At 67.5% G+C, this 56,933-nt stretch carries 50 protein-coding genes, 2 tRNA genes and 1 pseudogene (1 of these 53 running past the window's edge); 28 read left to right on the forward strand and 25 right to left on the reverse strand.

The genetic code is table 11. From position 1 onward, the window contains the following. Positions 1–235 (forward strand): annotated as a pseudogene (gene ispG, locus DX912_RS16815) (flavodoxin-dependent (E)-4-hydroxy-3-methylbut-2-enyl-diphosphate synthase); the annotation flags it as partial. Then, positions 225–944, forward strand: coding sequence for a phosphatase PAP2 family protein (locus tag DX912_RS16820; protein WP_425477965.1), 720 nt, complete (start codon positions 225–227; stop codon positions 942–944). The pseudogene ispG and the gene DX912_RS16820, both read left to right, overlap by 11 nt. Positions 945–950: 6 nt before the next feature. Here the strand turns inward: DX912_RS16820 and DX912_RS16825 are convergent, their stop codons facing one another. The 10 genes from DX912_RS16825 to DX912_RS16870 form a co-directional block, all read right to left on the reverse strand. After that, complete coding sequence (locus DX912_RS16825) at positions 951–1,820, reverse strand: DMT family transporter (protein ID WP_115844637.1); 870 nt, start codon at positions 1,818–1,820, stop codon at positions 951–953. Between the two features lie 54 nt (positions 1,821–1,874). Continuing rightward, positions 1,875–2,915: a UDP-N-acetylmuramate dehydrogenase gene (gene murB, locus DX912_RS16830; RefSeq protein WP_115844464.1), complete on the reverse strand. Its 1,041-nt coding sequence runs from the start codon at positions 2,913–2,915 to the stop codon at positions 1,875–1,877. Between the two features lie 19 nt (positions 2,916–2,934). Beyond that, positions 2,935–3,993, reverse strand: coding sequence for a quinone-dependent dihydroorotate dehydrogenase (locus DX912_RS16835; protein WP_115844467.1), 1,059 nt, complete (start codon positions 3,991–3,993; stop codon positions 2,935–2,937). Positions 3,994–4,062: 69 nt separating this feature from the next. Continuing rightward, on the reverse strand, positions 4,063–5,595 hold the full coding sequence (gene amaB / locus DX912_RS16840; RefSeq protein ID WP_115844470.1) for an L-piperidine-6-carboxylate dehydrogenase: 1,533 nt from the start codon (positions 5,593–5,595) through the stop codon (positions 4,063–4,065). Positions 5,596–5,618: 23 nt separating this feature from the next. Beyond that, positions 5,619–5,695, reverse strand: a tRNA-Arg gene (locus DX912_RS16845). A 138-nt stretch (positions 5,696–5,833) separates the two neighbouring features. Next, the gene (locus DX912_RS16850; protein WP_115844472.1) at positions 5,834–7,093 is read right to left on the reverse strand and encodes a dicarboxylate/amino acid:cation symporter; all 1,260 of its coding nucleotides are present in this window, start codon (positions 7,091–7,093) and stop codon (positions 5,834–5,836) included. Between the two features lie 80 nt (positions 7,094–7,173). Then, positions 7,174–7,956, reverse strand: coding sequence for a L,D-transpeptidase family protein (locus tag DX912_RS16855; protein WP_115844475.1), 783 nt, complete (start codon positions 7,954–7,956; stop codon positions 7,174–7,176). Positions 7,957–7,969: 13 nt separating this feature from the next. After that, positions 7,970–8,821 (reverse strand): MurR/RpiR family transcriptional regulator, encoded by an 852-nt coding sequence (locus DX912_RS16860; RefSeq protein WP_115844478.1) that lies wholly within the window; start codon positions 8,819–8,821, stop codon positions 7,970–7,972. A 24-nt stretch (positions 8,822–8,845) separates the two neighbouring features. Further along, positions 8,846–9,943 carry a dipeptide epimerase gene (locus DX912_RS16865; RefSeq protein WP_115844481.1) on the reverse strand — a complete coding sequence of 366 codons (1,098 nt, stop codon included), beginning with the start codon at positions 9,941–9,943 and terminating at the stop codon, positions 8,846–8,848. Between the two features lie 46 nt (positions 9,944–9,989). Further along, positions 9,990–11,390: a C40 family peptidase gene (locus DX912_RS16870; RefSeq protein WP_115844484.1), complete on the reverse strand. Its 1,401-nt coding sequence runs from the start codon at positions 11,388–11,390 to the stop codon at positions 9,990–9,992. A 318-nt stretch (positions 11,391–11,708) separates the two neighbouring features. Here DX912_RS16870 and DX912_RS16875 point away from each other — a divergent pair, with 318 nt between their 5' ends. From DX912_RS16875 to DX912_RS16895, 5 genes are all read left to right on the forward strand, one after another. Further along, a complete protein-coding gene (locus DX912_RS16875) occupies positions 11,709–13,181 on the forward strand; it encodes a transglutaminase-like domain-containing protein (protein ID WP_115844487.1) in 1,473 nt (490 codons plus the stop codon). Positions 13,182–13,252: 71 nt separating this feature from the next. Further along, a complete protein-coding gene (locus DX912_RS16880) occupies positions 13,253–16,123 on the forward strand; it encodes a TonB-dependent receptor (protein ID WP_483308157.1) in 2,871 nt (956 codons plus the stop codon). Positions 16,124–16,191: 68 nt separating this feature from the next. Then, a complete protein-coding gene (lysA, locus tag DX912_RS16885; RefSeq protein WP_233433633.1) occupies positions 16,192–17,433 on the forward strand; it encodes a diaminopimelate decarboxylase in 1,242 nt (413 codons plus the stop codon). Then, the gene (locus DX912_RS16890; RefSeq protein ID WP_115844496.1) at positions 17,423–18,982 is read left to right on the forward strand and encodes a serine hydrolase; all 1,560 of its coding nucleotides are present in this window, start codon (positions 17,423–17,425) and stop codon (positions 18,980–18,982) included. The genes lysA and DX912_RS16890 overlap by 11 nt, the downstream gene beginning before the upstream one ends. Then, positions 18,982–19,692, forward strand: a complete 711-nt coding sequence (locus DX912_RS16895) for a M15 family metallopeptidase (RefSeq protein WP_115844499.1) — start codon at positions 18,982–18,984, stop codon at positions 19,690–19,692. The genes DX912_RS16890 and DX912_RS16895 overlap by 1 nt, the downstream gene beginning before the upstream one ends. Positions 19,693–19,696: 4 nt before the next feature. Here DX912_RS16895 and DX912_RS16900 read toward each other — a convergent pair whose 3' ends face one another. Further along, a complete protein-coding gene (locus DX912_RS16900; protein WP_233433634.1) occupies positions 19,697–20,689 on the reverse strand; it encodes a serine hydrolase domain-containing protein in 993 nt (330 codons plus the stop codon). Positions 20,690–20,870: 181 nt separating this feature from the next. Between DX912_RS16900 and DX912_RS16905 the strand changes: the two genes are divergently transcribed. Beyond that, entirely contained in the window at positions 20,871–21,332 is a 462-nt protein-coding gene (locus DX912_RS16905) for a hypothetical protein (protein WP_147298668.1), read from the forward strand. Between the two features lie 83 nt (positions 21,333–21,415). On the opposite strand, the gene DX912_RS16910 is transcribed toward DX912_RS16905, so the two are convergent. Then, positions 21,416–21,491, reverse strand: a tRNA-Ala gene (locus tag DX912_RS16910). Between the two features lie 124 nt (positions 21,492–21,615). Beyond that, positions 21,616–22,716, reverse strand: a complete 1,101-nt coding sequence (gene rnd / locus DX912_RS16915) for a ribonuclease D (protein ID WP_115844506.1) — start codon at positions 22,714–22,716, stop codon at positions 21,616–21,618. A gap of 176 nt (positions 22,717–22,892) precedes the next feature. On the opposite strand from rnd, the gene DX912_RS16920 reads away from it, so the two are divergent. Both DX912_RS16920 and DX912_RS16925 read left to right on the forward strand, forming a co-directional pair. Continuing rightward, positions 22,893–24,689, forward strand: coding sequence for a formylglycine-generating enzyme family protein (locus DX912_RS16920; protein ID WP_115844509.1), 1,797 nt, complete (start codon positions 22,893–22,895; stop codon positions 24,687–24,689). Positions 24,690–24,748: 59 nt separating this feature from the next. Further along, the gene (locus DX912_RS16925; protein WP_115844512.1) at positions 24,749–25,690 is read left to right on the forward strand and encodes a M48 family metallopeptidase; all 942 of its coding nucleotides are present in this window, start codon (positions 24,749–24,751) and stop codon (positions 25,688–25,690) included. A gap of 175 nt (positions 25,691–25,865) precedes the next feature. Here DX912_RS16925 and phaR read toward each other — a convergent pair whose 3' ends face one another. From phaR to gluQRS, 3 genes are all read right to left on the reverse strand, one after another. Next, positions 25,866–26,360 (reverse strand): polyhydroxyalkanoate synthesis repressor PhaR, encoded by a 495-nt coding sequence (gene phaR, locus DX912_RS16930; protein WP_115844515.1) that lies wholly within the window; start codon positions 26,358–26,360, stop codon positions 25,866–25,868. Positions 26,361–26,546: 186 nt separating this feature from the next. Further along, positions 26,547–27,287: an acetoacetyl-CoA reductase gene (gene phbB / locus DX912_RS16935; RefSeq protein ID WP_115844518.1), complete on the reverse strand. Its 741-nt coding sequence runs from the start codon at positions 27,285–27,287 to the stop codon at positions 26,547–26,549. A gap of 85 nt (positions 27,288–27,372) precedes the next feature. Next, a complete protein-coding gene (gene gluQRS, locus DX912_RS16940) occupies positions 27,373–28,251 on the reverse strand; it encodes a tRNA glutamyl-Q(34) synthetase GluQRS (protein WP_115844642.1) in 879 nt (292 codons plus the stop codon). A gap of 119 nt (positions 28,252–28,370) precedes the next feature. Between gluQRS and htpX the strand changes: the two genes are divergently transcribed. Beyond that, positions 28,371–29,267 (forward strand): protease HtpX, encoded by an 897-nt coding sequence (htpX, locus tag DX912_RS16945; RefSeq protein WP_115844521.1) that lies wholly within the window; start codon positions 28,371–28,373, stop codon positions 29,265–29,267. Between the two features lie 77 nt (positions 29,268–29,344). On the opposite strand, the gene DX912_RS16950 is transcribed toward htpX, so the two are convergent. Both DX912_RS16950 and epmB read right to left on the reverse strand, forming a co-directional pair. After that, positions 29,345–31,417, reverse strand: coding sequence for an EAL domain-containing response regulator (locus tag DX912_RS16950; RefSeq protein ID WP_115844524.1), 2,073 nt, complete (start codon positions 31,415–31,417; stop codon positions 29,345–29,347). Positions 31,418–31,585: 168 nt separating this feature from the next. After that, on the reverse strand, positions 31,586–32,611 hold the full coding sequence (gene epmB / locus DX912_RS16955) for an EF-P beta-lysylation protein EpmB (protein WP_115844527.1): 1,026 nt from the start codon (positions 32,609–32,611) through the stop codon (positions 31,586–31,588). 118 nt (positions 32,612–32,729) lie between these two features. On the opposite strand from epmB, the gene efp reads away from it, so the two are divergent. The 7 genes from efp (at position 32,730) to DX912_RS16990 (ending at position 39,954) form a co-directional block, all read left to right on the forward strand. Continuing rightward, positions 32,730–33,296 (forward strand): elongation factor P, encoded by a 567-nt coding sequence (gene efp, locus DX912_RS16960; protein WP_115844530.1) that lies wholly within the window; start codon positions 32,730–32,732, stop codon positions 33,294–33,296. A 226-nt stretch (positions 33,297–33,522) separates the two neighbouring features. Beyond that, entirely contained in the window at positions 33,523–34,866 is a 1,344-nt protein-coding gene (locus tag DX912_RS16965) for a TRZ/ATZ family hydrolase (RefSeq protein WP_115844532.1), read from the forward strand. Positions 34,867–34,929: 63 nt separating this feature from the next. Continuing rightward, positions 34,930–35,655 (forward strand): bifunctional 2-polyprenyl-6-hydroxyphenol methylase/3-demethylubiquinol 3-O-methyltransferase UbiG, encoded by a 726-nt coding sequence (ubiG, locus tag DX912_RS16970; protein WP_425477966.1) that lies wholly within the window; start codon positions 34,930–34,932, stop codon positions 35,653–35,655. Next, positions 35,655–36,338, forward strand: a complete 684-nt coding sequence (locus DX912_RS16975; RefSeq protein ID WP_115844539.1) for a phosphoglycolate phosphatase — start codon at positions 35,655–35,657, stop codon at positions 36,336–36,338. The genes ubiG and DX912_RS16975 overlap by 1 nt, the downstream gene beginning before the upstream one ends. After that, positions 36,335–37,045 (forward strand): phytoene/squalene synthase family protein, encoded by a 711-nt coding sequence (locus tag DX912_RS16980; protein WP_147298669.1) that lies wholly within the window; start codon positions 36,335–36,337, stop codon positions 37,043–37,045. Before DX912_RS16975 ends, DX912_RS16980 begins: the two co-directional genes overlap by 4 nt. A gap of 141 nt (positions 37,046–37,186) precedes the next feature. Next, positions 37,187–38,119 (forward strand): GTP cyclohydrolase FolE2, encoded by a 933-nt coding sequence (gene folE2 / locus DX912_RS16985; RefSeq protein ID WP_233433635.1) that lies wholly within the window; start codon positions 37,187–37,189, stop codon positions 38,117–38,119. Between the two features lie 143 nt (positions 38,120–38,262). Then, positions 38,263–39,954 (forward strand): GGDEF domain-containing protein, encoded by a 1,692-nt coding sequence (locus DX912_RS16990; protein ID WP_181902879.1) that lies wholly within the window; start codon positions 38,263–38,265, stop codon positions 39,952–39,954. A 368-nt stretch (positions 39,955–40,322) separates the two neighbouring features. Here the strand turns inward: DX912_RS16990 and DX912_RS16995 are convergent, their stop codons facing one another. Genes DX912_RS16995 through yidD form a run of 3 tightly spaced genes read right to left on the reverse strand, consistent with a single transcriptional unit; the run spans position 40,323 to position 42,774 of the window. Beyond that, positions 40,323–41,198 carry a M23 family metallopeptidase gene (locus DX912_RS16995; RefSeq protein ID WP_115844550.1) on the reverse strand — a complete coding sequence of 292 codons (876 nt, stop codon included), beginning with the start codon at positions 41,196–41,198 and terminating at the stop codon, positions 40,323–40,325. Next, positions 41,195–42,541 carry a dihydroorotase gene (locus DX912_RS17000; RefSeq protein ID WP_115844553.1) on the reverse strand — a complete coding sequence of 449 codons (1,347 nt, stop codon included), beginning with the start codon at positions 42,539–42,541 and terminating at the stop codon, positions 41,195–41,197. Before DX912_RS17000 ends, DX912_RS16995 begins: the two co-directional genes overlap by 4 nt. Further along, positions 42,526–42,774: a membrane protein insertion efficiency factor YidD gene (gene yidD, locus DX912_RS17005; RefSeq protein ID WP_115844556.1), complete on the reverse strand. Its 249-nt coding sequence runs from the start codon at positions 42,772–42,774 to the stop codon at positions 42,526–42,528. Before yidD ends, DX912_RS17000 begins: the two co-directional genes overlap by 16 nt. Before the next feature lie 277 nt (positions 42,775–43,051). Here yidD and dksA point away from each other — a divergent pair, with 277 nt between their 5' ends. Beyond that, a complete protein-coding gene (gene dksA / locus DX912_RS17010; protein WP_115844560.1) occupies positions 43,052–44,155 on the forward strand; it encodes an RNA polymerase-binding protein DksA in 1,104 nt (367 codons plus the stop codon). Positions 44,156–44,335: 180 nt separating this feature from the next. Further along, entirely contained in the window at positions 44,336–44,794 is a 459-nt protein-coding gene (locus DX912_RS17015) for a nucleoside deaminase (RefSeq protein WP_115844564.1), read from the forward strand. Here the strand turns inward: DX912_RS17015 and DX912_RS17020 are convergent. The 4 genes from DX912_RS17020 to cysS form a co-directional block, all read right to left on the reverse strand. Continuing rightward, positions 44,791–45,207, reverse strand: a complete 417-nt coding sequence (locus tag DX912_RS17020) for a GNAT family N-acetyltransferase (protein WP_181902880.1) — start codon at positions 45,205–45,207, stop codon at positions 44,791–44,793. The two genes, DX912_RS17015 and DX912_RS17020, sit on opposite strands and share 4 nt — an antisense overlap. A gap of 7 nt (positions 45,208–45,214) precedes the next feature. Beyond that, positions 45,215–46,483: an MFS transporter gene (locus DX912_RS17025; RefSeq protein ID WP_396615201.1), complete on the reverse strand. Its 1,269-nt coding sequence runs from the start codon at positions 46,481–46,483 to the stop codon at positions 45,215–45,217. 10 nt (positions 46,484–46,493) lie between these two features. Further along, entirely contained in the window at positions 46,494–46,946 is a 453-nt protein-coding gene (locus DX912_RS17030; protein WP_115844569.1) for a SufE family protein, read from the reverse strand. Positions 46,947–47,026: 80 nt separating this feature from the next. Then, on the reverse strand, positions 47,027–48,394 hold the full coding sequence (gene cysS / locus DX912_RS17035) for a cysteine--tRNA ligase (protein ID WP_115844572.1): 1,368 nt from the start codon (positions 48,392–48,394) through the stop codon (positions 47,027–47,029). Between the two features lie 201 nt (positions 48,395–48,595). Between cysS and DX912_RS17040 the strand changes: the two genes are divergently transcribed. From DX912_RS17040 to argH, 8 genes are all read left to right on the forward strand, one after another. Next, positions 48,596–49,051, forward strand: a complete 456-nt coding sequence (locus tag DX912_RS17040; RefSeq protein ID WP_232338419.1) for a hypothetical protein — start codon at positions 48,596–48,598, stop codon at positions 49,049–49,051. Positions 49,052–49,410: 359 nt separating this feature from the next. Then, positions 49,411–50,421: an N-acetylornithine carbamoyltransferase gene (locus DX912_RS17045; protein ID WP_115844574.1), complete on the forward strand. Its 1,011-nt coding sequence runs from the start codon at positions 49,411–49,413 to the stop codon at positions 50,419–50,421. Positions 50,422–50,448: 27 nt separating this feature from the next. Then, positions 50,449–51,645 carry an argininosuccinate synthase gene (locus DX912_RS17050; RefSeq protein WP_115844577.1) on the forward strand — a complete coding sequence of 399 codons (1,197 nt, stop codon included), beginning with the start codon at positions 50,449–50,451 and terminating at the stop codon, positions 51,643–51,645. Positions 51,646–51,727: 82 nt separating this feature from the next. Beyond that, a complete protein-coding gene (locus DX912_RS17055) occupies positions 51,728–52,816 on the forward strand; it encodes an acetylornithine deacetylase (protein ID WP_115844580.1) in 1,089 nt (362 codons plus the stop codon). Positions 52,817–52,976: 160 nt separating this feature from the next. Then, complete coding sequence (locus DX912_RS17060; protein WP_115844582.1) at positions 52,977–54,299, forward strand: acetylglutamate kinase; 1,323 nt, start codon at positions 52,977–52,979, stop codon at positions 54,297–54,299. Positions 54,300–54,306: 7 nt separating this feature from the next. Beyond that, positions 54,307–54,930, forward strand: coding sequence for a GNAT family N-acetyltransferase (locus DX912_RS17065; protein WP_115844585.1), 624 nt, complete (start codon positions 54,307–54,309; stop codon positions 54,928–54,930). Further along, positions 54,927–55,895, forward strand: a complete 969-nt coding sequence (gene argC / locus DX912_RS17070; RefSeq protein WP_115844588.1) for an N-acetyl-gamma-glutamyl-phosphate reductase — start codon at positions 54,927–54,929, stop codon at positions 55,893–55,895. Before DX912_RS17065 ends, argC begins: the two co-directional genes overlap by 4 nt. Before the next feature lie 57 nt (positions 55,896–55,952). Further along, on the forward strand, positions 55,953–56,933 hold the 5' portion of the coding sequence (gene argH, locus DX912_RS17075) for an argininosuccinate lyase (RefSeq protein ID WP_115844590.1). Its footprint extends 312 nt past the window's final position; only the first 981 of its 1,293 coding nucleotides appear in the window; its start codon is at positions 55,953–55,955; its stop codon lies beyond the right edge, outside the window.

A 56,933-nucleotide genomic window follows, 5' to 3' on the forward strand; every position in this document is an offset into this window, starting at 1 on the left:
AGAGAACCTCACGCTCGCGGTGATGGGCTGCGTCGTCAACGGCCCGGGCGAATCGCGCCACGCGAACATCGGCATTTCGCTGCCGGGCACGGGCGAAGCGCCGTCGGCGCCGGTGTTCGAGGATGGCGAGAAGACCGTGACCCTGCGCGGCGAGAACATCGCGCACGAGTTCGTGGCGCTCATCGACCAGTACGTCGAGCGCAAGTTCGGAGTCGGCGCCGCGCGTGGGGGCTGAATCTGGCGACAGCGCGGTCGCAAACGTCCTGCGCTACGGCGCGGGGCTCCTGCGCCGCCACGGCCTGCTGCTCGGGCTGGTGTTCGCCGGGTTGCTCCTGCCGTTGTGGGTCTTCGGCGAACTCGCCGACGAGATCCACGAGCAGGAAGCCATCGCGTTCGACGAGCCGATCCTCCGTTTCGCGCACGCCATGGCGCGCGAGGGATTCAACGAGTTCTTCGTGTTCGTTTCGAAGATCGGCTACGCCTGGGGCGTGGTGCCGTTCGACATCGCCTTCGTGCTGGTGCTGGCCGTGCTCCGGCGTTATCGCGAGGCGGTGTTCGCGGCGATCGCGCTGGGCGGTTCGGGCTTGCTCAACGTCGGCGCGAAGCTGTTCTTCGCACGCGACCGGCCGTCGCTGTGGGAGTCGATCGCGCCGGAAACCACGTACAGCTTCCCCAGCGGCCACGCGATGGGCTCGATGACGCTCGCCAGCGTGCTGGTGCTGCTGGCGTGGTCGACGCGCTGGCGCTGGCCGGTGATCGCGCTGATGGTGCCGTTCGTGGTCCTGGTCGGCCTGTCACGCGTGTATCTGGGCGTGCATTACCCGTCGGACATCGTGGCCGGCTGGGCGGTCGCGATGGCGTGGGTCGCCGTGGTCTTCCTCTCGGTGTATCGGGTGCACGGGCGGCCCTGGCGTCGGCGGACGATCGAGCCGGGTAACGCCTGACCGCATTCACTCGCCGGGCTTGGCGGCCTCGACTGGTGCCGTCGTCGCGTGTCTGCGCAGCAGCACGGCTTCTCGATGGGCGATGTAAGCGTTCGCGGCGAGGATGATGCCGGCGCCGATCCAGGTATAGACGTCGACGGACTCGTTGAACCAGAGCCATCCGACCAGCGCCACGAGCGGCAGCTGGATGAAGCTGATTGGCGTGAGCGCCGACACTTCGCCGAGTTTCAACGCATGCGTCCATAGCACCTGGCCGCCCGTGCCGAACAAACCGGCGCCGATGACCCAGAGCCACACGATGCCCTGCGGCCATTCCCACGCGAACAGCGCCGGAATCAGCGAGATCGGCACCCAGAAGAGGTAGGTGTAGAGCACGATCGTATTGGCGGCGTCCACGCGCGCCAGCTGCTTGATCTGGATCGCCACCACCGCGCTGAGTACCGCGGCGAGCAGGGCGATGAGCGTGCCCCCGGTGAATTCATGCGAGAACGGCCGCACGATCACCAGTACGCCGACGAAACCCGCGGCCACGGCGGCCCAGCGTCGCCCGCGCACGGTCTCGCCCAGCATCACCGCGGCCAGGATCGTGACGAACACCGGCGAGGAATACGACAGCGAGATCGCCTGCGCCAGCGGCAGGTGGCCGATGGCCCAGAAGCCGCACAGCATCGAGAAGATGCCGATCACGCAGCGCACGAAATAGCGCGGCAGCTGCTTCGTTCGCAACGCCGCCGGGTCCATGCGCATCACCAGCGGCAGCACGGTCATCAGGCCGAAGAAGTTGCGGAAGAACGCGATCTCCACCGTGCTGAGCGTGTGCGACGCGAGCCGGATCGCGATCGCCATCACGCCGAAGCATAAGGTGCTGGCCAGCATGAATCCCGCGGCGCGAAGCGGATGGGGCAGGGCTTCGCTCACCGTTGCAACTCCTTACCAGCTCGCGCCGACGATGCGCGGTTCGGGCTCGATGGATACCGCAAAGCGCGTGCGCACCGAGTCGGCGATGCGTCGTGCCAGCGTGAGCAATTCGTGGCCGCTGGCGTTGCCGTGGTTCACCAGCACAAGCGCGTGCGTGGGCGCGACACCGGCATCGCCGTCGCGATGGCCCTTCCAGCCGCTGGCGTCGATGAACCAGGCGGCCGAGAGCTTGCGCGTGTCCGGTCCGTTGCCGCGGAACACCGGCATGCCGGGATGTTCGGCTTGCAAGGCTTCTGCCTGCGCGACGGGGACGATGGGATTCTTGAAGAAACTGCCCGCGTTGCCGAGCACGGCCGGGTCGGGCAGCTTGCGGCGGCGTATCGCGATGACCGCCTGCGCCACATCGCGCGGCGTGGGCGAGGCGATGCCCATCGCGATGAGTTCGTCGCCGATGCCGGCGTAGTCCAGCTTCAGTGTCGGCGTGCGCGGCAGCGCGAATTCGACGGCGGTGACGATGAAGCGGTCGGGTTCGTGCTTGAACACGCTGTCGCGATAGGCGAATGCGCACTGCGCGGCGTCGAAGCGATGCACGCGGCCGGTGGCGGGTTCGAAGCTTTCGACGGCATGGATGAACTCGCGCACCTCGACGCCGTATGCGCCGATGTTCTGGATCGGTGCGGCGCCGACGGTGCCGGGAATCAGCGACAGGTTTTCCAGTCCCGCGAAGCCTTCGTCCAGCATGCGCATGACGAACCCGTGCCAGGCGACGCCGGCGTCCGCGCGCACGATGGCCATGTCGCCTTCGTCGCGCACGATGCGCACGTCCTGTCCGGTGAGCGCCAGCAGCGGGACGTCCGGATCGCCCGCGAACAACAGGTTGCTGCCGCCGCCAAGCACGAGCGGCGCGCGGCCGGCGAACTCGCTGCGTGCGAACAGGCCAGGCAGGGCGGTCGCATCGGCGACTTCCGCGAGCAGCGGCGCAGTGGCGGCGACGCCGAAGGTGTTGCGCGAACGAAGCGGCGCGCCGTGCAGCACGCGGATGGGGTCGGTCATGGGGACGTGCGTTCGCGGCTCATACGATCGGCGGCATGTTGCCGCGACTCGGGGCTTCCTTGCGGCGACGCATCGCTTCGACGCATTCCTTGATCAGCGCCGGCCCGCGATACACCAGGCCGGTGTAGCACTGCACCAACGTCGCGCCCGCGGCCATCTTCGCCGCGGCATCGGCGCCGGACAGGATGCCGCCCACGCCGATCATCGGAATCGACTCCGGCAGGCGCGTGCGCATCATGCGCAACACCGCGGTCGCCTGGCCGAGCAGCGGCTTTCCGGACAGCCCGCCCGCTTCGTTGGCCAGTGGCGAGCCTTCGATTCCCACGCGCGAGATCGTGGTGTTCGTGGCGATCACGCCATCCACATGCAGATCGCCCAATACGCGCGCGGCGGCCTCGACGTCGTTGTCGGTCAGGTCCGGCGCGATCTTCACCAGCATCGGCACGCGCCGGCCGTGGACGCCCGCAAGCCGTTCCTGCGCCTCGCGCAGCGTGCCGACAAGGCGCCGCAGCGCCTGCTCTTCCTGCAATTCGCGCAGACCCGCGGTATTGGGTGAGGAGATGTTGACCGTCACGTAGTCGGCGAGCGGATAGACGCGCTCCAGGCAGAACAGGTAGTCGTCCTCCGCCGAGTCGTTCGGCGTGTCCTTGTTCTTGCCGATGTTGATGCCGAGCAGGCCATGGCGCCGCTTCGCCCGCTCGACGTTACGCACCAGCACATCGACGCCGCCGTTGTTGAAGCCCAGCCGGTTGATGACGGCCTCGTGCTCCGGCAGCCGGAACATGCGCGGCTTCGGGTTGCCTTCCTGCGCACGCGGCGTGACGGTGCCGATCTCGACAAACCCGAACCCCAGCGCCATCAGCGCATCGATGTGCGCGCCGTTCTTGTCCAGACCTGCAGCCAGGCCGACCGGATTGGGGAACGTCAGTCCGAACGCACGCGTCGGCAGCGGCGTGGGACGCCGCGACAGCAGTGCGCCGGCACCGGTGCGGTACGCCACTTCCAGCGCGTTGAGCGCTGCGCCGTGCGCGGCTTCGGCGTCCAGGCCGAACAGGAAGGGGCGGGCGAGTCCGTACATTCAGTCAGCCTGGAGGGGGGCCTGGGTCGAGAACCGTATGCGGGTGTGAACGCGGGTGGACGGCAGCTCCTACAGGTCGAACTTGATGCCCTGCGCCAGCGGAAGTGCGTCGGAGTAGTTGATCGTGTTGGTCTGGCGGCGCATGTAGGCGCGCCAGGCGTCCGAACCCGATTCGCGACCGCCGCCGGTTTCCTTCTCGCCGCCGAACGCGCCGCCGATCTCCGCGCCACTGGTGCCGATGTTGACGTTGGCGATGCCGCAATCCGAGCCGGCCGCCGACAAAAATGCCTCGGCTGCCTTCAGGTTCTGCGTGAAGATCGCCGACGACAGGCCCTGCGGCACGTCGTTCTGCATGTGGATGGCGTCGGCCAGGTCACGGTACTTCATGACGTACAGGATCGGCGCGAAGGTCTCGTGCTGCACGATGTCCGCGTCGTTCGACAGCCCCGTCACGATGGCGGGGAGCACGAAGTTGCCGGCGCGCTCGATGGCGGCGCCACCGGTTTCAACCTTGCCGCCGGCGGCCTTGGCCTGTTCGATCGCGTCGAGGTAGGCCTGCACGGCGTCGCGGCTGTTGAGCGGACCCATGAGATTGGCCGGATCGGTCGGATCGCCGATCTTCTTCTCCACCTGCTTGTAGGCGGTGACGAGCTTGGCGAGGACGTCGTCGTAGATCGACTCGTGCACGAACAGGCGGCGCGTGGTGGTGCAGCGCTGGCCCGCGGTGCCGACGGCGCCGAAGACGATTGCCGGAATGGCGAGCTTCAGGTCGGCCGTGGGGTCGACGATGATCGCGTTGTTGCCACCCAGCTCCAGCAGCGAGCGGCCCATGCGGCGCGCGACGCGCTCGCCGACGATGCGGCCGACCTTGGTAGAACCCGTGAAGCTGATCAGCGGGATGCGCTTGTCGTCGACGAAGCTGGAGGCGAGCTCGGTTCCGGCGTCGTTGAACAAGAAGAAGATGTCCGGGAAACCGCCGGCCTTCAGCGCCTCGTTGCAGATCTTCATCGATGCGACGGCCGACAGCGGCGTCTTCGGCGAGGGCTTCCAGATCGTGATGTCGCCGCAGATCGCCGCGATGAAGGAGTTCCAGGCCCACACCGCGACCGGGAAGTTGAACGCCGAGATCACGCCGACGAGACCGAGCGGATGCCACTGCTCGTACATGCGGTGGCCGGGGCGCTCGGAATGCATGGTCAGGCCGTAAAGCTGGCGCGACAGACCGACGGCGAAGTCGCCGATGTCGATCATTTCCTGCACTTCGCCGTCGCCTTCCGGCTTGGACTTGCCCATTTCCAGCGCGACCAGCGAGCCGAGGGCATCCTTGTGCCTGCGCAGTGCGTCGGCGCACAGGCGGATCGCCTCGCCGCGACGCGGGGCCGGGGTGGTGCGCCACACCTTGAAGGCGGCCTGGGCGCGCTCGACGATGGTGTCGTAATCGGACTGCGACGACGCGTGGACCTTCGCCAGCACCTCCCCGTTGGTCGGGTTCACCGACTCGAGCACGCCCGCATCGCGGGTGCCGGACCACTCGCCGTTGCCGAGATAGGTACCGGATTCGGCGGCGTTCAGGCCAAGGGCGGTGAGGACGGGGTGGGTCATGGCGGCTCCCTTTACTGCGACAGTGGCGGCCCCGACACGATTCGAACGTGCGACCTGTCCCTTAGGAGGGGACCGCTCTATCCAGCTGAGCTACGGGGCCATGAGGCGGGCATTTTCGCATGAACGCGTGCGGATCGGGCCGGGAAGGCGCCCGATCCAGCGTCGGAAAAGCCTGCGAATCGCCGTAAGCGCCGTGATCCCCGGCCGTTCGTGGCGACCGCTCGATGACGCCGCAGCGTCAGCCGTCTTCGCCGAGGTCCGGATTCACCGGATCGTGCTGGCCCTTCGCCACTACCGTCGTCGCGGTGAGATCGCCGGTGACGTTGCCCAGCGTCGCGAAGACGTCCGGAATCGTGTCCAGCGCCAGCAGCAGGCCGAGCGGCTCGACCGGCAGGCCGAGCGCCTGCGTCACCGGCATGTTGGTCGCCATGAAGCTGACCTGGCCGGGCAGTCCCACGGAGCCCATGCTGATGACCACTGCCAGCGCCGCCGCGGCGGCCCATTGCGCGATGCTCAGGTCCACGCCGTAGGCCCACGCGATGAACGCCGCCACGCCCATGTACTGGATCGGGCTGGTGATGCGGAACAGCGACACCGCCATCGGCAGCACCAGCGAGGTCACGCTGAGCGGGTGGCCCAGGCGCTCGCGCGAGGATTCGATCATCGCCGGGAGCGATGCCAGCGAGGACTGCGTGCTGGCCGCGACGACCTGCGCGGGCGCGATCGCCGCCGCGAAACGGCGCAGGCGCTCGCCGCCGGCGATGATCGCGATGGGGTACATCAGCGCTGTCGCCAGCAGGTACATCGTGCAGAGGATGGCGATGTACCAGCCGAACGCGCCGATCATGCCGTGGCCCACGCGGGCGCACACGGCCAGCACCAGCGCGAACACGCCGATGGGCGCCACCCACAGCACCCAGTGCACGATGACGATCATCACGTCGGCGATGCCCTGGATCAGTTCGAGCACGCGGGCGCGGCGGCCGGCCTCGATCCTGGTCAGGCCGAAGCCGAAGAACAGCGCGAACACCACCAGCGGCAGCATCGCGCTCGACGCCGCGGCGGCCAGTGCGTTGGCGGGGATGATCCCGGCGAACCATTCGGCCAGCGAGCTTGGCAGCGACAGTTGCGCCGCGCCGGCAGTGGCGGCTCGCAGCGATTCGGCCAAGCCCTCCTGTCGCGGCACGAACGAGAACAGGATGGGCGCCACCGTCGCGGCGAACGCGGCGCAGACGGCCAGGATCACCACGAAGGTGATGATCGCCTTGCGCGCGGTGCGGCCGGAAGCCGCGGCGTCCGTCGCGTTGTTCACGCCGATCACCACCAGCGCCGCGACCAGCGGCACCACGGTCATCTGCAGGGCGTTGAGCCAGAGGCGGCCGACCGGTTGCACGAAATCGGCGACCTTGCCGGCCAGTACCGGGTCGATCCACGCGAGCGACAGGCCGATGGCGGCGCCGAGGAAGAGTCCGAGGAGTACGCGGGCGGTGTTCGACATCGGGGATCGGGTTTCCGGGTCTGTGCGTCGAGGCCCATCCTCGCGCAGCCGCGCAGAGGATGGCATGGGGCGCGACATTTTCAGTGCAGCGGCGTCGGCGCGGGGAGATCCCACGCCGCATGCAGACGTTCCAGTTCGTTATCGGGCAATAACGCGAACACGGGTTTACGGCGCGGGTCGAGCCATGCCAGCAGCTCGCGCATCGCCGCTTCCGGCATCGCGGTGCAACCCGCCGTGGGCTCGCCCGGGGCGCGCCACAGGTGGGCGAAGATGCAGCTGCCCGCGCCGCTGCGGTTGCCCGGGTTGTGCTCGATCACGAAGCCGAGCTTGTAGCGGACGTCGCCGCCGGCGTGGAGGTCGCGGCGCATCGGCTCGCTCGACCCTTCGACGGCAGCGTCGCCAACCTGCCTGGCGTCGACGATGCGGTTGTAGAGCGGCGAGGCGGGCACGTCGATGCACCAGTCCGATGCGCTCATCCCCTGGTAGGGCCAGGCCGTCGAGGCCGTGTCGGCATAGCCGAAGGCCGTGCCGATGCGGAACACGCCCGCCGGCGCGCGACCGTCGCCTTCCTGTTTCTGCGGCGCGTCGGGTTGCGCGGGATGAAGCCCGACGCCCCACGCCGAACCGCTGCGGCCTACGGTAATCGGCGTCGGCTCGCCTGCTTCACGCCACTGACCGCCATGGCGCTCGTAGCGGCGCAGCGTGCCGGTCGTGGCGTTCCAGTCGGCGGTGGTGACCAGTACGAGTTGTTGCGCGTCCTTCCACGGCGTCGTCGCAACGGGCCCGGAGCCCAGGCCTGCGCAAGCCGTGAGTGCCGCGAGCGCGACGAGGGCGTAGCTGCGAACGAATGCCGCCATCTGCATGAAGAACCCCGGATCAGTGATCGAGCAGATCCTGCATGCGCTCGAAGTTGAAGTCGAGCTGGAGGCGGCGTTCCTCGCTCGCATCGCACAGCAGGACGAAGATGAGGTCGAGCAGGTGCTGCAGCGCGGATTGATACAGCAGCGGCTCGATGTGCCGTCGCTCGTCGTGCGCCGACACCAGCAGCGCGGCATCGCCATGCGCGCGCAGCGGATTGGGCGTGTGGCGCGTTACCGTGACGACACGCCCGACGCGCTCGCGGAAGAGATGGCTGATCTGGCACAGCGTCGGCTGCCGGCCGTGCTCGGAGAACACCATCAGCACATCGCCCGGCGCGGCGCTGGAAACACCGGCCTGCATCAAAATCGCATCGACGTAGTGCACCGTGACGATGCCGAGCATCGACAGCCGCGTGGCGAACGCGCGCGCCGGGATGCCGTCCTCGCCCAGGCCGATGATGAAGACCTTGCCGGCCTGCAGTATCGCGTGCGCGATCGCGTCGATGTTCTCCGGCGGATTGATCAGGCGCGTTTCGGCCTCAGCCAGCGCCTTCAGGTGCCATAGGTCTTCGGCCAGCGCAGCGTGCGGATCGTCCGCGCGCGTTTCGCGACTGGTCCCGCCGTCGTCCGCGCCATCGCCGCGCGCGACCGCTTGGCCGATCGAGTACTTGAGGTCCGGATAGCCCTTGAAACCAAGCTTCTGGCTGAACTTCACCACGCTCGACTGACTGATGCCCAGTGCATTGGCGAGCTGCTGCGACGAGTAGTCGCGCAGCAGGTGGGAGTTCTCGAGCAGGAAATCCGCGATGCGGCGTTCGATCGCCGACATCTGGTCGCGTTCGGAGCGGATCTTCAGCAGCGGCGACATGCGGACTCCGGATCCGAAGGGACGTCAGTTTGGCAGCATTTCCAGCCCGCGGATCTCGCGGATGCCCAAGCCCGGCGCGTCGGTGACGGAGATCTCCGACTCGTTGAAGAGCACGCCCCCATCGACCGGGTTGAACGCAGAAAGCGAAGGTCCATCGAGGTCGACCTTGGTGATCGCATTGGACTTCGCCACCGCCAAATGCACTGCCGCCGCCACGCTGATGCTGCTTTCGAGCATGCAGCCGATCATGCATTCCACTTCGTACAGCGCCGCTATGTCGGCGATACGGATCGCGTTCGACAGACCGCCGGTCTTCATCAGCTTGATGTTGATGATGTCCGCCGCGCGCATGCGGATGAGGTCGATCACTTCCTTCGGGCCGAACACGCTTTCGTCGGCCATGATCGGCGTGTGCACACGTTCGGTGACGTACTTCATGCCGTCCAGGTCCTGCGCCTTCACCGGTTGTTCCACCAGCTCCAGCCGCACGCCGGCGTCTTCGAGCATGTTGATCGCGTGCACGGCCTGCTTGGCGGTCCAGCCCTGGTTCGCGTCCAGGCGGAGCAGGGCGCGCCCTTCGACCGCGGCGTAGATGGCCTTCACGCGTTCGATGTCGACGCCGATGTCCTTGCCGACCTTGATCTTCAGCGACTCGAAACCGCGCTCCACCGCGCTGAGCGAATCGGCGACCATCTTCTCGATGTAGTCCACGCTGATGGTGATGTCGGTGGTGATCACCGGATCGCCGCCGCCGAGCATTTTGTACAGCGGCACGCCGTACAGCTGGCCGAACAGGTCGTACACCGCGATTTCCACCGCCGCCTTCGCGCTGGTGTTCTTCTCCAGCGCGGTCTGGATCAGCTGCGTGATGCGGTTGAGGTTCGCGATTTCCTGGCCGATCAGGCGCGGTGCGATGAACTTGTTGATGGCCTCGACGATGGAGCCGTGCGTGTCGCCGGTGATGACCGCTGTCGCCGGCGCTTCGCCATAGCCGACGTGACCGGTGTCGGTATGCACGCAGACGATGATGTCCTCGATCGCCTCGACCGTGCGCAGCGCGGTCTTGAAAGGCGTTTTCAGCGGGACGCGCAACATGCCGAACCGGATCTGCGTGATCTTCATTCTTGTCGTTCTGGAATGTGGGGGCGGGTGTGCGGCGGATCGCGGCTTACGGCCGGATGCGCTGGATGTTGGTGATGCGATCGACGAACGTCTGCTTGCCGTTGAACAGCAGCGGCGTGAGCGGCGAAACGGTGACGCCGTTGGTCTTCGCGCGAACGGTCTGGCCGTCGGATCCGGCGAAACTGAGGCCGGTGGTGTCGTGGATGACGTACGGCTCGCCGTCGAGGTTGCCGATCACCATCATCACGTGGCCCGGGATGTAGACCAGGTCGCCGACCTGCAGTTCGCGCACGATGGCCATCCGCTTGGCATGGCTGTCCTTCTCGTTGAACGCGATGCGGTTGAGTGCTGGACTGACCGCCTGGTCGCTGGTGTTGCGCGGCAGCTGCACGCCCATGCTGCGGTAGATCTCGGAGACGAAGCCGCTGCAATCGCGCGCGTTGTAACTGTGGCCCCAGCCGTAGCGCTCGCCGAGGAACTTGAATCCTTGTTGGATCAGGTTGCGGGGCGTCAGCGCCAGCGGCGCGTCAGCCGTCGGTTCGCGACGCGGCAGCAGCGCGGGCGCGAATCTCAGCGAGCCATCGTCGTTGCGCACTGGCAGTTCGACGACGTGCGAGGTGTAGCCGTGCTGGCCGTTCACCGCCTTGCCGACAGGCCAGTCGGCGATGACCGGAACGCGCACGCCCATGTCGAGCTGGAGTTCGGAAACACCGGGTTCCTCGGGCGTGTACACGGTCGTCGCGCGCGCGCCGGTGACGATGCGGAATGGGGTGCGCTTGCCATAGGCCAGCACGTCGTCGCGACGGCCTTCGGCGACCAAGCGTTTTTCTATCCACGCTGCATAACGCGTGTTGACCACGAACAGCCACTGGCCGTCGCGGCTTTCGTGCACGATCGCCACCGGATCGCCCGGGAACAGGCCACTTTCCTGGAAGCGGTCGATATCGTGGTCGTCGTTGGAACTGAACACCCGTGTGCGCGTCGGGAACGTGCGCAGGTCGGCGCGATGCACGACCAGCCCGAAGCGCGTCGGCTGGGAGGCGGGAATCGCCGCGAGGTTGACGTTGTCGACGATTGCGTCCAGGTCCGCGTTCGCGGTCGTCCGGCCGCGCTCGTCGTAAAGCGTGCGCGTCGGGCGCTTCGACAAGCCTTCGATCCATGCCGCAACGCGGGCGCGGTCGAGCGACGCCGGCAGCGCGTCGAGATCGAACATGCTGTCGTCCAGCTGCATCAGCTTCGCGTTCTGCGCGGCGATGGCCTGCGCGTCGAGGATCACGCGATCCGGCTCGCTTTGCCGCGCGACCCACCACGACGGATCGAGCTGGGCCTGTTCGACACCGACGACGCCGGTATCGGCCGGAATGCTCCAGTTGCGCTCGTACGCGTGGGCCGAGGAAAGCAGGCCGATCGAGAGCAGCGATGCGAAGAGGACGGTGCGAAGGCGCATGGAGCGGAATCCGTGAACGGCCGGGCGAGGGCCTGCAGACAAGAGCGGGGCGGTGCCGGCGAGTTCCGGCATCGGGCTGGCGGAACGCGGCGCGACATGGGTCATATCGCGGCCGAAGGCCAGAGCGTCCTCGATCATCGCGTCCCCCTCATGAGCCGCCGTACGGGCAGCGGGCCGGTTCAGGAGAATAGATACTTCATTCGATCTGATAGTCAAGAATAAATTATTGACCGGGTACTCCACTCATGTTACACAGCGATGAAACGCCTCTCATGAGTGGCCCGCGTGGACGATCTTCGGTTACCGCTTCGATCGCCAATGCCCCGGACGCGCCGCCGGCACGTCTTGCTCGCCGCCGTCCTTGCGCTGGGCGCGATCGCCGCGACCGATGCCGCTATTTCATCCACCGATCCCTTGCCCGCGGTTGTCGCTGACATCGACGCGGGCGACTTCCGCGGCGCTACCTCGCAGATCGATGCGGCACTCGCGAAGGCGGGCATCGACGACAGGACCCGCGCCGACCTCGAATTCCAGCGCGAGCGGATGCGCCGCATCCGGCTCGATTTCACGCTGTCCGCCGACCAGGCGCGCGCGAAGCTTCGCGACTCGATTCCCGATCTACGCGAGGACGAATTCCAGCGCTGGACGAAGGCCAACCTGCTCGAGCACATGGTGATCGACGGAACGCCCTGGTACTTCAACCGTTCCGTGTCGAACCTGTTCCGCGTGAGCCCGGAGGCGATGGCGCGCCGCGCGACGCCGTTCCCGCGCAACGACGGGCCGATGGAGAACGCCAACGCCTACCACGACGAGGCCGTCGCCGAGGCGAAGCGCACCGGGAAAAGCAGCGTCGCGCCACGACGCATCCACGTGACGCAATCGATCACGGTGAATGCCGATGCGGTGCCGGCAGGCGAGACGGTGCGTGCATGGATTCCGTATCCGCGCGCATTGCCGGGCCGGCAGGAAGACATCCGCTTCCTGTCGAGCGCGCCGGCGAAGCACCAGATCGCGCCCGAGCCGACGCTGCAGCGCACCGTGTACCTCGAAAAACCGGCGGTGGCGGGACAGCCGACGACGTTCTCGATCGACTACGAACTGACGATCTTCGGCGAGCACCACGTCATTGATCCCGCCAAGGTGACGCCGCTCGGCGATCGTCCCGACCTCGCCCCGTACCTGGCGCAGCGCCCGCCGCACATCGTGTTCACCGATGAAATGCGCGCGTTCTCGAAGAAGGTCGTCGGGGACGAAAAGAATCCGTATCGCATCGCGCAGAAGCTCTTCCAGGCGGTCGACGACATTCCCTGGGGCGGCGCGCGCGAATATTCGACGATCACCAACATCAGCGATTACGCGCTGCGCGGAAATCATGCCGACTGCGGCCAGCAGACATTGCTGCTGATGACGCTGCTGCGCCTGAACGGCATTCCGTCGCGCTGGCAGTCGGGCATGGTCTATTCCGACGGTACCTACGACAACCTGCACGACTGGGGCGCGCTGTACCTGGCGCCGTACGGCTGGGTGCCGATGGACGTGACGACCGGCCAGTTCAAGGGCGCGCGCGATCCGGAAGTGGAGTGGTTCTACCTCGGCGGCCTGGATGCCTACCGGATCGCCTTCAACGACGACATCAGCACGGACTTCGTGCCGGCCAAGCAGCACGTCCGGTCGGAGACCGTGGATTCGCAACGCGGCGAAGTGGAGTGGGCAGGGGGCAACCTCTACTTCGACCAGTGGGATTACAGCTTTGCAGCAAAGGTACTGCCCGCCGGCGGGACGTCGCGCTAGCGCGTCGCGCATCACCTTCACCGTGGAGAGGGGACATGAAGAGCATGGGGTTTCGTAGGACCGCGTTGTGCATGGCGTTGGGCGTCTGCCTGACGTCGGCGTTGTCGTTGAATCAGGCGCACGCCGCCAACACGGACGGTTCGCTGGTCGGTCGCACCGCGCCGAACGCCGAAGTCACGGTGCGCAATCCGGCCACCGGGTTCGTGCGCACGGTGCGCGCGGACGATTCGGGCAATTACCGCTTTCCGTTCCTCCCGGTGGGCGAATACCAGGTCGAAGTGGTCGCTGACGGACAGGCGCTGTCGCAACCGGCGCAGACGACCATCAGCCTGGGCAACGCGACGACGCTGAACATCGCCGCCGGCGGCTCGGCGACTGACCTGGCGGCGGTGCAGGTGATCGGCTCGCGCGTCGTGTCCGCGGTCGACGTGACCTCGACCGAGATCGCGACCAACATTAGCCGCGAGGAAGTGGCGCGGTTGCCGGTGCAGCGCGACATCATCGACGTGGCGACGCTCGCACCGGGCGTGAATCGCGGCGAGTTCGGCGGCATCTCGTTCGGCGGTTCGTCGGTGGCGGAGAACACCGTCTACATCAACGGCCTGAACGTCACCGACTTCTACAACCGCGTCGGCTTCTCTTCGTTGCCGTTCTCGTTCCTGGAGGAGTTCCAGATCAAGACCGGCGGTTATTCGGTGGAATACGGCCGCAGCACGGGCGGCGTGATCAACGCCGTGACGCGTCGCGGCACGAACGAGTTCCACGCCGGCGCCGACATCGTGATCGACGGCCTGTGGCAGGGCAACGGCCGGAACTACGCGCCGACGCTCTACACGCGCTGGGACGATTCCGACGAGAACAACTATTCCGTCTGGGGCTCGGGCGCGCTGATCAAGGACCGCCTGTTCTTCTTCGGCATCTATGAGAAGCGCGACCTCGACTCGCAGAACACCGACGATGGCGGCGGAAACTTCTTCGAGAACCACGGCGACAACGACTTCTGGGGCGCGAAGGTCGACTGGCAGATCAACGACGCCAACCTGCTGGAAGTGTTCGGCTTCTCCGACAAGAACGACACCACGCAGGACGTGTTCGGTTTCGATGCGGACGCCGGCACGCGCGGCGACTTCCGCAACCGCATCATCAACAAGACCGGTGGCGACAACTGGGCCGCGACGTACACCGGCTACTTCACCGACACGTTCTCGATGAAGGCGATGTACGGCGAAAACGAGCGCTCGGCCTCGGCGATCGGCGTCAACGACGACCGCTGCAGCCTCGTGCAGGACCAGCGCGTCAACACCTCCTTCATCGGCTGCACCAGCAACACCTCGGTGATCGACCGCACCGACACGCGCGAGGCGATGCGCCTTGATTTCGAGTGGAACCTGGGCGACCACCTGCTGCGTTTCGGCGCCGACCACGAGAACAACACGTCCGACTACAGCAGCCGCTATCCGGGCGACGGACTGCGTTACGAAGTGAACAATGCCGGCGCGCGCGTCAACGGCGTGACGGTGCCCGCGGGCACCGTGTACGTCCGCACGCGCCAGGTCGCCAACCAGGGCACGTTCGAGACCGAGAACGAGGCCTACTACATCGAGGACAACTGGAACGTCACGCCGAACCTGCTGCTGAACCTCGGCGTGCGCATCGAGAGCTTCGACAACAAGGACGCGGCGGGCAACAGCTACATCAAGCTCAACGACATGATCGCGCCGCGCTTCGGGTTCTCGTGGGATCTGAACGGCGATGGCCGCTCGAAGGTGTTCGGCAACGCCGGCCGTTACTTCCTGCCGGTGGCGAACGTCATCAACATCAAGCAGGCCGGTCCGTTCCTCGACGCCCGCCGGTTCTACTTCTGGGACGGCACCTTCGCCTCTGGCGACAACCCGATCCCGGGCCTGGGCGCGGAGATCGGTACCGTCGACGATTCGCAGGGCGACGGCAGCGTGGCCGACTTCCGCGGCGAGGTCGACAAGGACATGGATCCGGTCTACCAGGACGAGTTCATCCTCGGCTTCCAGCAGATGCTGGGCGAGAAGTGGTCGTGGGGCGTGAGCGGCACCTATCGCAAGATGCACAACGCGATCGACGACATGGAAGTGGTCAACAGCTGTGGCGACAGCGGCTTCGTGATGGCCAATCCGGGCAAGGACCTGACCTACTACACGGACACCGACTGCGACGGCGAAAGCGATGGCTTCGTCACCATCGACACCTCGCAGACGGGTTGGGAACTGCGCGACGGCACGATGATCGGCTGGGAAAACCCGAAGCGCACCTATCGCGCCATCGAACTGCAGCTCGACCGCGCATGGGACGACAAGTGGGCATTCAACGCGACCTATGTCTGGTCGATGAGCAAGGGCAACTATGAGGGCCCGGTGAATTCGGACACCGACTTCGCCGACTCCGGCCGCACCGAGGCCTTCGACAATCCGTTCGTCGAGATTGGCGGTTACGGCTACCTGCCCAACGACCATCGTCATCAGATCAAGCTGCGCGGCAACTACGCCATCACCGACAACTGGACCATCGGCGCCACGCTGGATGCGGCGTCGGGTCGCCCGATGAGCGAGTACGGCGCGGGTAACCCGTACGACGACAACGAGTTCCTGACGCACTACATCTGCGAAAGCGATCCGAGCCTGTGCTACACCGACCAGGGCCAGTGGCGCCTGTCGCGTCGCGGTGCGTACGACACGCTGCCGTGGACGTACAACCTCGGCCTCAGCGTGGCCTACAACACCACGCTCGGCCCGGTGAAGCTCAACGCCAAGTTCGCCGTCTACAACGTGCTCAACGAGCAGACGGTGATCGAGCGCAACGAAACGCTGCAGGAAGAGGAGGGCGTGGGCCTGATGAATCCGTTCTTCGGCAACCCGACCGCGTTCCAGGCACCGCGCAACGCGCAGTTCATCCTGTCGCTGAGCTATTGATGTCCCTCGAGCGGCGGGCGGCCTTGTGCCGTCCGCCGTCTTTTTTTGGCCTACGCAAGGGTCCTGCCTTGTCGAACTTCCTTCCGGGCGAGCTGGACGCGATCGCGCGCCAGATCCAGACACCGTTCTACGCCTATTCGGCGCAGATGATCCGTGACCGCATCGCGAGCCTGCACGGCGCTTTCCGCGGGCTCGACGTACGCATCTGCTATGCCGTCAAGGCCAACTCGAACATCGCGATACTCCAGCTGATGGCGCAGCACGGCGTCGGCGCGGACATCGTGTCGCTCGGCGAGATGCAGCGCAGTTTGAAGGCCGGCATTCCCGCCGAACGCATCGTGTTTTCCGGCGTCGGCAAGACGGCCGACGAGATCGACGCCGCACTTTCGGCCGGCGTGTGGCGGTTCAACGTCGAGTCGGCCGACGAACTGCATCTTCTGCAGCACAGGGCACAGTCGCGCGGCGTGTGCGCGCGGGCAGCCGTACGTATCAATCCGGACGTCGATGCCCGCACGCACGCGAAGATCTCGACCGGCAAGGCCGAGAACAAGTTCGGCGTGTCCATCGACGAGGCCCGGCGGTGGTTCGCCGAATGCGCCGCGCTCGATCACGTGCAGCTGGACGGGCTGCACGCGCATATCGGTTCGCAGATCCTCGATCTCGAACCATTCCGGCAGGCGCTGCAGCGGGTGGAAGCGTTTCGCCGCGAACTGGTGCAGTCGGGCCATGCGATCGCGAGTGTCGACATCGGCGGCGGCCTGGGCGTCACGTATCGCCCCGGCGGCGACATGCCCGTGGACATCGCCGATTACGCATCGCTGGTGCGCGCAACGTTCGCCGGCTTCAAGGGCACGCTGGCACTGGAGCCCGGGCGCTGGCTCGTCGCCGAAGCGGGCGTGCTGGTGACGCGGGCGATCCGGGTGAAGCACGGCACCGATCGCCAATTCCTCGTCGTCGATGCCGCGATGAACGATCTGCTTCGTCCCTCGCTATACGATGCGTGGCACGAGATCGTGCCGATGCACGGCCGCAACGAGCCGGACGTCGCCTACGACGTGGTCGGCCCGGTGTGCGAGACCGGCGACACCTTCGCCCAGGGACGGGTGCTGGCGCGCTGCGAGGCGGGCGACCTGTTGATGATCGCCGGTGCCGGCGCGTACGGTGCGTCGATGGGGTCCACCTACAATTCCCGGCCGCTGCCGCCGGAAGTGCTGCTCGACGACGGCCGCTACGCCATCATCAGGCGGCGCCAGACGATCACGGAGATGATGGCCGGTGAACAGTTCCCGCAGGCATGGCATGAGACCTGACCGCATCCTCGCCATCGCGTTCTCGCTATGCGTGGCATGGCTACCTGGCTCGGGCGCTGCGGCGGAAGCGCCGGCCGACCGGAAGGCCGTGGACGCGATTTTCGACGAGGTGTTCTCGCGATACCACTTGCCTGGACTGGCGCTGGGCATCGTCGAGGACGGACGCGTCGTGTATTCGCGCACCGCGGGCGAACTCGTGGAAGGCGAGGGCGACAGGATCGACTCGAAGACGCTCTTCAAGGTCGCGTCGAATACCAAGTCGATGACGACCGCCACGCTCGCGCGACTGGTCGACGCCGGCAAACTGCGTTGGGACGATCCGGTGACCCGATGGATCCCGGACTTCCGCATGCACGACGCGTGGGTCGGCCGCGAGATGCAGGTGCGCGACCTGTTGATCCACAACAGCGGCCTGCGCGCGGGCGCCGGCGATCTGATGCTGTGGCCCGAACCGAACACGTTCACGCGCGCGGACATCATCCACGGGCTCGGCTATCTGGAGCCGTATCGCAGCTTCCGCTCGGGCTACGACTACGACAACCTGATGTACATCGTTGCGGGCGAAGTAGCCGCGGCGGCAGGTGGCTCGCCGTACGAGGCGCTCGTGCGGCGCGAAGTGTTCGAGCCCCTCGGCATGACACGCTGTCAGGTGGGGCAGTGGAGTCGCATCGAAGTCGGCAACGTCGCGCAGCCGCACCGGCGCGAAGGCGGACGCAATGTGCCCGTGCGCAGCGACGGCGACATCATCCCTGCGACCACGATGGACCCGGCCGGCGGCGTGCGGTGCAGCCTCGACGACATGCTGCGCTGGACCGCGAACTGGCTGAAGCCGGACGCGAAGAATGAAGCGTGGCTTTCGCAGGAACAACGCCAGGCGCTGTGGGCGCCGCAGATGCCGATGCCGGTATCGAAACGCATGCGTGAATGGGATCGCAGCCATTTTTCCGCGTACGGCTACGGCTGGCGGCTCGCCGACGTGGACGGCGTGTTCAAGGTCGCGCACACAGGCACGCTGATGGGCATGTATTCGGCGGTGACGATGCTGCCCGACAAGGGCGCGGGCTTCGTCATCCTGATCAATGGCGAAGGCGAGGACGCACGCACCGTGCTGACGCAGGTGCTGGTGAAGCGCTACACGTCCGGCGCCCCGGCGCTGTCGGTCGCGCATTACGCGGGCCTCATCGACAAGGAGGACGCCGCACGCCCGGTCAGCGAACAGGCGCCGGATACCTCACGTCGTCGCCGAGCGACCGTGAAGGAGCTTTCGCCGAAACTGGGCACGTATCGCGACCCGTGGTTCGGCGAGGCGACGCTGTGCCGCGACAGCGATGCGGTTCGTTTCCGCGCGAGCAAGTCGCCCCTGCTGGATGGCGTCGTGCAGCGCGTCGGCAAGCGTTGGCTCATCGACTGGGGCGATCCTAGCGTCGACGCCGAAGCCTGGCTCGATCTCGACGGCAGTGGCATGCGGCTGGCAAAGGTCGATCCGCAGGCCGATTTCAGCTACGACTACGAAGACCTGGCGTTCGAACGCGTGGGAGCGTGCCCCTGATGCGGTCGCTGGCGCACGTCGTGTCCGCACTTTGCCTGCTCGCGTTCGCAGGTTGCGCAACGCGCGCGCGGATGGATGTTTCGCCGGCAACGACGCCGGATTCAGCAGGTCTTGTCGATATCCGCACGCTCGTCCCCGACATCGACCTCGATATCCGCTATGCCGGACGGAACAACTTCACCGGCGCGATCGTGGACGGCTACGGCGCGCCTCGTTGTTATCTGCTGGAACCGGCGGCGAAAGCGATCCAGCGCGCCGAAACCGCGCTGCGTTCGCAGGGTTATCGCCTTCGCATCTTCGACTGCTATCGGCCCGCGCGTGCGGTGCGTGCGTTCGTCGCGTGGGCCAACAATCCCGACGAAAGCACGAAGGCGCGCTTCTATCCCGCACTGGACAAGCGCGCATTGCTGGGCGAGTACATCTCGCCGACGTCCGGCCACAGCCGTGGCGCGACGATCGACCTGACGCTGATGCGTTGCGGCGCTCCAAGTTCATGTGCGCCGCTGGACATGGGCACCGATTTCGACTTCTTCGATACGCTCGCCAACACCGATTCGCCGCGCGTCACGCCGGAACAGCGGGCCAATCGCGATCGCCTGCGCGACGCGATGCGGCAGGCGGGGCTGCGCAACTATCCGATGGAATGGTGGCACTTCACGCTCGACCCCGAACCCGCACCGAAGACCTTCTTCGACGTGCCGATCGAGTGAGTGCTCAGTTCGTCGCGGCCTCGCGCATCGCCAGCGCGCCGATCTTCTTCGCCGTCTCGTAAGGCTCCGGATCGTCGCGATTGGTGAGCACCACGACGGTCAGGTGGCGTTTCGGCCAGCGCACGATCACGTTGCGGAAGCCGATGGTTTCGCCCGAATGCCAGAGCGTTTCGCCGGTGATTCGCCATCCGAAGCCGTATTCGACCTGCGGATCGTCCGTCGGCGTGGCGGGCGTGAACGCCTGGCGCAGCACGCTCGACGGCAGCAGCCGCTCGTCGTAGAGGGCGGCGTCCCACTTGCTCAGGTCATCGAGGGACGAATAGATGCCGCCATCGCCAAGCACGGCGCTGGTGGTGCTCTGGTCGGTGCGCATCCACGCCCCGTTCTCCAGGCTGTAACCGTAGGCGCGATTCGGCACCTCGGAGACGCCGGCCTCGTACGCGACCGTGTCGTTCATTCCCAGCGGCTGGAAGATGCGGTCGTGCAGGAATCGCGCGTAACGCTGCGCGGAGGCGCGTTCGACAATCTGCGCGAGCAGCGCATAACCGCTGTTGCTGTAGCGGTATCCGGTGCCGGGCGCGAAGTAGGTGCGGTCCTGCGACTGCAGGAGCGTGAGCACGTCGGCGTCGTGCACCTGCCGCGTGTCGGCGGGATCCATCACGTCTTCGTAATCGATCAGGCCGGAGGTGTGCGTGAGCAGGTGGCGGATCGTGATGCCGTCCGCTGCGGCAGGCAGGCCGGGCAGGTAGCGCTTGATCGAATCGTCGAGTTTCAGCCGACCGTCCTCGACGAGCAGCAGCACCGAAGCGGCAGTGAATTGCTTGCTCACCGACGCGAGGCGGTAATTCGTCTGCGGCGAGGCTTCGACGTGTCGTTCCAGATCCGCCATGCCATACGAGCGGCGCACGAGCGGCTGGCCGTCGCGTACGACGAGCACGCTGGCGCCGGGTACGTCGCCCTGGTAGTCGCGCATCAGCGCGTCGATTTCGTGCTGCATTCGCGTCCCTCCGCTCGCGCAACCGGCGAGGAGCAGGACGGCGCCCGTGAGCCAGTGATGTATGCGCATCGACGGATGGTAGCGGCAGCGGGCCGCGGTGTGCGAGGCTGCGAAGCGGGTTGCGGTCATGCCGCACAGGGAACGATGCGGCGGGACGGTGCCGCATATCGCGAGGGGAACGATGAACGCAATGAAGGCGTGCGCCGGCGCACTGGTGTTGTTGGCCGGTGTCGGCGTGTGGAAAACCTACATCGACAGCGGCCGCGTGGATCCCGGCGCATGGGTCGCCGAGCACACCGGCTCGGCAGGCGACGCTGGCGGCATAAGCACGCAGGGGTTCAAGTCGATCCCGATGCCCGACGGCGTGCCGTCGCGCGGGGTGATCGTGTTTGCGCCGCAACACTGCACGTCGGACGCCGCACGTCGCACCGAGGAACTGGTGCGCCACCTGTCCAGGCAGGGCATCGCCTACGTGCGAACGGACCACGCGAGCTACAACAGCCTGACCTCCCCAGAGGAAGCCACGCGCGTGACTTCGGTGATGAACGGGCCGGTGCCGATCGTCTATGTCAACGGGAAGGCGAAAGCGAACCCGACGCCGCAGGAAGTGGTGACCGAATTCCGCGGGAAGAAAGCCGGCTGAGGCACTGCGCGCGCGTTTCGAACCCCGAAAAGCAGAACAGCGCGTGACGCCTGAGGCGTTACGCGCTGTTCTGGCTGGATGAGTGGTGGAGCGGAGGAGGATCGAACTCCCGACCTTCGCATTGCGAACGCGACGCTCTCCCAGCTGAGCTACCGCCCCACGAAGGGCAAATTCTAGCGGGCGAGGCGGCGGCACGCTAGCCCCTGATCCGGCAACGGGCCTCGAAGTCGGCGATTGGCTGCATGGGCCGACGATTGCTCAGCCCAAAGCAGCGCCGTAGCCGTCAGGACGCCTGCAGCAGTGGGGCCAGTCCCGGCTCGAGCGCGCGGCGTCGCCAGCCGGCGAGCGCTTCGGGCCACTCGCCCTGGTCCATCAGCACTTCGAGCCAGCGTCGCGAGGCGAGCACGCCGTCAGGCAGGCCCAGTTCGGCACTGCGCGCGGCGACGGCATCCTGCAGCTTGCGAAGGCGCTGCTTGTCGCGCTGTTCGGACTGCACGGCATCGGGCGCGTCTTCCTCGTCGGGCAGCGGCGTGGTCAGCGCCGACCAGAGCGCGTCGGCGAGGCGGCGCGGCGATTTCGGAATCGCATCGAGCGTGCGCTGCAGCCCAGCGCGATCGATCGGCGGCGTGCGCGCGAGCGTGACGGCCAGTTCGTTGTCGAGGATCCAGCTGCGTGGGCGATCGTTGTCGCGCGCGTAAACGTCGCGCCAGCGCAGCAGCCGCAACAGGCGCAGCTGCGCCGGGCGATCGAGGAACTGCGCGCTGCGCATCGTCGCGTGCGGCCAGCGCTCGGGCGCTTCGTTCTCGGCGTTCTGCACGGTGCGCGCGGCGTCTTCGGCCAGCCATTCGCGGCGATCGAGTTCGCGGAGTTTGCGGTCGAGCTGGTCGTGCATTTCGAACAGGTGGCGCACGTCGTCGGCCGCATATTCCAGCTGCGACGGCGAGAGCGGACGACGCAGCCAGTCCGAACGCGTCTCGCCTTTGGCAAGGGCGATGCCGGTGAGCTGTTCGACCAGCTTCTGGTAACCCAGGCCGCCGCCGATGCCCGCCAGCGCTGCGGCAAGCTGCGTGTCGAACAGCGGTTTGGGCACGACCTTGCAGGCGTGCTTGAAGGCGACGAGATCTTCGCTCGGGCTGTGCATGACTTTGACGATCGATTCGTCGGCGAGGACGGGCGTCAACGCCTCCAGCATGCCCGGCACGAGTGGATCGATCAGCAGGATGTCCGGTTCGCCGTCGGCATCGCCGATCGCGATCTGCACCAGCGCCAGTTGCGGCCAGTAGGTGCGTTCGCGGATGAATTCGGTGTCCAGGCCGATGCGCGCGGGCTTCGATGCGAAGCGGGCCCGCAATGCGGCGGGGTCTGTGATCCAGGCGACGGGCATGTCAGCGATGCATGGCGAGTGGTCGGCGGTTGCCGGGGCGGGCGACAATAGCCTACTTTCGGGGCTCCCGGCATCGCGGGCCGTGAAGGCCGGGCCCCATTGCTCACCAGCACGATCTGCCCCGGAGGCGAGGAGGACGTTTGCGCGCAGTGCTTTTGGCAGCCTGCATCGCCGCGATGGCACTGGCGGCAGCATGCTCACGCGATGCGTCCTCGCCGAAGGGCGATGCCGCCGCGGCGCACACGCCCATCGTCACCATCAGCGCCGACCAGGCGGTTTCGCCCGTGCCGCCGTGGCGCGTACCGGCGGTGCAGGTCACCGACGAAAATGTCGCCGAACTCAAGGAAAAAGCCGCGCAGGCGCTGGCGCGCGGGCGCCTGTTCGGAACGGCGGACGACGCCATTCCGCTCTATTACGCGCTGCGCCGGTTCGATCCCGAGGACGCGGCCGCCAATGCGGGCTTCGACCGCTCGCTCAAGCGCCTGGTCGCCAATGGCGACGACGCGCTGAAACAGCTCGACCGCGATCCGTTGTCGCTGCGGCGCGCCCACGAGATCGCCGCTGTCGCCCGCGCCGTGGCGCCGGGCAACGTCGATATCGTCGATTTCCTCGCCCGGCTCGATCGCGCCGACGAAGCGCAGGAAGCTAACCGCCTGGGCGAGGAAGCACTCAATGCGGGCCGGCTCGGCGTCGCCGGTGAGCCCGACCAGGCGCTCACGCATTTCCGCGAAGCGCTGGAGTTGCGCCCTGGCGACATGCGCGCCAACCAGGGCATCGCCGCGGTGGAGAGCGCGTTGATCCGCCGCGCCGAACAGGCGTCGGATCGCGACGACTACGTCGGCGCCGCGCGCGAACTCGACATCGCCGCGAAAGTGCGCCCGCCCGCACCGAGCGTGGAGGACGCGCGCGCGCGTCTGGCGATGCAGCGCATCGTTCGCATCAACGCCCTGCGCGATGCGGGACTTTCAGCGCTCACGCGACAGGGCGGCATCGACGAGGCGCGGCGCCACCTCGCCGTGATGCTGCGCATCGCGCCGGCAGGCGATCCGGCCACGCGCGAGCTTCGCGAGCGCATCGACCTGGCCACGCATTACGGCCTCTTCCGTCCAGGACAGGTGTTCACCGACGCCATGCAGGGCGCCGTTCGCGGGCCGCAGATGGTGGTCGTTCCGCATGGCGCGTTCCGCATGGGCTCGGAGGAAAACGAGGGCCAGGAATCCGAACGCCCCGCGCGCAACATCCGCTTCGACCGCGGCTTCGCGATGTCCCGGACGGAGATCACGGTCGGCGAATTCCGCCGCTTCATGCAGGCCACCAAACATCGCGCGCGCGCCAGCCGCCGGGGTTATTCGACCGCTTACGACGAGCGCAGCGGCAACCTCGTGCGTCGCGGCAACGTCGACTGGCAATCGGATTACACCGGCCGCCCCGCGAGCGACGACATGCCGGTGATCCACGTCAGCGCGAAGGACGCGATGGCGTATGCGGAGTGGCTGTCGGCGCAGACAGGCCAGCGCTACCGGCTCCCCAGCGAAGCCGAGTTCGAATACGCGCTGCGCGCCGGCAATCGCGGCCGTTTCCCGTGGGGCGACGGGCCGCCGCCGCCGCGGGCGGGCAACTTCACCGGCGCGCTGGACGTCTCGCCGAGCGGCCGCCGCTGGCGCAATGCGTTCCCCGGTTATGGCGACGGCAACTGGGGCCCGGCGCCCGTGGCGACCTACCGCGCGAACGCCTGGGGGCTGCACGACATGGCCGGCAACGTCAGCGAATGGGTCGCCGACTGCTGGCACGACACGTTCCGCCGTGCGCCGCGAGGCGGCGAGGCCTGGATCAATCCCGGTTGCCGTTCGAGGGTGGTACGGGGCGCCTCGTGGGCCAGCGCGCCGGAAGAACTGCGTTCGGCCTGGCGACAGGGCAGTGACGCCAACAACACGACCGCGCGGATAGGGTTCCGGGTGGTGCGCGACATCTGATCATCGATCCGGTTGCGCGGCGACGACACACTGGCCAGCGATTGAATCAGGAGATGCGGATGAGGACAGACCCCTTCGGCGGTGCGCGGCAGCAGGGCCGGCCCCGGCGCGGCTTCGGCGGGATCCGCTGGTGGATCCTGATCCTGTTCGCCGGATATGCGGCATGGCAGTGGTTCGGCAATGCCCGAGTGGACCCGTACACGGGCGAGAAGGCCCACTACGGCACGACCGCCGACGAGGAAGTGCAGCTGGGGGCGCAGGCGTTCCAGCAGGTGCTGGGCGATGCGAATGCCCAGGGCGCGCTGCTGCCGCCCGATTCCCAGGCGAGCGTGCAGATCCGGCAGATCGCCGAGCGGCTGATCCAGCGCGTTCCCGAAGTGACCGCGACCCTCGCCGCGCAGAACCAGCAGCAGACACCGACCGACCACCAGCAGTTCCAGTGGGACGTCGCAGTGATCCAGTCCGACCAGGCCAACGCGTTCTGCCTGCCCGGCGGAAAGATGGCGGTCTACACCGGGCTCATCCCCATCGCCCAGAACGCCGACGCGATGGCCGTGGTGATGGGCCACGAAATCGCGCACGCGCTGCTGCGACACGGCAGCCAGCGCATGGCGCAGCAGAAACTGGTGCAGATGGGGCAGATGGCCGCCGGCATGGCCATCGGCGGCATGGACCCGCAACAGCAGCAGGCCGTGATGGCCGCGCTGGGTGCCGGGGCGCAGTACGGATTCATCCTGCCGTACGGCCGCAATCACGAGACGCAGGCGGACAAGGTCGGGCTGATGCTGGCGGCGGCCGCGTGCTACGACCCGCATGCGGCGATCCCGCTATGGGAGCGGATGTCAGAGCTGGGCGGCGGCGAGCGCCCGCCGGAGTTCGCGTCGACGCATCCGGATCCGGCCAATCGCATTCAGGTGCTGCAGTCGTTGATGCCGCAGGCGGAGCAGTTCCGCGCCCAGTTCTGCGGGGCCGGGGCGAAAGCGGCTACGGCGGCGCGGTGAGGGCGGGCGGTTCGAACCGGTTTGCCTGTTCGGTTAGTCCGTCACCTCGGCGGAAGCCGAATTCGGGCTAGGCATGCCGGTCAGGGTGAGGGTCTGGGTCCCGGCTTTCGCCGGGATGACGGCTCCGGCGAGGCTCTGCGAATCCCGAACCCCGGTTCCCGAATCGGGAACGGACCTAGCGCTTCTGCTCTCCGCCCTTCGCCTTGTTCGGCGGCGGGGTGGTGCTCTGGCCGACGTTGCCGGACAGGTTGCGCTGGAACTCGTTCCACATCTGCAGGTTGCGCTCGGTGAGCTGGTTCATCAGCGCCCACGGCGTCTGGCCGAGGATGCCGCCCATCTGGTTGCGGAACTGCTGCTGCTGGTCGAGGAAGACCTGCATCGACCGCTCCAGGTAGCTGCCCATGAAGCCCTGCAGCGAGTCGCCGTAGAAGCGGATGATCTGGCTGAGCAGCTGGGTCGACAGGACCGGTTCGCCGTCCTGTTCGTGCTCGGCGATGATCTGCAGCAGCACCTGGCGGGTAAGGTCTTCGCCGCTGCGGGCGTCGCGCACCTCGAATTCCTCGCCGTCGACGATGAGCTGTCGCACGTCCTCGATGGTGATGTAGCTCGAAATCTCGGTGTCGTAGAGCCGTCGGTTCGGATACTTCTTGATGACGCGCATCGAGGCCATGGAGCTTCGGCTCTAAATCGTGATGCTTCGCAGCATGGCGCAGCGGGCCGGGGCTTGCAACTGCCGCCGGGCACGGTTGCCGGGCGTCGGTGCGGTGAATGGGGACGGCGTCGTCACGACCGGTAACGCCGGCTGAAACAGGTATGCATCGGCTCGGGGCACCGCAGTGTCGCCGCGCTCGCGCCGTCACCAGCCCATATGGTGGCCGCCGTTGATGTCGAGGTTCGAGCCGGTGATCCACGCCGCTTCCTCGGCGACCAGGAACGACACGGCGTACGCGATTTCGTCCGGCGAGCCCAGGCGTCCGGTCGGGATTTCCGCCACGATCTTGGCCCGGACGTCCTCCGGTACCGCCATCACCATGTCCGTGGCGACGTAGCCGGGCGAGACGGTATTGACCGTGATGCCGAAGCGGGCGTTCTCGCGCGCCAGCGAAATCGTGAAACCGTGCATGCCGGCCTTGGCCGCCGCGTAATTCGCCTGCCCGTACTGGCCCTTCAGGCCGTTGATCGAGCTGATCTGCACGATGCGGCCCCACTTGCGCTCGCGCATGCCCTCGATGACGGGGCGCGTCACGTTGAAGCAGGAATTGAGGTTGGTGCCGATCACCTCGTTCCACTGCATCGGCGTCATGCGGTGGAAGGTGGAGTCGCGCGTGATGCCGGCGTTGTTGACCAGCACCTCGATCGGGCCGAGGTCGCGCTCGATGTCGGCCACCAGCGACTGCGCTTCCTCCGGCGAGGAGACGTCACCGCGCGCCAGCACCACGTCGACGCCGCGCTCGCGCATTTTCGACTGCCAGGCCAGCGCACGTCCTTCGTCGCGGTAGTTGGTCGCGACGCGATGGCCCATGGCCGCGAGGCGCTGGACGATCGAACTGCCGATACCGCCGGTACCGCCGGTGACGAGGGCGACGCGAGACTGCATGTGGGGATCTCCTGGGCAGGCCCGCACGGCGCGCGGCCTGGCTCGATTCTAGAGGCAAGGCTGCGGCCATCGTGCGGGCCGCTCATTACATTTCGTGCGGTCCGGCGTCGTGCCGCGGAATGCGCGTGGGGTCGAACGAGGCCACGGCGCGCGCGAGCAGGTGGGCCACGTCGCGCGCGTCGGCCAGCGCATCCGGCGCCTGCCTGAGGCGCGCCCATGCCGCGCGCAGCGTGGCCACCGGTTCGGCCGCATCCACCGGCTGCGCCGCATCGGATTTGGACAGCTTGCGCCCGTCCGGCCCCAGCACCAGCGGCAGGTGCACGTAACGCGGCGTTGGCAGGCCGAGCGCGCGTTGGAGCAGGATCTGCCGCGGTGTGGAATCCAGCAGGTCGGCACCGCGGACGACGTCGGTGATGCCCTGGTCGGCGTCGTCGACCACGACCGCCAGCTGGTACGCCCAGAAACCGTCCGCGCGACGGAGCACGAAATCTCCGACCTCGCGCGCCACGTCCTGTTCGATGCGGCCGGCGATCGCGTCGTCGAATGCCACCACGCTGCCATCGTCCACGCGCAGGCGAACCGCGGGATCCGGACGGAGCCGGCTCGCGACGCACGCGCGATGGACCCCTGCCACGGTGGCAAGGTCGGTGCGGCTGCAATGGCAGTAAAAGGCGCGACCGTCCTGCAGCAGCTTCACGAGCGCGGCCTCATACAGCGTCGAACGCCGGCTCTGCCAGACGATTTCCTCGTCGGATTCCAGGCCGAACGCGCGCAGCGCATCGAGTTGCCGACGAGCGGCGCCGGCGACTTCGCGCGGCGGATCAAGATCCTCCACGCGCACCAGCCAGCGGCCGCCGGCGTGGCGCGCCAGCAGCCAGCTGCCGAAGGCGGCGAGCAGGGAACCGAAATGGAGATCGCCGGTCGGAGAAGGCGCGAAACGGCCGCGGTAGCCCGATGGTGCGATAGGCGCGATCACAAGAGCTCGTCAGGCAAAGGGCTGGTTGCGGATTTCACTTGAATTCAACGGCAGCGTGCCACATTTTTCCTGCATGTCGCGCCCGTGGGGCGCAAAAGGTTCCCATCATGTTCAAGCGTGTATTCCTCTTCCTAGCGACCAACTTCGCGGTCCTGATCCTGCTCAGCATCGTCATGTCGGTGCTCGGCGTGAATCCGCAGCAGTTCTCCGGCCTGCTGGTGATGGCGACGGTGTTCGGCTTCGGCGGCTCGCTGTTCTCGCTGATGATCTCCAAGTGGATGGCCAAGCGCTCTACCGGCGCGCACGTGATCGAGCAGCCGCGCAACGAATCCGAGCAGTGGCTGGTCAACACCGTGCGGCGCCAGGCCGAAGCGGCGGGCATCAAGATGCCCGAAGTCGCCATCTACGACGCGCCGGAAATCAACGCCTTCGCCACCGGCCCGAGCCGCAACAGCTCGCTGGTCGCCGTGTCCACCGGCCTGCTGCGCGCGATGAACCGCGACGAAGCCGAGGCCGTGCTGGGCCACGAAGTCAGCCACGTCGCCAACGGCGACATGGTGACGATGGCGCTGATCCAGGGCGTGCTGAACACGTTCGTGATCGTGCTGGCGCGCGTCGTCGGCCGCGTCATCGACAGCTATCTCAGCGGCAATCGCGAAGGCGGCCCGGGCCTGGGCTACTTCGCCATCGTGTTCGTGCTGGACATGATCTTCGGCCTGTTCGCCAGCATCATCGCGATGTGGTTCTCGCGTCATCGCGAGTTCCGCGCAGATGCCGGCGGTGCGCGCCTGGCCGGACGCGACAAGATGATCGCCGCGCTGCAGCGCCTGTCGATGACCTATGGCGAAAGCACGCTGCCCAAGACGGTGCAGGCGTTCGGCATCAGCGGCGCGGTGGGCCACGGCCTGCGCCGCCTGTTCCTGACCCATCCGCCGCTGGAAGAACGCATCCTCGCGCTGCAGAACGCGCCGATGGAGCAGGTGCGCGGAACGGTCGTGAGCTGATCGCGAAACTGCCGGGTCGATAAAACGAAAAAGCCCGCCGGAAGGCGGGCTTTTTTCTGCGACACGTTGCAGATGGATCAGAACTCGTAATCCATCGCCGGCCCCGGCGGCGCGAGGAAGTTGCCCTGCGCGTAGTCGATGCCGGCGCCGAACAGCGCGCTCATGCTGGCCGCGTCCTGCACGAACTCGGCGATGGTGGTCTTGCCCTGTTCGCGCGCCTTTTCCGCGATTTCCTTGAGCCGCGCCTGATGGGCCGGGTTGCTGCCCAGGTCTTCCATGAAGCTGCGGTCGATCTTGAGCAGCGCAGCGTTGAAGTGCGTCAGCAGCTGGAACGAGTTCAGACCCACGCCGAACTGCTCCAGGCCCACGCGCACGCCGTATTGCGCGACCTGCGCCTGGAATTCCTGCGCCGCGCGCAGGTGCGTGAACACCTTCGATTCGGGCAACTGGAGGACGAGCAGGTTGCCGTCGGCACCGTGCTTGGCGAGCTTCTCCTGGATGAACTGCGCCAGCGTGTTGTCCTGCAGGGAGGCCTGCGTGATCTTCACCAGCACCGTCGTCGGGCGGCCGGCGCGCGAGCGCTCGCCGATCACGGAGATCGCCTTGCCGACCACCCATCGGTCGATTTCCCACAGCAGGCCGTGTTCCTCGGCGATCTGCAGGAACGCCAGCGGCGGCACGAGTTCGCCGTGTTCGCCCTGCAGGCGCAGGTAGGCCTCGTACATCTCCAGCGGCTCGCCGTGCATGGCAATGAGCGGCTGGTACTCCATGACGAAACGGTCGGCATCGAGCGCTTCGCGGATGCGCTGCACCCACGCTTCCACGCGCTCTTCCTCGGCGCGATCGGCCGCGCCGGGGTCGAACAGCTCGGTGCGGTTTCCGCCTACGCCGCTGGCCGACTGCAGGCACTGGCTCGCCTTGCCGAGGACCGCGGTGATGCTGGCGATCTTCTCGCCGATGAGCACGCCGCCGATGCTGACGGTGGTGCTGACCGAGCGGTCCGCAGTTTCCAGCACGTGGTCGGCGAAGGCGGCGCGCAGCTTTTCCGACAAACCGGTGACGGTGCGGTGGTCGGCGTTGGGCACGAGCACGGCGAACTGGTGCTCGCCGAAACGAGCGGCGACATGATCGGCCCCCAGCGCGGTGCGCAGACGGTCGCCCATCGCGGACACGAGTGCATCGGCTGCGTCCAGGCCGATGTCCTGCAGCAGGCGGTTGAAGTGGTCCGGTTCGATCAGCAGCAGGCCGTGGTGCGATGCGTTCTGCGCGGCGTCGGCGACGGTGTCTTCCAGCGAGCGCAGGAACGTCGCGCGGTTGAACAGGCCGGTGACCTGGTCGCGCTGGCGCAGTTCCTCGACTTCGCGTGCGAGCTCGGGGTCGACCTCCTGCCGGCGCAGGATCACCTGCAGGCAGTGTTCGCCTTCGTACGTCGCGGGCGTGAATTCCATCACCGCCGGGAAGCCGCTGCCGTCGAGCGCGCGCGCTTCGGTTTCGTGGCGGGGCGGCGCTTCGCCCTTGCTGATCTGCTTGAGCAGCTGCTTGAAACCTTCGACCTTGGACGGGGCGATCAGGTCCAGCAGCGACATGCCTTCGATGTCCTCGAACGACTCGAAGCCGAAGATCTCCAGGTACGCCGGGTTGGCGCGGATGTGCATGCCTTCGTGGATGTAGGCGATGGGCTCGCGCGAGGAGTCGATGAGCGCGTCGCAGCGGCGTTCGGTCTCGCGGATCTGCGCTTCCAGGCGGCGCTGCGAACGGCGCGCCTCGAGGTCCGCCCACTCCTGCCGAACCCGCACGTTGACATGCTCGCCACTGCGGCGAAGCAGGATGCCGCGAGCACCAAGCGTGATCATCTCCATCAGGCGGGAGTCGTCCACGGTGTCCAGCAGCATCAGCACCGGCAGGTCCTTGCCGCTGGCGTCGACCGCCTGCATGACCTTAGTGATCGGGACCAGCGTGGCCTCGCGCGCGGCGAGCACCAGATCCGGCGTCTGGCTCGCGATGAGCGAGGCCAGCTCGTTCTCGTTTTCCGGTCGCGACGGGCGCACGGCGATACCGCTGTTGCGCAGGCCGCTGACGATGGCCTCGGCTGCCTCGACGCTGTCGTCGACGATCAGCAGGCGCAGCGCCGTGTCTTTACCGAATTGCATTGCGTCACCTCCCCGAACGCAAGTTATGACATGAACGGGAGCGTTCAGTCCATTCACGCAAGTTGGAACTGGGGGATATGACGATTTAGCGACCCGGGCGCCTCGAACTTGAGACCGGCGTCGCGCAGGCGCTGTTAACTCGGGCGACGCGGCGCCCGGGACGCAACTTCAGAGCGGACGCTTGCCCGTATCGCCGGCGACTTCGCGCACGAGCCTGGGCACCAGGTAGCCGGACACGCGGGCGGCCAGTTCGCGGTGCAGACGCAGCGCGGTGTCGTCGGGAACTTCGAAATGCGCCGCGCCCTGCACGCGGTCGAGCTGGTGCAGGTAGTAGGGCAGCACGCCCGCGGCGTGGCCGCGCTCGCTCAACGCGGTCAGGGCATCGACCGAATCGTTGACCCCCCGCAGCAGCACGGCCTGGTTGAGCAGCATCGCGCCGGTAGCGCGAAGACGGTCGAGCGCCGCGTCGACGTGGGCGTCGAATTCGTTGGCGTGGTTGGCGTGCAGCACGATGGTGACCGGCCATGGCAGGGACGCGAGCCAGGCAACGAGTGCGTCGTCGACGCGTTCGGGCAGCACGACCGGCAGGCGCGTGTGCACGCGCAGGCGCTTCAGATGCGGGATGGCCGCCAGCGCGTCGGTCAGCTCGGCCAGCTTGGGCGTGGCGAGGGACCACGGGTCGCCGCCGGAGAGGATGACTTCGTCGATCGAGGCATCGGCGCCGATCGCGGCCACCGCCTCGCGCCAGCCCGCGGCGGCGGCGGTTTCTTCCGCATAGGGGAAGTAGCGCCGGAAGCAGTAGCGGCAGTGGATCGCGCACGAGCCGGTGGCGATGAGCAGCGCCCGGCCGCGGTATTTCCGGATGATGCCGTGGCCGGCCTTCGCCGCGCCATCGCCGACGGCGTCCAGCGTGAAGCCGGGCATGGGGCGCATCTCGGCATCGAGCGGCAGCACCTGGCGCAGCAGGGGGTCGTGCGGATCGCCGTGGCGCATGCGCGCGACGAACCCGTGCGGCACGCGCAGCGGGAACTGCGCCGCCGCCTCGTCCGACATGCCCAGCCCGTCGGCGTCCAGTCCCAGCATCGCCAGCAGTTCGCGCGGGTCGCGCACGGCGTCGCGCCACAACTGCTGCCAGCGCGGCGAGGCGGCGTGGGAGGGGGCGGGGTGAAGAGGGGCGGGGGCAGCAGGTATCATGGCGGACCGGTTTTCCTTGCGCCGCGGCCATCGGCCGGGCACAACAGCCCGACATTCTAGCCTCCTGCCCACGTCCGGGCGGGGGCGACACCTATTCACCTACGCAGGAGTTCCACTCATGGCCAGCCTGGGCATGAACGACGTCAAGACCGGACAGAAGATCCTGGTCAACAACGACCCGTGCATCATCACCGAAACCGAGTACGTCAAGCCGGGCAAGGGCCAGGCCTTCACGCGCGTGAAGTACCGCAGCATCAAGTCCGGCCGCGTGGTCGAAATGACCATGAAGGCCACCGACAACGTCGAACAGGCCGACGTCGTCGACACCGACATGCAGTACCTCTATTCCGACGGCGAGTACTGGCACTTCATGAACCAGGAGTCGTTCGAGCAGGTGCAGGCCGACAAGGCCGGCATGGGCGGCGCCGAGAAGTGGCTCAAGGGCGAGGAAGAATGCGTCGTGACGCTGTGGAACGGCACGCCGATCGCCGTGCAGCCGCCGAACTTCGTCGAACTGAAGATCACCGAGACCGATCCGGGCGTCCGTGGCGACACCTCGGGCGGTGGCGGCAAGCCGGCGACGCTGGAAACCGGCGCCGTGGTCCGCGTGCCGCTGTTCGTCGGCCAGGAAGAAATCATCAAGGTCGACACGCGCTCGGGCGAGTACGTCAGCCGCGTGAAGTGACGATCCGACCCGTGGCCGCCTCGCGACCACGGGTCTGCCAGATCGTCATCCCGGCGAAGGCCGGGATCCAGGCTGTCGCGCGGCCCGAAGGTCCTCTTCCCGCCCGCCGACGCGCTTGCCGCAACATAGGCAAGCGATCCTGGAACGTGCGAGCCGCAACCCGGCTCGCAACACCTCTCCAACCCTTCCCTGCAGGCAGGGGAGGGAGCAGACAAAGCGAGGCCGCATGACCCACGACCGCACCCCCGAAGCCTGCGACCTGTTGATCGAAGCCGGCTGGGTGGTCCCGGTCGTACCGCACGGCGTGGTGCTCGAGGATCACGCCGTGGCCGTGCGCGATGGCGAGATCGTCGCCGTGCTGCCGACCCGCGAGGCACGCGCGCGCTTCGATGCTGCCGAGACCGTATCGCGTCCCGACGCCGCCTTGATCCCCGGCCTGGTCAACGCGCACACGCACAACCCGATGACGCTGCTGCGCGGCATCGCCGACGACCTGCCGCTGATGGAGTGGCTGCAGGGCCACATCTGGCCGGTGGAAGGCGCGGTGATGGGGCCGGAGTTCATCGAGGACGGCATCACGCTGGCGATCGCCGAGATGCTCCGCGGCGGCACCACCTGCGCCAACGAGAACTACTTCTTCCCCGACGTGCAGGCCGCCGTCTACAAGCAGCACGGCTTCCGTGCCCGCGTGGGCCTGCCGGTGATCGACTTCCCTACCGCGTGGGCGAAGACGAGCGAGGAATACTTCGAGCGCGCCGGCGAAGTGCATGACCAGTGGCGCGACGATCCGCTGGTCGCCACCACCTTCGCGCCGCATGCGCCGTACACGGTGTCGGACGAGAACTTCGAGCGCATCCGCATGCTGTCGGACCAGCTCGACATCCCCGTGCACCTGCACACGCACGAGACGGCGCATGAAGTGTCCGAATCGCACGCCAAGCTCGGCCAGCGTCCGATCGCGCGGCTGGACCGCCTCGGCCTGATCAACGACCGCCTCATCGCCGTGCACATGACGCAGCTCACCGACGCGGAAATCGCGCTGTGCGCGCAGCGCGGCGTGAGCGTCGTGCATTGCCCGGAATCCAACCTCAAGCTGGCGTCGGGCTTCTGCCCGGTCGGCAAGCTGGTGAAGGCCGGCGTGAACGTCGCCATCGGCACCGACGGCTGCGCGAGCAACAACGATCTGGACATGTTTGGCGAAACGCGCACTGCGGCGCTGCTGGCCAAGGCCGTGGCCGAAGACGCGTCCGCGTTCGATGCCGCAACCGCGCTGCATGCCGCCACGCTTGGCGGCGCGCGCGCGCTCGGTTTCGAGGCGAAGATCGGCTCGATCGAACCGGGCAAGCAGGCTGACGTCGTCTGCGTCGACCTCGGCCAGATCGAAACGCAGCCGCTGCACCACGTCGTCTCGCAGCTGATCTACGCAACCGGCCGCCACCACGTGAGCGATGTGTGGATCGCCGGACGCGCAAAACTTCGCGAACGCATGCTCGTCGACATGGACGCCGCCGCGCTGGTCGCCAACGCGCGGCAGTGGCGCGAGCGGATCGCGGCGATCAGGCTGACGTGACGCCAACGACCGCACTGTCCGTCGTTCCCGTGTTCGCGGGAACGACGCACCTGGAGAATTAGTGTGACGACCCAGACTTCCACCGACAGCAACTACACCCAGTCCGAGCTCGACAAGTTCGGCGCGCTCGCGCAGCGCTGGTGGGATCCCGAAGGCCCGCAGAAGGCGCTGCACGCGCTCAATCCGGCGCGGCTGGGCTACGTCGCCGCGCGCACGCCGCTGCGTGGCGCGCGCGTGCTCGACGTCGGCTGCGGCGCGGGCCTGCTCAGCGAAGCGATGGCGCGCGAAGGCGCGCAGGTCACCGCGCTCGATCTCGCGCCGGAACTGGTGAAGGTCGCTCGCCTGCACGGTCTGGAATCGGGCGTGAAGGTCGATTACCGCCTGCAATCGGTCGAGTCGCTCGCCGACGAAATGGCCGGCCAGTTCGATGCGATCACCTGCATGGAGATGCTCGAGCACGTGCCCGATCCGGGTTCGATCATCCGTGCCTGCGCGACGCTTCTGCGCCCGGGCGGAAAGCTGTTCCTGTCGACGTTGAACCGCACGCCGGCGGCGTTTGCGCTGGCCATCGTGGGCGCCGAATACATCGCCCGCCTGCTGCCGCGCGGCACGCATCAGTACCGCGACTTCATCAAGCCGCACGAGCTGGGCGCGTGGCTGCGTGCCTCTGGCCTGGCGCTGGAAGACGTCAGCGGCCTGATGTACGAACCGTGGCGCAACGCGGCGCGCGTCATCTCGCGTACCGACGTGAACTACCTCGCCTGCGCGTCGAAGCCGGACGCCGCCTGATGGCAGCCGACGCGGTGGCATACCCGAAGGCCGTGCTGTTCGACCTGGACGGCACGCTGCTCGACAGCGCGCCCGACATGGTCGCGGCGATCGACGCGATGCGTGCCGCGCGCGGCCAGCCGCCGATGCCGCTGGAACAACTGCGTCCGCACGTCTCGAAGGGCGCACGCGCCATGGTCGCGGCGGCCTTCCCCGACGTTCCCGACGATGAACGCGAGCGCTGGATTCCCGAATTCCTCGACTGCTACCAGCGTGCGCTGGGCCACCACGGCACGCTGTTCGAGGGTGTCGACGCGATGCTCGAAGCGCTGGAAAACGCCGGCTGCACATGGGGCATCGTCACCAACAAGCCCGAGTATCTCGCGCGCCAGCTGATGCCCGTACTGGGCTGGGAGCAGCGCTGCGCGGTGCTGATCGGCGGCGACACGCTGAGCGCGCGCAAACCCGATCCGCTACCGCTGATCGTCGCGGCCGAGCGCATCGGCGTGGCGGCGGAGCAGTGCGTTTACGTCGGCGACGACGAGCGCGACATCATCGCCGCGCGCGCCGCGGGCATGCCGTCGGTGGTCGCGCTGTGGGGGTATCGCCTCGACGAGGACAACCCGATCGCCTGGCAGGGCGACGTCATGATCGACGTGCCGTCGCAACTGATCGCCGCCGACGCGTGGCCGGGCACGCGATGAGCGATGCCGCACCCTCGCGCGACGAAGCGCTCGACAGCTTCCTCGACAAGTGGCGCGCGCGCTGGCCGGAATGGGCCGTCGCGCAGGCGTTCGTACGTCCTGAGCAGCGTGAGGTCGCGCTCGCATGGGCAGCCCTGCAGCAGGAACTGACCGATGCCGCCTGGGGCGGCAGCGATGCACGCCCGGGCGAGGCGAAGCTCGCGTGGTGGATGGAAGAACTGCAGGGCTGGTCGCGCGGCATTCGCCGTCACCCGATCGGCCTGGCCTTGCAGAAGCTTCCGGTGCCATGGACCACGCTGGGCGCGGCCATTCCGTCGCTGCGCGAGAGCCGCGAACGCCCGCGCGATCGCGACGAGGCCTTCGCCGCGCTCGCACCGTTCGCGCAGGCGGTGGCGGACATCGAGACGGCGTTGTTCGATGCGACGTCAACTAGCGTCTCGGTCGTCCAGGCCGGGCTGCTCCAGGCGCGGCTCGCACATACGAATGAGGCGGCGGTGCCGATGAGCGTGATCGCCCGGGCGGGCGAGGGCGCTACGACGCACGCCTGGGCCGCCGAGTTGCTCGCGCACTGGCCGCGTGGCGATGCCGGCCGACCGCGCCGGGTATGGAACGCGCTCGCGCGGCAGCGCCTGCGACGCGGCGATGCCTCCCAGCCTTTGCCGCCCTGGTCGGCGCTGTGGACCGCCTGGCGCGGGGCGCGTGCGTGAACGCCATGTCGGGGCTATCGCCGCGATAGGCGCGGCGGCGCCTCGAAACTGACTGTTGCAACCTGTCCGGCCGACCGTCCGGATGCGGCCGCTACAATGGCCCGGCTTGCGCTCCCCCGCGCCAACCCCACTTCGTCCGCCGTGACCACGACTTCCACCACTCCGCGCCGTCTTCCCGATGTCGCCTTCGACGCCGCCGCCGCGGCGCGACCGCTCGACTGGGTCGGCATGTCCAACATCGCCCTGCCGCTCCGCGTGGCCGGGCCCGATGGCGAGGCGATCACCGTCGCCGCCTCGGTCGACGTCAGCGTCGACCTGAAGGACGCCAACGCCCGCGGCATCCACATGTCGCGCATGTACCTGCAACTGCAGAACGCCTTCGCCAGCGAGACCGTGACGCCCGCCGGCCTGCGCCGCGTGCTGCAGACGCTGGTGGAGAAGCAGGGCGGGATTTCCACCTCTGCCCGCCTCGTGCTGCGCTACGAACAACTGCTGCTGCGCCGCGCGCTCGCCAGCGACAACGCCGGGTGGAAGCGCTATCCGGTCGAGATCGACGCGACCCTGCGCGACGGCCACCTGCACCTGGCATTGGCGTTTTCGGTCGAATACTCCAGCACCTGCCCGGCCTCGGCGGCGCTCTCGCGCCAGCTCAACGCCGAACGCTTCGCCGAGGATTTCGCCGCCGCGCGCCCGCTGTCGGCGGCGGTGGTGAGCGAATGGCTCGCGTCCGAGCGCGGCCTTGCCGCGACGCCCCACGCCCAGCGCAGCCGCGCCGACGTGCGCGTCGAGCTGCGCCCGGCCTTCGACGAAGTGCCGCTGGCGGCCTTGATCGACGCCCTCGAAACCGCACTCGCCACGCCGGTGCAGACGGCGGTCAAGCGCGAGGACGAGCAGGCCTTCGCGCGTCTCAACGCCGAGAACCTGATGTTCTGCGAGGACGCCGCCCGTCGCGTCGCTGCCGTCCTGTCGGCCGATGCACGCATCGAGCGCTTCGACGCCCAGGTCTCGCATTTCGAAAGCCTTCACGCCCACGACGCCGTGGCGCGGGTGACCGGGCAGGGCGCCAGCGCCTGACCTTCCGGGGCACCGCCGGCCCCGGCGGCGCTGCCCTTCGTCGGACGATTCCGCGACCGTCGTCTCATTACGCTATGCTCCCCGACCTTGCTCGGGGACCTAGACGGGTTATGGGGAAACCCTTTCGTCGGTGGTGGCTGGCCATGATGGCCGCGTTCGGCATGCTGGTGGCGACGTCCGCGTCGGCGCAGTTCTTCGACGTGTCCCGCCTCGACGACGACCCGGTTCCGCTGGAAGTGCTCTCGGGTCGGCACCAGACCGACTTCGCCAGCGTCGAAGGGCAGGCCATCCACGAGACCTCTCGACGCCCGCGCTGGTGGCGCCTGACCGCCCGGCAAGCCGTCCAGCCCGCCGATTCGCCGAACCTCGTCCTGCGCTTCCCGTACCTCAACCGCGTGGAGGTCTGGCGTCCCGGCGACGCGATTCCCCTGCGGCGGGCACTGGTCGGCGCCGATTCCGACCCCGAATTCTCCACGCGCGCCCTCGTCATTCCGCTTCCGCAGGGGCTGGCGACGGGCGAATCGATCTACCTCCGCGTGACCGCGTTGTCGCCGACCGCCATGTCGGTCGACGTCGAACCACTTGCCGCCGTGCACCGGCAGGATCTGCGCCATGTCGCGCTGCGCACCTTCGTGCTGGGTACGCTCGTCGTGCTCGCGCTGCTGGCGGTGGGCTTCTGGGTGGGTATCGGCGAGCGGACGTACGCGTACCTGTCGCTGACGCTTGCCGCACAGGCGTTCTACCTCGCCTCGGTCGGTGGCGAGGTGCGCGCCGTGCCCTGGCTCGCGGAGCTGATCGGCGCCGATCCGCGCGTCGGTCGCATGTTCGGCCTGCTGGGCGTGGTCGCCAGCAACAGCTTCGTCGCGCTCTATCTCAACCTGCCCGAGCGCCACCCGCGCTTCATGCGCGTGCTGCACGGCTGCAACGCCGCGCTGCTGGTGTTGCTGCTGGCCAACCTCGGTACCGTCGCGAACTGGCTGCCGTGGGTGGCGAATTCGGTCTTCCTGGTGTCGGCCGTGACCACCTTCGCCGCCAGCGTGGTCGCTGCCTGGGAACGTCAGCGCGAGGCGTACTTCATGGCGCTCTCGTGGGCGCCGATGATCGTGCTCGTGCTGCTTCGACTCGGCGAACTGCTCGGCGGCTGGCGCAATCCCGAGTGGATGGAATACGCGTTCCCGATCGGCCTTGCGATGGGCGGCCTCGTGCTCACCATCGGCCTGACCGACCACATGCACCAGATGCGTCGCGACCGCGATCATGCGAGTCGCCTGGCGACCTACGACGCGCTGACGGGAGCGCTTACGCGTTCGGCGATCAACGAACGGCTGGAAGCGCTCGCCGAGGCGGCGCACCGCGGACGCCGGCCCCTGTCGGTGGTGTTCTTCGATATCGACTTCTTCAAGCGCATCAACGACGCGCACGGCCATCGCGTGGGCGACCAGACGCTGCGGATCGTCGCGCTGCGAACGCGCAACCGACTGCGCACGTACGACCTGTTCGGACGTTACGGTGGCGACGAGGTCCTCGTCGTCCTGCCCGACACGCAGCTTCGCGAAGCGCTGTGCGTGGCCGAGAACCTGCGCGCCGCGGTGAACTGCCGGCCGCTGTCCATCGAGAACCGCCTGTTCAACACGACGCTGAGCCTGGGCGTGGCCGAACTGCACTACGGCGAGACGGTCGAGAAACTGCTCGAACGCGCCGACGCGGCGCTCTACGCGAGCAAGGCTGCCGGACGCGACCGCGTGACCGGCTACACAGCGTCGCGACTGCGCACGACCGCTGCCACGCCGGTGTCGAATACCGCGAACTCGCATGGGACGAGCACGGTGACGTGAGGCCGGCCTGCGAGGCGTCGCGTGTTGACGGCAGGCGTCGCATTTGGCTCGTCATTCCCGCGAAAGCGGGAATCCATGGACGTTCGATGCCGCGACGCGTGATGGAAAGCACGAGCGCCCGGTCAGTGACAGCGTTGCGACGTCCACACTCCGCCGACCCTCACCCCAACCCCTCTCCCGGTGGGAGAGGGGTTCACCCGCGGCGCACGCTAAGTAGAACGCGCCACAGGGGTGAACAACGGTCGCCTACTGCGTGCGCTCCAGAACCAGCAACGGATCGACACGCACATCGAACCGCGCCGCGATGCACTGCAGTTGCCGCTGAAAAGAACGCGCCGCAGCGCGCCACAGAGGTGAACAACTGGCTCTTACTGCGTGCGTTCCAGAACGAGCAACGGATCGACCCGCACATCGAACCAGTTCATCCCCCAATGCAGATGCGGCCCCGTCGCACGACCCGTCGCGCCGACCGCGCCAATCACCTGGCCCTGCTGCACGCGATCGCCCACCTTCACGTCGATGCGCGACAGGTGCAGGAAATTCGAACTCACGCCATGGCCGTGGTCGAGCAGTAGCGTGCCGCCGGTCAGGTAGAGATCCGGCGCGGCGAATGTGACCACGCCCGACGCCGGTGCCAGCACCGGCGTGCCCGTCGGCGCGGCGATATCCATGCCCGAGTGCGGCGATTTCGGCGTGCCGTTGTAGACGCGCTGGTTGCCGAAGCGCCCGCTGATTCGGCCCTTCACCGGCCAGACGAAAGCCTGCGCGAAGTCGGCGCGATCGTCATCGCGTGCACGCGCGGCGGTGACCTGCGCCTGTTCGCGCTCGATGCGTGCGGCGATGTCCGGCGGCGGTTCGACCGTCTTCGGCGGCACGCCGCGGACGTTCTCGACCGGCCAGTCGCGCGGCGTCACGACGATGCGCGCCGTCTGCGTGCGGCCATCTGCGGTGGTGACATCGACGCTGACCGGACCGGCTTCGTCGCGGCCGATGCCGAACACGACCGTGCCGTAATTCGTCGGGCGCAGCACGCGCGTGCCGTATCGCACGGTCGCATTGGCCGGTACCTTGCCCAGCACGAGCGCGCCCTGCTGCACGGACGTCGGGAACACCACGCGAGTATCGACGCTCGACGTCGCGGACGCCTGCGCAACGCTGGGTACGACGGGCGCCACCGGTGCGGCCGAACAACCCGCCGACGCCATCGCCAGCAGCGACAGCGCGACGCCTTTCGCAAACCTCATCGATCGAACGCCAGACGCTCGCCGCGCGGTTGGCCGACCAGCTGGCGGCCGTCCCACGCGAGTTCGCCATTGACCCAGGTCGAGGCGATGCGCGAACGGAACGTGGTGCCTTCGAACGGCGACCAGCCGCATTTGGAGAGCACGTCCTCGCGCTGCACGGTGAACGGCGTATCGTCGATCAGCACCAGGTCGGCGGCGTAGCCTTCGCGCAGGAAGCCGCGGCCCTTCACGTCGAACAGCTGCGCGGGTGCGTGCGCGAACTTCTGCACGACCTGCGACGTGGTGAGACGTCCCTCGTGCACGAGTTCAAGCGCGGCAACCAGCGCGTACTGCACCAGCGGCAGGCCACTGGGCGCGCCAGTGTAGAGACGTGCCTTTTCTTCCAGCGTGTGCGGCGCGTGGTCGGTGGCGAGCACGTCGATCACGTCGTCGGTCAACGCCTGGATCAGCGCTTCGCGATCGCTCGCGTCCTTGATCGCCGGGTTGCACTTGATCAGGTTGCCCAGGCGCGCGTAGTCGGCGCGGTCGAAACGCAGGAAGTGGATGCAGGTTTCGGCGGTGATGCGCTTGCGGCTGCCATCGGCGCGGATCAGCGGTCCCTTTTCGAACAGCGCCAGCTCGTCGGCCGTGCTGATGTGCAGCACGTGCAGGCGCGTGTCGTGCTTGCGCGCGAGCGACAGCGCGAGCTGCGTCGACTTCATGCACGCTTCGCGCGAGCGGATGTCCGGATGGCACGCGGCCGGGATGTCGTCGCCGTACTTCGCCTTGTAGCGGGCGAGTTCGGCATCGATCATCGGCGTGTCTTCGCAGTGCGTGATGATCGGCGTGGGTGCGTCGCGGAAGATGCTGTCGAGGATTTCCGGGTTGTCGACCAGCATGTTGCCGGTGGACGCGCCCATGAACACCTTGATGCCCGGCGCGGCGAGCGGATCCAGCGACTGGATGGCGGCCAGGTTGTCGTTGCTGGCGCCCATGTAGAAGCCGTAGTTGCCCCATGCGCGGCCTTCGGCGCGGCGGTATTTGTTCTCCAGCGCCTCGGCGTCGAGCGTGGGCGGATTGGTGTTGGGCATGTCCATGAAGGACGTCAGCCCGCCGGCCACCGCGGCGGCCGATTCGGTCGCGATGTCGGCCTTGTATTCCATGCCGGGTTCGCGGAAGTGCACCTGGTCGTCGATCATGCCCGGCAGCAGGCGGCGGCCGCCGGCGTCGATCACCGACTCGTTCGCGCGCGCCGACAGTCCTGTGCCGATCTGGGCGATACGCCCGTCCTCGAACCGCAGGTCGCCGTCGAATTCACGGCCTTCGTTGACCAGGCGGGCGTTGACGATCAGTGTCGATGGCATGTGGGTTTCCCGGAGGTTGGTTCCGGCACGGGATCGATCCCGCCCGGGTGAAGCGGATGGCAACGCAGGATGCGCCGCAGCGCCAGCCAGCTGCCCTTGAACGCGCCGAAACGGGCGATGGCCTGCATGGCGTATTCCGAGCACGTCGGATGGAAACGGCAGCGCGGGCCAAGCAGCGGACTGATCCAGCGCTTGTAGCCTCGCAGAAGGACGATGAGCAGACGGTCGATCACGGTTCCTTAATGCGGACAGGCATCTGAATATGCGGTTGCCGCAGGTGCCGGGGCAGGGTATAACAGCGCGCTTTCCCGTCACAAGGCTCCAGTTTTCGGTCGATCTCCGGGTCGTCCGACCTTCGCGGAAACCAGCACGATCGAGGCTCCGCGGACGGTGTCCGGCACATGCATGCGATGTCATGCTGCGCGGACACGAAGTGGGGCATGCTGTGCTCCACACCGCCTTCGGACCCGTCGTCCGGAGGTCCTCAGGGATCAGAAGGACACGTCGCTCGTGGCAGTGAAAAAAACCGCGAAGAAGGCCGCCAAGGCCGTCAAGAAGACCGTCAAGCCGGCCGCCAAGAAGGCCGCGTCCAGCAAACCCGCAGCGAAGAAGACCGCGGTGAAGAAGCCGGTCGCGAAGAAGGCTGCGCCCGCCAAGAAGCCGGTGGCCAAGAAGGCCGCTCCGGCAAAGAAGACTCCCGCCACCAAGCCGGTCGCCAAGAAGGCTGCGGCGGCGAAGAAGGCGCCGGCCAAGCCGGTCGCCAGCACGAAGAAGCCCGTCGTCGCCAAGAAGGCGGCGCCGGCACCCAAGCCGGTCGCCAAGCAGGCTCCGGCGCCCGCCAAGAAGGCCGCTCCCCCGGTGAAGTCCACGCCGGCGAAGGCCGCCCCCCAGGAAGGCAAGCCCACGGCTGCGAAGCCGGAGAGCAAGCCCGTCGTCAAGAAACCCGCAGCAGCGCGCCCGGCCGTCGAATCCCCGACGGCGAAACCGGTCGCCAGCAAGCCAGAAGTCGCAAAGAATCCAGTGACGCAACCCGTATCCAACAAGGCGCCTGCAACCAAAGCGGCGGCCGCAAGCAATCCCGCGACCAAGACCGCTCCGCGCCCGGCCGGCAAGGTGGCCGTGGCCGTTGTCGCAAAGCCGCAGGCTCCCGCGCCGAAAGGCAAGGTCAAAGTCGTGCCGTACCAGACAGATGAGGCCACTGGCCGCCCGATCGTCCCGCAGGGCTACAAGCCCACGGTCGACGAGGAATACATGAACCCGCTCCAGCTCGAGTACTTCCGCCAGCGCCTGCTGGGCTGGCGTACCGACCTGGTCGAGGAATCCAAGCAGACCATCGAGAACCTCAAGGACGAAGTCCGCGACGTCGGCGACGAAGCCGAGCGCGCCACCCGCGAGACCGAAAACTCGCTGGAACTGCGCACCCGCGACCGCTACCGCAAGCTGATCAGCAAGATCGACAGCACGCTCAAGCGCGTGGACTCGGGCGATTACGGTTACTGCGTCGACACAGGCGAGGAAATCGGCCTGGAGCGCCTGGAAGCGCGCCTCACCGCCGAGCGCACCATCGACGCGCAGGAGCGCTGGGAACACCTGCAGAAGCAGATGGGCGACTGATCCACCGCTCCCCGCTTCGATGCGACACGAAAGACCCGGCTTCGCGCCGGGTTTTTCTTTTCCACCCGCCGGTTCGAACTGCCGGATCGAAGCGGCGATGCGGCCCGATCCGGTCCATCCGCCAGCGTCGCGCGCGATGCATGCTGGCCGCCGTCATCACGCCGCCTTCCGGAGCCCGCCATGCCCGAACCCATCGACTTCATGCGCGAGGCGCTCACGCTGGCGCGTGCGAACGTGGCCGAAGGCGGTCGGCCGTTCGGCGCGGTGCTGGTGCGCGATGGAAAGGTGCTCGCGCGCACGGCCAATCGCATCCATGCGACGAACGATCCCACCGCGCACGCCGAACTACTGGCGATCCGCGAGGCGGCTCAGCGCTCGGGCTCCCCGCGGCTGGACGGCGCCATCGTCTACGCCAGCGGCCATCCGTGTCCGATGTGCCTGGCCGCGATGCACCTGTGCGGCGTGACGCGCGCGTACTACGCGTATTCGAACGAGGAAGGCGAGCCGTTCGGCCTGTCCACGGCGGCTGTGTATGCGCAGATGGCGTTGCCGCCCGGGCGGCAGACGCTCGCGGTCGAGCCGCTGCGGCCGGACGGTGAGGGCGGGCTGTACGAGGCGTGGAAGGCGATGCGCGGTTAGCGCGTCGAAAGCCGCTTGCGCATGAAGATGCGCTCGTGCGTGTCCGGGTATCCGTCGAGCACCGCGAAGCGCTCGTAACCGTGGCGTCGATAGAACGCCTCGGCCTGCCAGTCGAACGTGTCCAGCCGCGCCGAATGCGCGCCGATTTCGATCGCGCGCCGCTCGCAGGCGTGCAGCAGCGCGGCGCCGTGGCCTTGCGATCGGACGTCCTCGCGCAGCCACAACACGTGGATTTCGAGCCAGCCGAGCAGCACTTCGCCGACGATGCCGCCGATCAGCTCGCCATCGTCGTCCTTCGCCGCCAGATGGATCGGCGTGCTTTCGATCTCGCCGACCGCCGCGCGGTTGAACGCCTGCAGGCCGACGCAGATGCGCTGCGTTTCCACCACGGTGGCATCGGCGATCGTGGACACGCGGATGTCAGTGCAGGTCGCGAAGGTCGAGCCGGCGCAGCTTCGGCGCGAGTTTCGCCGTGGCGCCGACCACTGCCAGCGTCATGCAGCCGCCGAAGATCAGCGACGGCACCAGGCCCATCAGCCGCGCGGCGACGCCCGACTCGAACGCGCCAAGCTCGTTCGACGAACCGATGAATATGCCGTTGATCGACGACACGCGACCGCGCAGGTGGTCCGGCGTGGCGAGCTGGAGGATCGTCGAGCGCAGCACCACCGACACGCCATCGCACATGCCCGACAGCATCAGCATCAGCGCCGAGACCCACAGCTCACGCGACAACGCGAAGCCGATGATGCTCAGCCCGAAACCCGCCACCGCGATGAGCAGGATGCGTCCGGCATGGCGCTGCAACGGGCGACGCGCGAGGTAGACGCCCATCAGCACCGCGCCGACCGCCGGCGCGGCGCGCAGCAGGCCCAGCGCTTCGGGCCCGTAGTGCAGGATTTCGCTGATGAACGCCGGCAGCAGCGCGACCGCGCCGCCGAACAGCACCGAGAACATGTCCAGCGCCTGCGCGCCCAGCACGACCTGCGTCCTGAAGACGAAGTTCAGGCCCTCGCCGATGCTCTTGAAGATCGGCGCGCGTTCGGCCGGAAGCGGCGGTTCGGTCACGCGGATCGTGATGACGGCGATCGACGCCGCCGCCGCGAACGCCGCCGCGACCAGGTACGCCGCGCTCTTTCCGCCCCATGCGACCAGCAGGCCGCCCGCCGCGGGACCGAGCACCAGGCCCGACTGCATCACCACGCTGCTCACGCCCGCGCCGCGCACGAATTGCTCGCGCTTGAGCACGCGCGCGAACAGCGACATGTACACCGGTGCCAGGAACGCGCGCACCACACCGTTCACCGCGATCGCCGCGTAGATGGTCAGCGTGCCGAACGACGACGTGCCCGCCGGCAGCACGCCGGACGCGACGCCGGCAAGCGTCAGCGTCGTCAGCAGCAAGCCGAGGCACGCCGCCATGCCGAGCTTGCGGCGGGGCAGGTGATCCACCGCGTAGCCGGCGAACAACGCGAAGCAGAAGTAGGGAATGACTTCGGCCAGGCCGATCAGGCCGAGCGCGAACGCGTCGCGCGTGAGTTCGTAGACGTGCCAGCCGACGGTCACCGCAACGATCTGGTACGACAGCATCGCCAGCAGGCGGTACGTCATCAGGCCGGTGAAGCCGCGGTTCCTCAGCAGGTCGCCGATCCCCGGAACGGGGGCGTCGGCGGGTGCGGCTTCGCTCACCGGCGCGGGCTCACAGCGCCTGCCGGGCGCGTTCGCGGATGAAGCCGAGCAGCGCGGCCAGTCCGTTGCTGCGCGTCGGCGACAGGTGCTTCGCCAGGCCGATCTCCGCGATGTAGTCGGCGTTGGTGTCGACGATTTCCTTCGCGCTGCGCCCCGAGTAGACGCGCAGGGCGAGGTAGATCAGCCCCGAGACGATGGCCGAGTCGCTGATCGCGTGGAAGTCGAGGCGGTCCGCATCGCCCTCGGCGACGATCCACACCATCGACTGGCAACCGTGCAGGCGGTGTTCTTCGGTCTTCCACTCCGGCGGCAGGTCCGGCAGCTTGCGGCCGAGGTCGATCAGGTACTGGTAACGTTCCGACCAGTCGCCGAAGAAGGCGAACTCATCGCGGATCGCCTGCTGCGCGTCGCGCGCGCTGGCTTCGAGCGGGAAGGGGCTGGTGGGGGCAGCGATGGCGTTCATTGCAGTGGGATTTTACGCGGCGTGCGGCAAGGCACGGTGAGTCGGTCGCCACCCCGGCGGGCCGGGATGACGACGGTGGATCAGGCGCGCTTCCAGCGCACGCCTTGCGGCGTGTCTTCGAGCAGGATGCCTTCGCCGGCGAGCTGGTCGCGGATCGCGTCGGCACGGGCGAAATCGCGCGCCTTCTTCGCGGCGAGGCGTTCGTCGATCAGCGCCTGGATGCGCGCATCGTCGCCTTCCTCTGTGCCGCGTGCGAACCACGCCGCCGGATCCTGCTGGAGCAGGCCGAGCGCGAGGCCTGCACCGAGCAGTTCGGACTTCAGGCGCGCCTTCTCGTCGGCCGACACGGCCTTGCGCGCATCGCCGGCGATGCGGGCGATCTCCGCCATCACCTGCGGGGTGTTGAGATCGTCGTCGAGCGCGGCTTCGACCATCAACGGGATGGCGGGCTCGGCGTCGACGTCGGCCAGGTCGCGCAGGGTGCCGTACAGCCGGTCCAGCGTGCGCACACTTTGCTCGATCAGGCCGTCCGACCACTCCAGCGGCTGGCGGTAATGCGCCGACAGAAGCGAGAAGCGCAGCGCCTCAGCGGGGTACTGCTTGACCAGATCGTGCACGCGCTGGATGTTGCCGACCGACTTGGCCATCTTGGCGCCGCCGAAATTCAGCATGCCGTTGTGCAGCCAGTAGCGGGCGAAGATCTTGCCGCCGTGGGCGCACTCGCTCTGCGCGATCTCGTTCTCGTGGTGCGGGAACTGCAGGTCGACGCCGCCGGCGTGGATGTCGATGGTTTCGCCCAGGTGCGCGGCGGCCATCGCCGAGCATTCGATGTGCCAGCCCGGACGGCCGCGACCCCAGGGCGATTCCCAGCCGGGGAGGTCGTCGGTCGAAGGCTTCCACAGCACGAAATCGCCCGCGTCGCGCTTGTACGGCGCCACGTCGATGCGCGCGCCGGCGAGCAGTTCCTCCGGATCGCGGCGCGACAGCTTGCCGTAGCCGGCGAAGGTGCCGACCGCGAACAGCACATGGCCGTCGGCCTCGTAGGCGTGGCCGGCGTCGATCAGGCGCTGGATCATCTCGATGATCTGCGGCACGTGGGCCGTCGCCTCGGGCTGGATGTTCTGCGGCTTCACGCCCAGCGCGGCCATGTCGTCCAGGTACGCGGCGGTGAAGCGGGCGGTGATCTCGCCGATCGGCACGCCGCGTTCGCGGGCGGCGTTGTTGATCTTGTCGTCGATGTCGGTGATGTTGCGGGCGTAGTCGAGGCCGCCGTAGCGGCGGCGCAGGACGTCGGCCAGCACGCCGAACACCACCGGCCCGCGGGCATTGCCGATGTGGACGAAGTTGTAGACCGTCGGCCCGCACAGGTACATCGTCGGGCGGTCGGAATTCAGGGGCGCGAACGGCTCGACCCGTCGCGTCAGGCTGTTGAAAAGGTGCAGGCTCATGGGGTTACCGCCGGAAGTGCCGGCCATTCTAGCGGCAGCACCGGGCGCCGCGTCCCGACCCCTCCGGCCGCCGCATGCCGGCAAGCTAAAGGCGAGGTTCAGACCTACGGCGCCGTATCCGCTTACACTTTCTGAACATTTCCCTACCTTGCGAGCGTGATGGCCCGTCCAGTTCCGTCCCTGCCGGCGAAAGCAGCCCCGATGTCCGGGCGCGTCGCCGCGATGGCCGTGGCGGTCCTCTGGGCCGCGGCGGCACAGGCGCAACAGCAGGCTCCGACGCAGACCACGGTCATCCAGGCGGAGAACGTCCGCTTCGACTACGCGCAGGTGCTGCGCGTGACGCCGGTGTACCAGACGCTGAAGGCCAGCTCGGTCGAGGAGCAGTGCGAGGAGGCCAAGGGCGATTCCAAGCTGTCGCGTGCCCTGGGCGCGGTAAAGGAAGCGCTGGGTCGCGAGGAGAAGCAGGACAAGCCCGCCGCCACGCCCGACTGCAAGCCGGTCACCGTCGAACGCGAGTTCCGCCGTCCCATCGCCTACGACGTGGACTACACCTACAAGGGCGCCAAGTACCGCTCGCGCCTGGCGGACGATCCGGGCAACCGGCTGCGGATCCGGGTTTCCGTGACGCCGGTCGTGCAGCCGCCGCGGAGTCGATAGATCCGGCCCGGGCGCGAAGCGCGCGGCTTTGCCGGATCATCGTCCCCGCGCAGGCGGGGACCCATTCGTTGCACGTTGGGTCACAAATCGGTTGCGCCCGCCCCGGTCGCGTGCGAGCATTCGCCCCCTCATGAACGCCCTTTACGCCGACGCCGACGTGCTCACCTCCGCCTGGATGGCGGCGGGGATGACCTCGCGCGCGCGCCGACCGTACACCCGCCAATCCGCTGGGTAGACGGTCGCACGCGCCATTCGCAACAGGCGAAGTGACACACGAAAAGCCCAGCCTACGCGCTGGGCTTTTTTGCTTTTCGGCCCAGCGAACCTCCTTCGAGATCTTCTTCACGGGAACGCAGTCGATGACCCCCAAGCACTTCCTCAACACCCAGGACTGGTCGCGCGACGGCCTCGACGCACTGCTCGCGCAGGCGGCGGAGTTCAAGCGCAGCAAGCTGGGCGACCAGCTGAAGGGCAAGTCGATCGCCCTGGTGTTCTTCAATCCGTCGATGCGCACGCGCACCAGCTTCGAACTGGGCGCCTTCCAGCTCGGCGGCCATGCCGTGGTGCTGCAGCCGGGCAAGGACGCGTGGCCGATCGAGTTCAACCTCGGCACCGTCATGGACGGCGACACCGAGGAGCACATCGCCGAAGTCGCGCGGGTGCTGGGCCGTTACGTCGACCTGATCGGCGTGCGCGCGTTCCCGAAGTTCGTCGACTGGCAGTACGACCGGCAGGACATCGTGCTCAACAGCTTCGCGAAGTACTCGCCGGTGCCGGTGATCAACATGGAGACGATCACGCATCCGTGCCAGGAGCTTGCGCACATCCTCGCGCTGCAGGAGCACTTCGGCACCGCCGACCTGCGCGGCAGGAAGTACGTGCTCACCTGGACCTACCACCCCAAGCCGCTCAACACCGCGGTGGCGAACTCCGCGCTGACGATCGCCACGCGCATGGGCATGGACGTCACGCTGCTGTGCCCGACGCCGCAGTACGTGCTCGATGAGCGCTATATCGGCTGGGCCGAACAGAACGTCGCCGAAAGCGGCGGTTCGTTCCGCATCAGCCACGACATCGAAAGCGCCTACCGCGGCGCGGACGTCGTCTACGCCAAGAGCTGGGGCGCGCTGCCGTTCTTCGGCAACTGGGAACCGGAGAAGCCCATCCGCGACCAGTACAAGCACTTCATCGTCGACGAGCAGAAGATGGCGCTGACCAACAACGGCGTCTTCAGCCACTGCCTGCCGCTGCGCCGCAACGTGAAGGCCACCGACGCGGTGATGGATTCGCTGCAGTGCATCGCCATCGACGAAGCCGAAAACCGCCTGCACGTGCAGAAGGCCATCATGGCCGCGCTCGCCCGCAACTGATTCGAAGAACCCCACAGAGATCCCCACATGAGCAAAGACATCGTCCTCGCCTTCTCCGGCGGCCTCGACACCAGCTTCTGCGTTCCGTACCTGAAGGAGCGCGGCTGGAACGTGCACACCGTGTTCGCCGACACCGGCGGCGTGGATGCGGAGGAACGCGCCTTCATCGAACAGCGCGCCGCCGAACTGGGCGTCGCCTCGCACGTCACCGTCGATGGTGGTCCGGCCATCTGGGAAGGCTTCGTCAAGCCGTTCGTGTGGGCGGGCGAGGGCTACCAGTCGCAGTACCCGCTGCTGGTGTCGGATCGCTATCTCATCGTCGATGCCGCGCTGAAGCGTTGCGACGAGCTGGGCACGAAGGCCATCGCGCACGGTTGCACCGGCATGGGCAACGACCAGGTGCGTTTCGACCTGGCGGTGAAGGCGCTGGGCGATTACGAGATCGTGGCGCCGATCCGCGAGATCCAGAAGGAGCACACCGAGGTCCGCGCCTACGAGCAGAAGTACCTGGAAGACCGCGGCTTCGGCGTGCGCGCCAAGCAGAAGGCGTACACCATCAACGAAAACCTGCTGGGCTTGACGATGTCCGGCGGCGAGATCGACCGCTGGCAGGCACCGGGCGAAGGTGCCGTAGGTTGGTGCAAGCCGCGCAGCGAATGGCCGGCGCAGGCGCTGCGCGTGAAGATCGGCTTCGTCAATGGCGAAGCGGTGACGCTCGACGGCGAGAAGATCGAAGGCCACACGATGCTGGCCAGGCTCAACGGCCTGTTCGCGCAGTACGGCGTGGGCCGCGGCCTCTACACCGGCGACACGACGATCGGCCTGAAGGGCCGCATCATCTTCGAAGCACCGGGCCTGACCGCGCTGCTCGCCGCGCATCGCGCGCTGGAGGAAGCCGTGCTGAGCAAGCAGCAGAACCGCTTCAAGCCCGAGGTCGCGCGCAAGTGGGTGGAGCTGGTGTACGAAGGCTTCTTCCACGACCCGCTGAAGACCGACCTCGAAGTGTTCCTGCAGTCGAGCCAGTCCACCGTGAACGGCGAAGTCACGCTGGAAACCAACGGCGGCACCGTGACGGCGGTGGCCATCGAGTCGAAGCACATCCTCAACGCCAAGGGCGCGACCTACGCGCAGGCGGCCGACTGGGGCGTGGCCGAGGCCGAAGGTTTCATCAAGCTGTTCGGCATGAGCAGCACGCTGTGGGCCGAGGTCAACCGGAAGGGCTGAGAAGCGAGCAACTGCAGAAGTGAGAAGTGAGCGAAGCGATGCTCACTCCTCACTACTCTCCACTCACTCCGGCGTAAACGACATGCTCGACCAGACCCTCCAACATCTCGAAGCGCTGGTGTCATTCGATACCCGCAATCCGCCGCGCGACATCGGCACCGGCGGCATCTTCGACTACCTGCGCGAGAAGCTGCACAGCTTCCGCATCGACGTGATCGACCACGGCGACGGTGCCGTGTCGATGCTCGCCGTGCGTGGCAATCCGACGCGCCTGTTCAACGTGCACCTGGACACCGTGCCGTCGTCGGAAGCGTGGAGCGCCGATCCGCACGTGTTGCGCGTTACCGGCGATCGCGCGATTGGCCTGGGCGCATGCGACATCAAAGGCGCGGCCGCGGGACTGGTCACCGCCGCGTCGCGCACGACCGGCGATGCCGCGTTCCTGTTCTCCACCGACGAGGAGGCCAACGATGCGCGCTGCATCGCGGCGTTCCTCGCCAGCGGCCATTCGTTCCAGGACGTCATCGTCGCCGAGCCGACGAAGTGCGAGGCCGTGCTCGCGCATCGCGGCATCAGCTCGGTGCTGATGCGCTTTCGCGGTGTCGCCGGCCATGCGTCGGGCGCGAACGCGATGCAGGCCAGTGCGCTGCACCAGGCGATCCGCTGGGGCGGGCATGCGCTGGATTTCGTCGAGAGCCAGGCGCACCAGCGTTTCGGCGGCCTGACGGGCCTGCGCTTCAACATCGGCCGAGTGGAAGGCGGGATCAAGGCGAACATGATCGCGCCGAGCGCCGAGCTGCGCTTCGGTTTCCGTCCGCTGCCGTCGATGTCGATCGACGCGCTGCACGAACGCTTCGGCACGCTGGTCGAAGCCGGCGCCGTGGAGCGCTACGAGGAAACCTTCCGCGGTCCGTCGCTGCCGTCGGGCGATGTCGCCGATGCGGAGAACCGCCGCCTGGAAGCGCGCGACCTCGCCGACGCGCTCGGCCTGCCGATCGGCAACGCGGTGGACTTCTGGACCGAAGCCTCGCTGTTCTCCGCCGCCGGACTCACCGCGATCGTCTACGGTCCCGGCGACATCGCGCAGGCGCACACCGCCGACGAATGGGTCGCGCTGGAGCAGTTGCAGCGCTACACCGAATCGGTAACCCGCATCCTCGAAACTGCATGACGACGTCCTGAGCCCCCTTTTTTTTGAGCCCCCTGAGTCAAGGGGGCGGCCTCGCCGTGAAGCGGCGGGGCGGGGATGTGGCACTAGACCCTGAGGGTGTCGCGACGCGACGCCTGTCGGCCCGAAGACATTGCAAGAACAACACCTGATCCGCTCAAAGATGAACGACACCCGCGACATCCAGACGAGGCAAACCATCGTGCGCCTGCTTTCGAGCATGGCCAGCGCGAAGGAGATCTCGCAGTACCTCAAGCGCTTTTCGCAGCTGGACGCCAAGCGCTTCGCCGTGGTGAAGGTCGGCGGCGCGGTGCTGCGCGACGATCTCGAAGCGCTGACATCCTCGCTCGCCTTCCTGCAGGACGTGGGCCTCACGCCCATCGTCATCCACGGCGCCGGTCCGCAGCTCGATGAAGAGCTGTCCGCCGCCGGCATCGTGAAGCAGACGGTGAACGGCCTGCGCGTCACCTCGCCCGAAGCGCTCGCCATCGTGCGCCGCGTGTTCCAGTCGCAGAACCTCAAGCTCGTCGAAGCGCTGCAGGCCTTCGACGCGCGCGCGACGTCCATTGTCTCGGGCGTGTTCGAAGCCGATTACCTGGATCGCGACACGTATGGCCTTGTCGGTGAAGTGAAGCGCGTGAACCTCGCGCCGATCGAAGCCAGCCTGCGCGCCGGTTCCATCCCGGTCATCGCGAGCCTGGGCGAAACCGCGTCCGGCCAGATCCTCAACGTCAATGCCGACTTCGCCGCCAATGAACTGGTACAGAAGCTGCAGCCGTACAAGATCGTCTTCCTCACCGGCACCGGCGGCCTGCTCGACGACAACGGCAAGGTGATCGACTCGATCAACCTGTCGACCGAGTACGACCACCTGATGTCGCAGCCGTGGATCAACGGCGGCATGCGCGTGAAGATCGAGCAGATCAAGGACCTGCTGGACAAGCTGCCGCTGACCTCGTCGGTGTCGATTACCAAGCCGTCGGAGCTGGCGAAGGAACTGTTCACGCACAAGGGTTCGGGCACGCTGGTGCGCCGCGGCGAGCGCGTGCTGCAGGTGTCGCAGTGGAGCGAACTCGATCTGGAACGCCTGCGCGAGCTCATCGAATCGGCGTTCGGCCGCCGCCTGCTGCCCGATTACTTCGAGCGCACGACGCTGCATCGCGCCTACGTCAGCGAGAACTATCGCGCCGCGGTGATCCTCACCAGCGAGGATGCCGGCATCTACCTCGACAAGTTCGCCGTGCTCGACGAAGCGCAGGGCGAAGGTCTCGGCCGCGCCGTGTGGCAGGTGATGCGCGAGCAGAATCCGCGCCTGTTCTGGCGCTCGCGCCACGGCAACCCGGTCAATCCGTTCTATTACGCCGAGTCCGATGGCTGCCTGAAACAGGAGAAGTGGAAGGTGTTCTGGTACGGCATGGACAGCTTCGACGAGATCGCCCGCTGCGTCGCGCACAGCGGCGGGCGTACCGCGACGCTGAAGGACTGAGGACGCGATGAGCGCACACGTCGACCCCTGGACCCACGTGCCGAGCCTTCGTGGCCAGCACGTCGTGCTCGAACCGCTGCGTGCCGATCACGCTGGCGCGCTGCGCCTTGCGCTCGGCGACGGCGAACTGTCGCGCCTGTGGTTCACCAACGTGCCGGCACCGAACGACGTCGAAAGCTACATCGCTGCCGCGCTGGAGATGCAGGCGCAGGGCAAGGCGCTCGTGTTCGCGGTGCACGATGCGAACGGCGAGATCGTCGGCTGCACGCGCTTCTACGACCTCGATCCGGCCATGCCGCGCGTGCAGATCGGCTACACCTTCTACGCACCGCGCGTGCAGCGCACGGCGCTGAACACCGAAGCGAAGCTGCTGCTGCTCGCGCATGCGTTCGAGACGATGGGCTGCGTGTGCGTGGGCTTCGAGACCAGCTGGTTCAACCACGCGTCACGCACCGCGATCGCGCGGCTGGGCGCGAAGCAGGACGGCGTGCTTCGCAGCCATCGCCGTCACGCCGACGGCAGCGTGCGCGACACGGTGGCGTTTTCCATCATCGAATCCGAATGGCCGGCCGTGAAGGGCAATCTCCGGCACCGGCTTGAACAACACGAACAAGGGAGCGACCGGACGTGAGCAAGTCCGTTGGCATCGTAGGCGCGCGCGGTTACGTGGGCGCCGAACTCATCCGGCTTATCGCCGGTCATCCGGATTTCGAACTCGCGTTCGTGTCCTCGCGCGAACTGGTCGGGCAGCGTGTTGCCGATCAGTTCGAAGGCGTCGCAGGCATCGATCCCGAACTGCGCTATGTCGCGCCGTCTAACGAGGAACTGCCGGGATTGGGCGCGGACGCCGTCGTGCTCGCGCTGCCGAACGGCAAGGCCGCCGCGTGCGTCGCCGCGTTCGACAACGCGGGCATGGATCCTGTCATCGTCGATCTTTCCGCCGATTACCGCTTCGACGACACCTGGTATTACGGCCTGCCCGAACTCACGCGCCGCAAGTACGCGGGCCAGCGTCGCATCAGTAATCCCGGCTGCTATGCGACGGCGATGCAACTGGCGGTCGCGCCGATGCTCGATGCGCTTGCGGGACCGGTGCAGTGCTTTGGCGTGTCCGGCTATTCGGGTGCGGGCACGTCGCCGTCGGACAAGAACGATCCGGAAAAACTGCGCGACAACCTGATGCCGTACGCGCTGACCAATCACATCCATGAGCGTGAAGTGACGCGCCAGCTTGGTCACGAAGTGCAGTTCCTCCCGCACGTCGCACCGCATTTCCGCGGGCTGACCATCACCGCGAACCTGCCGCTGTCGGGCGCGTTCGAACGCGACGCGATCGTGTCGCGCTATCGCGAACGCTACGCCGACGAGCCGATGGTCGACGTGCTCGATGAAGCGCCGTGGGTCAGCCGCATCGCCGGCCAGCATCACGTCGAACTCGGCGGTTTCACGCTGTCGCCCGATGGCCGCCGCCTGGTCGTCGTCGCCACCGAGGACAACCTGCTCAAGGGCGCGGCGACGCAGGCGTTGCAGAACCTCAACCTCGCGTTCGGGTTCGACGAGAACCGCGGCATTCCGCAGGTTCGCCACGCGGGTTAGTCTGGCGTCGTTCGCATGCGCGGGCGACAGGAAGCATCACGTAATACCGAGGCCGTCATGTCCGATCTGTTGTGGCAAAAACCCGGCGTCAAGGTCGACGCGCGCATCCAGAAGTTCCTCGCCGGCGAGGACGTGATCCTCGATCGCGAGTTCTTCGTGTTCGACATCGAGGCCAGCCGCGCGCATGCGCAGGGCCTGCAGCAGATCGGCATCCTCGCCGCCGACGAACTCGCCGGGCTGGAGCGCGAGCTTTCCCTCCTCGCCGACGATTTCAATGCGGGCCGCTTCGTCCTCGATGATCAGTACGAAGACGGACATTCGGCGATCGAGGCGCGCCTGGTCGAACGCCTCGGCGATGCCGGCAAGAAGATCCACACCGGCCGCAGCCGCAACGACCAGATCCTCGTCGCCACGCGCCTGTGGCTGAAGGATCGCCTGTCGCGCCTGCTCGCGACGTGCCGCGAGAGCGCGCAGGTCGCGCTCGCCCGCGCCGAGGCCGAGCAGGCCGTGCCGCTGCCGGGTTACACGCACCTGCAGCGCGCCGTCGTGTCGTCGCTGGGCATGTGGTGGGCGGCGTGGGCCGAGGGGTTCGTCGACGACGCGCAGCGCGCCGCGGACACGCTCGCATGGGTGGATGCCAATCCGCTCGGCAGCGCTGCCGGTTACGGCGTGAACCTGCCGCTCGCGCGCGACCACACCACGCAGGCGCTCGGCTTCGGCCGCATGCAGGTGTCGGCCGCGTACGCGCAGCTTTCGCGCGGCAAGTTCGAGATGGCCGCGATCGAAGCGCTGACGTCCGCGCTGCTTGACCTTCGCCGCCTCGCGTGGGACCTGAGCCTGTTCACCAGCGCCGAATTCGGTTTCGTCGCGTTGCCGTCGCAGTACACGACGGGCAGTTCGATCATGCCGAACAAGCGCAATCCCGACGTCATCGAACTGATGCGCGCCAGCTACTCCGCGGCCGCGGCTGCGCGCACGGAGATCGAACAGCTCCTCTCGCTGCCGTCGGGCTACCACCGTGACCTGCAGTTCTCGAAG

The sequence above is a fragment of the Lysobacter soli genome (assembly GCF_003382285.1).
Lineage (GTDB): Bacteria > Pseudomonadota > Gammaproteobacteria > Xanthomonadales > Xanthomonadaceae > Lysobacter_J > Lysobacter_J soli.

Coding starts and splice junctions, on each gene's coding strand:
- DX912_RS16825 (WP_115844637.1), bottom strand. CDS start 1,820: ATGCTGGCCAGCACCTTATGCTTCGGCGTGATGGCGATCGCGATCCGG.
- murB (WP_115844464.1), bottom strand. CDS start 2,915: ATGACCGACCCCATCCGCGTGCTGCACGGCGCGCCGCTTCGTTCGCGC.
- DX912_RS16835 (WP_115844467.1), bottom strand. CDS start 3,993: ATGTACGGACTCGCCCGCCCCTTCCTGTTCGGCCTGGACGCCGAAGCC.
- amaB (WP_115844470.1), bottom strand. CDS start 5,595: ATGACCCACCCCGTCCTCACCGCCCTTGGCCTGAACGCCGCCGAATCC.
- DX912_RS16850 (WP_115844472.1), bottom strand. CDS start 7,093: ATGTCGAACACCGCCCGCGTACTCCTCGGACTCTTCCTCGGCGCCGCC.
- DX912_RS16855 (WP_115844475.1), bottom strand. CDS start 7,956: ATGCAGATGGCGGCATTCGTTCGCAGCTACGCCCTCGTCGCGCTCGCG.
- DX912_RS16860 (WP_115844478.1), bottom strand. CDS start 8,821: ATGTCGCCGCTGCTGAAGATCCGCTCCGAACGCGACCAGATGTCGGCG.
- DX912_RS16865 (WP_115844481.1), bottom strand. CDS start 9,943: ATGAAGATCACGCAGATCCGGTTCGGCATGTTGCGCGTCCCGCTGAAA.
- DX912_RS16870 (WP_115844484.1), bottom strand. CDS start 11,390: ATGCGCCTTCGCACCGTCCTCTTCGCATCGCTGCTCTCGATCGGCCTG.
- DX912_RS16875 (WP_115844487.1), top strand. CDS start 11,709: ATGCCCCGGACGCGCCGCCGGCACGTCTTGCTCGCCGCCGTCCTTGCG.
- DX912_RS16880 (WP_483308157.1), top strand. CDS start 13,253: ATGGCGTTGGGCGTCTGCCTGACGTCGGCGTTGTCGTTGAATCAGGCG.
- DX912_RS16890 (WP_115844496.1), top strand. CDS start 17,423: ATGAGACCTGACCGCATCCTCGCCATCGCGTTCTCGCTATGCGTGGCA.
- DX912_RS16895 (WP_115844499.1), top strand. CDS start 18,982: ATGCGGTCGCTGGCGCACGTCGTGTCCGCACTTTGCCTGCTCGCGTTC.
- DX912_RS16900 (WP_233433634.1), bottom strand. CDS start 20,689: ATGCAGCACGAAATCGACGCGCTGATGCGCGACTACCAGGGCGACGTA.
- DX912_RS16905 (WP_147298668.1), top strand. CDS start 20,871: ATGAACGCAATGAAGGCGTGCGCCGGCGCACTGGTGTTGTTGGCCGGT.
- rnd (WP_115844506.1), bottom strand. CDS start 22,716: ATGCCCGTCGCCTGGATCACAGACCCCGCCGCATTGCGGGCCCGCTTC.
- DX912_RS16920 (WP_115844509.1), top strand. CDS start 22,893: ATGGCACTGGCGGCAGCATGCTCACGCGATGCGTCCTCGCCGAAGGGC.
- DX912_RS16925 (WP_115844512.1), top strand. CDS start 24,749: ATGAGGACAGACCCCTTCGGCGGTGCGCGGCAGCAGGGCCGGCCCCGG.
- phaR (WP_115844515.1), bottom strand. CDS start 26,360: ATGGCCTCGATGCGCGTCATCAAGAAGTATCCGAACCGACGGCTCTAC.
- phbB (WP_115844518.1), bottom strand. CDS start 27,287: ATGCAGTCTCGCGTCGCCCTCGTCACCGGCGGTACCGGCGGTATCGGC.
- htpX (WP_115844521.1), top strand. CDS start 28,371: ATGTTCAAGCGTGTATTCCTCTTCCTAGCGACCAACTTCGCGGTCCTG.
- DX912_RS16950 (WP_115844524.1), bottom strand. CDS start 31,417: ATGCAATTCGGTAAAGACACGGCGCTGCGCCTGCTGATCGTCGACGAC.
- epmB (WP_115844527.1), bottom strand. CDS start 32,611: ATGATACCTGCTGCCCCCGCCCCTCTTCACCCCGCCCCCTCCCACGCC.
- efp (WP_115844530.1), top strand. CDS start 32,730: ATGGCCAGCCTGGGCATGAACGACGTCAAGACCGGACAGAAGATCCTG.
- DX912_RS16965 (WP_115844532.1), top strand. CDS start 33,523: ATGACCCACGACCGCACCCCCGAAGCCTGCGACCTGTTGATCGAAGCC.
- DX912_RS16975 (WP_115844539.1), top strand. CDS start 35,655: ATGGCAGCCGACGCGGTGGCATACCCGAAGGCCGTGCTGTTCGACCTG.
- DX912_RS16980 (WP_147298669.1), top strand. CDS start 36,335: ATGAGCGATGCCGCACCCTCGCGCGACGAAGCGCTCGACAGCTTCCTC.
- DX912_RS16990 (WP_181902879.1), top strand. CDS start 38,263: ATGATGGCCGCGTTCGGCATGCTGGTGGCGACGTCCGCGTCGGCGCAG.
- DX912_RS16995 (WP_115844550.1), bottom strand. CDS start 41,198: ATGAGGTTTGCGAAAGGCGTCGCGCTGTCGCTGCTGGCGATGGCGTCG.
- DX912_RS17000 (WP_115844553.1), bottom strand. CDS start 42,541: ATGCCATCGACACTGATCGTCAACGCCCGCCTGGTCAACGAAGGCCGT.
- DX912_RS17015 (WP_115844564.1), top strand. CDS start 44,336: ATGCCCGAACCCATCGACTTCATGCGCGAGGCGCTCACGCTGGCGCGT.
- DX912_RS17030 (WP_115844569.1), bottom strand. CDS start 46,946: ATGAACGCCATCGCTGCCCCCACCAGCCCCTTCCCGCTCGAAGCCAGC.
- cysS (WP_115844572.1), bottom strand. CDS start 48,394: ATGAGCCTGCACCTTTTCAACAGCCTGACGCGACGGGTCGAGCCGTTC.
- DX912_RS17040 (WP_232338419.1), top strand. CDS start 48,596: ATGTCCGGGCGCGTCGCCGCGATGGCCGTGGCGGTCCTCTGGGCCGCG.
- DX912_RS17045 (WP_115844574.1), top strand. CDS start 49,411: ATGACCCCCAAGCACTTCCTCAACACCCAGGACTGGTCGCGCGACGGC.
- DX912_RS17050 (WP_115844577.1), top strand. CDS start 50,449: ATGAGCAAAGACATCGTCCTCGCCTTCTCCGGCGGCCTCGACACCAGC.
- DX912_RS17055 (WP_115844580.1), top strand. CDS start 51,728: ATGCTCGACCAGACCCTCCAACATCTCGAAGCGCTGGTGTCATTCGAT.
- DX912_RS17060 (WP_115844582.1), top strand. CDS start 52,977: ATGAACGACACCCGCGACATCCAGACGAGGCAAACCATCGTGCGCCTG.
- DX912_RS17065 (WP_115844585.1), top strand. CDS start 54,307: ATGAGCGCACACGTCGACCCCTGGACCCACGTGCCGAGCCTTCGTGGC.